This window comes from Clostridium sp., assembly GCF_050717545.1.
Classification (GTDB): domain Bacteria; phylum Bacillota; class Clostridia; order Clostridiales; family Clostridiaceae; genus Clostridium_AD.
Genome location: NZ_JBOITN010000029.1, coordinates 57672 through 115342, shown reverse-complemented (window position 1 = coordinate 115342; position 57671 = coordinate 57672). Strand labels below are relative to the sequence as shown.

Genomic DNA, 57671 nt, shown 5'->3' with positions numbered 1-57671 from the left:
AAGCATTTAAAGAAGGTTGGACAAAACCACAAGAGCCTAGAGTCAGGACCAGTAAAAAGGTTGCTGTAGTAGGATCTGGTCCAGCGGGTCTTGCGGTAGCTGCTGAACTTAATTCTGTAGGCCATGGTGTAACTGTATTCGAGCGTGACGATGAGATAGGTGGACTTTTAAGATACGGAATACCCGATTTTAAATTGGACAAAAGTATAGTTGAGCGAAGAGTAAACTTTATGGCTAGCGAAGGCGTTAAGTTTGAGACTAATGTAAATGTAGGAGTTAATTATAGCTCGCAGCGTCTTTTATCTGATTTTGATGCAGTGGCTTTAACTGGTGGAAGTACTATTCCTAGAGATTTAAAAGTTGAAGGACGTGAACTTAAGGGTGTACATTTTGCTATGGATTACCTAAAACAACAAAACAGACGAGTTTCAGGTAAAGAAATAGAAGTAGAAGAAATAAATGCTAAAGACAAAGTGGTTTTAGTACTTGGTGGCGGTGATACGGGTTCTGATTGTATTGGAACAGCTATAAGGCAAGGAGCTAAAAGCGTTTATCAATACGAAATTATGCCGAAACCTCCCGTAGATAGAGATGACACAATGCCATGGCCTTCTTACCCTAGGACATTAAAAACTACAACTTCTCATGAAGAAGGTTGTAACCGTGATTGGAATGTTACTACAAGAAAATTAACTGGTGAAAATGGAAGTGTTAATACTCTTCACGGATCTAAAGTTGAATGGAAAAGTAACGGAAAAGGCGGACAACAAATGATTGAAATTCCTGGATCAGAATTTGAACTTAAAGTTGATTTAGTAATACTCGCAATGGGATTTTTACATCCACAACATGAAGGACTTCTTTCGGATTTAGGTTTAGACTATGATAAACGAGGAAATGTTATTGTAGATGACAATTCTATGACTAAATTAAAAGGTGTTTTTGCTGCTGGAGATATGAAAAGAGGTCAATCTCTAGTAGTTTGGGCAATATGTGAAGGTAGATCTGTTACTAAAAATATCGATAAATACTTAATGGGTGAAACTTCATTAAGAGGATAATAAAATTATAATATATAGGAAGGTCCATAAAATATTTTCGCACTTTGCGTAATATCTTATGGACCTTCCCCTTTTTAGTTACTTTATTTTAAATTAAGTTAACTTTCATTATTATATCTTTTTTAGTACTAGAACGGTTCTACTTGGCGTGTTTATTACCACTCCAACTTTGTCTACCTTATGCGTTAATTCTTCAGCATTATAAATATATTCTTGTGAGATTCTACTCTGACCACCAAACATATCTTCATCGCTATTAAACACAACTTTATATTTACCTATTTCATTAGTTGGAAGTTCATATTTTGAAAAAGATACAGATGGATTAAAATTAAACAAAAATACCAACCCACCTTTTCTAAAAGCAAGTAACTGTTGCTCCTCATCAGTCCAAAGGCTTTGCAAGTCATATGACATTAAAACATTATGATTTTTTAATAAAACCAACATTTCTCTATCAAAATTAGATAAATATTCATACTTAAGGTCTTTATTTTCTGCGAGGCTCCATTGCCTTTTTGCATACTTATAACTCCAATTGTTGCCCTCTCTAGGGAAATCAATCCAGTCTGGGTGACCAAATTCGTTCCCCATGAAGTTTAAATAACCCTCACCACCCAAAGTTATGGTAACGAATTTAATAAGTTTATGAAGTTGCATCGCTCTATTTATTATAAAATTATCATCACTTTTAAGCATATGATAATATGTTTCTTTTCCACCTAGTTGTAGCATTAAAGTTTTATCCCCTACAAGTGCCTGATCGTGAGATTCACAGTACCCAATGTTTTTTTCCTCTGGCCTCCTACTTGTTAGTTCATGCCAGATCTGACGCATGCTCCACCTTTCATCTGGTAGCTCTTTTAAAATCTTCACCCAAAGATCTGGTACTCCCATAGATAATCGATAATCAAAACCAATACCACCATAACTTACTGGCAAACACATTCCAGGCATTCCACTCATATCCTCGGCTATTGTTATTGCACCAGGGTTAACTTCCCTTATTAGATCATTAGCAAATTGAAGGTAAGTAATTGCCTCTATATTCGTATCCATGCTAAAGTATTTGCTATAACTTGTAAATGCTACCCCCATTCCATGATGATGATACAGCATTGATGACACACCATCAAACCTGTATCCATCAAAATGATATTCCTCTAGCCAAAACTTAATGTTCGACAAAAGAAAATGAAGAACCTCAGGTTTTGAATAATTAAAAAGCTTTGTATCCCAATCTGGGTGACTCCCTTTAATTCCTGCATTGAAAAATTGATAATCAGTCCCATCAAATTCATTTATTCCCTCAGCTATATTCTTAATAGAATGAGAATGAACTAAATCAAGTAACACTGTTATGCCTCTAATATGGGCAGCATTAATTAATGCCTTAAGATCATCTGGAGTTCCAAACCAAGATGATACAGCAAAAAAATTAGATACTTGATACCCAAAAGATGCATAATAAGGATGTTGCATTACTGCCATAAGCTGGATTGTATTGTACCCTGCATCTGCTATCCTCGGAATCATATTTTCTGTAAATTCATTGAAAGTACCAATACCTTCTTTTTCCTGTGCCATACCCACATGAGCCTCATATATGTACAATGTTTTAGATGAATCAGCGCGGAAGTTGTTATCCTGCCATTTAAAATCAAAATCCGGATGCCAAATTTGCCCTGCAAAATCATGGGTAATAGGATTCTGAACAGTCCTCTTAATATAAAGAGGTATTCTATCTCTTGATACGCCTTTAGCTACTACCCTTACTTTTACGCAGGACATATGTTTTAGTGTTTGCACACCTTCTAAAAAAATCTCCCAATTTCCATTTTCTTTTTTTTGTAATGGATTGGAGTGAGGATTCCAATAATTAAAATCTCCTATTAAATAAAGAGCATCAGCATTGGGCGCCCATTCTCTATAAACCCATCCATCCTCAATTAAATGAAACCCATAAAATAAGTCTCCATTTGCAAAAGACTTAAAACTTTGATTACTGCTAAGTATCTTATTTTTAGATGATGTATAATTCTCCATCCTCAGCTCAATATCACTCTCAAATGGTTTTAGATACGGATCAATTTCGATTATTTTTATATGTTCATTATTATTTTTATTATCATTCATAAAAAATTCCTTTCTGTTCATAATTATTAATAGTAAAATATTTTTATTACTCTTATATTAAATTCGACTATATATTGTAAATTCCTTTGTTTATCTAATAAATATATAAATAAATTAAAAAATCAGTTAAAGTAATTTAACACTTTAACTGATTTTCTGTTATTTCACTAAATGCACTCTAGTACGTTTTCAATATCACCTAATATGTCTTCAATATCCTCAATCCAACACGGATAATTTACAGATACCACCTTACTATGACTACTGTTTATTATATCATACATACTATTATATTAGTAAAAACATGTCAATATTTATTTTGTAATTTTATCTTGAAAAAACTACACTTTCTATAAAAATAATGCAGCAAATAACCCTCTTGCTTCACACAAATTTATATATTTATAATCCCCTATATCTTTTAAAATCCAAAACTCAAGCATGTTTAGCTATAGATGTCTTTACTAAAATACCTTTCTGCTCTATCAGGTAATATTGCAACAATATTACCACAGCTTATAATTTTCGAAATTTTTATTGCAGCTATTAGGGCAGCCCCAGATGAGCTACCTACAAATAATCCCTCTTTTTTAGCAATAAATTTTACCATGTTTTTAGCTTCATAATCAGAAACCTTAATAACACTATCAACTAAATCCATGTTCATAGTGCAAGGCACAAAATTATTTCCTATTCCTTCAATATCATAACAGTGTTCCTCACCACCCCCTATGGTCGATCCATAAGGATCAACTAAAACACCCTTTATATTATCGTTTTTACCCTTCAAATATTTCATAATCCCACTAAAGGTCCCACCACTTCCTGCTCCTGCAATAAAATAGTCAATTTCACCATCTAATGCATCATATATCTCCGGTCCAGTAGTCTCATAATGTGCCTTTGGATTAGCCTCATTTTCAAATTGCATAAGTGAAATAGAATTAGGGATTTCATCCAATATTACTTTTGCCTTTTCAATTGCACCTAACATCCCATCTTTCCTTGGAGTACTAATAATAGTTGCACCTAATGCTATCATTAATGTTATTTTCTCTACAGAGAATTTTTCAGGTACCACAAATATTATATTATATCCTTTGTTTATTGCTGCAAGGGCAACTCCTATTCCAGTATTACCTGCTGTAGCTTCGACAATTGTGTATCCTTCTTTTAATATTCCCCTATCTTCTGCGTCTTTTATCAAATACACTCCGATTCTATCTTTAACACTCCCACCCGGGTTTTCTCCCTCAAGTTTTGCAAATATATTTACACCTTCTTTTATCCCCAAATTGTTTAATTTAATAAGTGGTGTGTTTCCTATATTCTCTAATATACTATTTATATATTTCACTACTAACACCTCTACTTAAAACTAACTGTGCATATTTTTTTGCAGTTTCTAAAGAGTGATCTCTATAATTACCACATTGAATTTCATTCGCTGCTGGTATTGCATCAGACTCTAATACCTTCTTAAGTCCATAGTTTAGCGTCTCAATAACCTTATTTACGCTAACATCATTCCATACAATCATGTAAAACCCAGTTCTACAGCCCATAGGTGATATGTCTATAATACCCTCTAAGACTTCTCTCATATATCCAGCAAGTAAATGTTCTAAAGTATGGATAGCTGTTATGTCCATATATTCAGCATTGGGTTGCATGAACCTTAAATCGAATTTTGTTACTATATCCCCTTTTTCTCCTATCTTAACTTCACACTTTCTCACATACGGCGCCCTCACCTTTGTATGATCTAATGAAAAACTTTCAATTTTAACCATTAAAACCGACCTCCTTAAATGCATTAACTAAATCTTGCTGTATATCGTAAACATCCTCAATACCTACTGATAACCTTACTAAATTATCGCTTATTCCTACCTTATCTCTAAGTTCTTTAGGTATTGCAGCATGAGTCATAGACGCCGGATGACAAATAAGTGATTCAACCCCTCCCAGACTCTCCGCTAATGTTATAAGATTTAATGCTCCTAAAAACTTTTTGTAATCATATTCTTTTTTTATAACAAAGGACACCATTCCGCCAAATCCGGTCGCTTGTGCTTTATGAATAACGTGTGAAGGATGATTAATAAGTCCAGGATAATATACCTTTTCAACTTCTTCTCTCTTTTGTAAAAACTCAGCTATTCTAATAGCATTATCATTATGTCTATCCATTCTAACCCCTAGTGTTTTAATTCCTCTAATTAGAAGAAATGAATCGAAAGGTCCAAGAACCCCTCCGGTTGAATTTTGTATAAAATGAAGTTTTTCTCCTAGCGTTTCATCATTTACTACAACAAGTCCTGCTACAAGGTCACTGTGTCCGCCTAAATATTTGGTACCACTATGGATTACAATATCAGCGCCAAGCGTAATAGGCCTTTGGAAATAAGGTGTCATAAACGTATTATCAACAATAAGTTGACGTTTGATATATTGGGATGTTAACTGCTCCTGTAAGCTTGTCACCATCCACCCCTGCGTGTATTAATAATGAATTAAATTTCATAATCTACTCCCCCTTTATTTGCTACTGCAATAAAAATACCAGTTTGCGTAAATTCTCCTTTACTTGAGTACCCTTTGCATTTTAAATCTGTATTCTCTATGCTAACCGTATTAAACCCAGCCTCAGTTAACCACTCTTTAATCTGGTCATTTGAAAACCCAAGCCATTCATCAAACATTTCTTCCTTTGCCCATTCGCCGTTGTGCTCCTCTACATCAGATATTATTAAAGTTCCATCTTTTTTAATTATTCTAAACATCTCTTCAATCGCACGTTTAGCATCCTTTACATGATGAAGTGCCATATTAATGAATACAACATCAACTGATTCATCAAACAACGCCAAGTTGTCTATTGATGATCTTATTGGATATACATTATTAAATTTTTTAATTTCCATTAGTTTTTTGGTCTCTACTAGCATGTTTACTGATTGATCTATAGAAAAAACAATACTTGCATCTAATGCAAGTGCTAAAGATAAAAATCCAGTGCCACATCCAAGATCTGCCACTACCTTGTCTTTGATACTCACTTTAGATAATACCTTGTACTTTAATCTTTCTTCAAAATACTCACTTCTTATTATATTCCAATTTTTAGCTATTTCGTTGAAATAATCCAATGAGCTCATAATACATCCTCCATTAATTTATTTTTTTACTGCAAAAAGCCCCGTCTCTTTTTAGAGACGAAGCTTTATAAACTCCGCGATCCCACTCTAATTAAATATAGAATCCCTTAAATCCAAGCACAAAATGCTTTATCGCCTTAACGGGCGAACCCGTGGTCCCCTACTATTATTTCGGGTCCATACTCCAAAGGGCACTTCATACATATTTAGGTAGAAGCTTCTCATCACCGCTTCCTCTCTGTACCCTAGCAACATACTACTTTCCTTTTTCATTGTATTTTTTAGTATTCATATCGGATTAGTTATATTTTATTATATGCTCCAATTTATTTTTGTGACCCTAATTTAAGATATTTATACTGTCTATTAATTTTTATATTCACATTATTCTTATGTAAATATAAAAAGTCAGTGAGAATGAATTAACTCATTCTCACTGACTTTCAAAATTTATAAATAATTATAACTTTATTTTTCTGTCAAAATATTTAAAGCACTCTTGGCAAGTTGTGCAAAATAATTAGCACTTGGCAATAGTGCAGCATCATCTACTTTAAACTTCGGATGATGAAGTGAATATGAAACACCTGTACCAATATTCACAAACGCCCCTGGTATTTGCTCTTGGTAATAGGCGAAATCTTCACCAGCTAAGGATGGTGATAATTCCTTAATTTTAAAACCCTGCTCTTTGGCTACATCTATTGCAATAGATGTCCACTGAGCTGTATTATTTGTTGCTGGTGGTCCCTCAAACCATTTAAATTCTGCAGTTGCACCAAATGAGTCAGCTAAGCCATTAATTATTTGTCGCATTTTTTGAGGAATCAACTCTCTTGTTTCAGTGTTAAGTGTTCTCACAGTCCCTTCAATGTAAGCTGAGCTAGGAATTACATTCCATGTATTGCCGCTTTGTATATGTGTAACACTAACAACCACTTGATCAAATGCGCTAACACTTCGACTAACAATTGTTTGTAATGACGTTATTATATGGGCTGCAACAATTATTGGATCTATTCCCTTTTCCGGTGATGATGCATGCGATCCAACTCCCACAATTTCAATTTCAAATCGGTCAACTGCTGCGTACATTGGTCCCTCATTTGTTCCAAGACAACCTACTTCTAGGCCTGGAGCACTGTGCAGTCCAAAAATTGCAGACACATCTTTTAGAGCTCCAGATTCTAAAACTTCTTCTGCACCATGTCCTGTCTCTTCAGATGGTTGAAATACAAAACGTACCGTTCCAACTAATGTTGATTGCTGTTGTTTTAATAAATAAGCTGCACCTAAAATAACGGTTGTATGAAAATCATGACCACAAGCATGCATTTTACCAAAAACTTCTGACTTATAATCCAAATCCGTTTCTTCAATAATAGGTAATGCATCTATGTCCCCTCTAATTGCAATAATTGGGCCTTCTTTAAATCCTTTTACCTCAGCAACTAATCCCGTTTTGAGAGGTAACTCAAGTATACAAATACTAGCCTCATTTAATAGTTTACGCAAAGTCTTTGTGGTGTTAATTTCCTCATTTGACAATTCGGGATGTTTATGAAAATCATGTCGTACTTCTATAAGTTTCTCCTCTAAGTTATTAATGATTTTAAGTAATTGTTCATTCTGCATGTAATTAACCCCTTTTAATTATTTAAAGACATTTCAGCTACGCAGGATATTATTTAACTAACCCTTTAATTTGTTGCTATGCATTTGTTATCTTAATACATACTTTATTTCCCTGGAAATATATTGCTATTGTTTTGGTAACAAATTTCATAGTTTATAAATCTCCTTTCATTATATAACGTATTAAGTTAGAACTTATTAATAAAATTATAACAACAAATATAAGAAAAGTCTTTTATTTTTATTAAAAAAAGCTGTCTCCACAACTAAATCTACAGAAATATCACAAACAACTATTTCTATTTTTATTTTTTTATTCATTTCTAAATAATTATTGTAGTTATTTATGAAACTTGTTTTACATAATATTTCATAAAGATAATATTAAAATAAATTTCCATACTGTACTATATCTAGCACCTTCCTCTGCTTGCTAGATATAAGCAACTTTTATTTTTCTTAAAAAGTTGTAATAAAGTTGTTAAAATGATAAAATATACTAATAGATACATGCAATTTTTATAATATTGCATGTATCTATAACATAACTATCAATTCAATTATATGTTATAGTTATGTTATAGATTTTCAGGAGGTTATAATAATGAGTTTATTATCAAATTTATCCAAACAAGTAATTAAAAAAAATCCAAATGAACCAGAATTTCATCAAGCTGTAAAAGAAATATTAGAATCTTTGGAACCTGTAGCTGTAGCACATCCCGAATGGATGGCTGCTGGAATATTCGAAAGGCTTGTTGAACCAGAAAGACAAATCATGTTTAGAGTTTCCTGGGTAGATGACAATGATGTAGTAAAAGTAAATAGAGGTTTCCGTGTCCAATTCAATAGTGCTATCGGACCTTATAAGGGTGGTTTAAGACTTCATCCTTCAGTTAACCTTAGTATTATTAAATTTCTTGGTTTTGAACAAACATTTAAAAACTCACTAACAGGTCTACCACTCGGTGGCGCTAAAGGCGGAAGTGATTTTGATCCTAAGGGGAAATCCGATAGAGAAATAATGAAATTCTGTCAGAGTTTTATGACTGAACTTTCAAAACATATTGGAGCTGATACTGATGTACCTGCTGGCGATATTGGTGTTGGTGGCCGTGAAATCGGCTATATGTATGGTCAATATAAAAGACTTAGAAATGAATTTACAGGAGTATTAACCGGAAAGGGTCTTCCATATGGCGGCAGTCTTGCGCGAACAGAAGCTACCGGATATGGCATGTGTTATTTCGTTGAAGAAATGCTTAAAGCTACTGGAAATTCTTTCAAAAATAAAACTGTCGTAATTTCAGGTTCAGGAAACGTTGCAATATACGGAGCAGAAAAAGCTATCCAGCTTGGAGCAAATGTAGTTGCGTTAAGCGATTCTAATGGATACATATATGATGCTAATGGAATTAATTTAGATACAATAAAAAAACTAAAGGAAGTAGAAAGAAAAAGAATTAGCGAGTATGTTACATACCACCCTACAGCAGTATATCATGAAGGTTGCACAGGAATTTGGACAATAAAGTGTGATATAGCACTTCCTTGTGCTACTCAAAACGAACTAGATGAAGCTTCTGCAAAAGCTCTTGTATCAAACGGATGTATAGCAGTTGGAGAAGGTGCTAATATGCCTTCCACTCCAGAAGCAATTCAGGTTTTCTTAAAAAGCAAAGTGCTTTTTGGACCTGCTAAAGCAGTTAATGCAGGTGGCGTAGCTACCTCAGCTCTAGAAATGTCACAAAACAGTATGAGATACTCATGGACATTTGAAGAGGTTGATGATAAATTAAAGGCTATAATGTCAGAAATTTATATAAATTCTAGTAATGCAGCAAAAGAATTCGGATTTGAAGGTAATTTGCTTGCAGGTGCTAATATAGCAGGGTTTATTAAAGTAGCAGAGGCTATGTATTCACAAGGAATAGCATATTAATATTATCTATTCATAGTTTTAAGATATATTTTATATAAATAAGAAAAAAAATAAAGAATGGCTAAGAGCCATCCTTTATTTTTTTGTTATTTACAATTTTATAGTCCTATCTATTTTATAGCCTCTTTACCTTCTTCACCTGTTCTAATTTTTATTACCTTATCTACGTTATATACAAAAATCTTACCATCACCTATTTTGCCAGTATATAAAGCCTTTTTAACAGTTTTAATAACTAAGTCTAGTGGCACCTCGGCAATTACTATCTCAACCTTTAACTTAGGAAGTAATTGCATTTCTAATTCAACACCCCTATAAAACTCAGTATTACCCTTTTGCATTCCACATCCCTGAGCATTTATAACAGTCATACCTGTAACTCCTATCTTTTCCATAGCTTCTTTAAATAAATCAAATTTATTTTTATTCATAATTACAACTACTTCTCTAACCTGACCATCTGAAGCTTCATCACTTTTCTCAATACTAACTGGTATTGCTTCAGATACTTCTACACCCTTATCTGCTGTTATTGGCATAAAATCAGCATAAGAGCTTTCTAAACCATGTTCTTCAATATCAAGACCTGCGATTTCTTCTTCTCTAGATACTCTAAGACCGACAGTAGATTTAATTATATTAAACAAAATTGTCATAGTAATGACAACCCAAGCCGCTACAGCCACAACTCCTAATATTTGAACACCTAATAAATGAGCACCGTGTCCATAAAATAAACCACCATCTAATGAAAATAATCCAACTAATATAGTACCTGTAGCACCGCACATTCCATGAACTCCAATAGCGCCAACTGGATCATCAATTTTTAGTTTTTTATCTACAAATTCTATACCAAACACAACTACAAATGCTGCAATAAGTCCTATAAAGAATGCACCAATTGGAGAAACTAAATCACAACCAGCTGTTATTGCAACAAGTCCAGCAAGTGATCCATTAAGTGTCATTGAAACATCTGGTTTCTTGTAACGTAGCCAAGTTATAATCATAACAGCAATAGTAGCTGTTGCTGCCGCTATATTTGTAGTAACAAATATGTTACTCATTGCTAATATAGCATCATCACCAGTAGCAGATAATGTTGAACCTCCGTTAAATCCGAACCAAGCGAACCAAAGAATAAATACTCCTAGTGCTCCAAGCGTTATACTATGTCCTGGAATAGCCTTAGGATTTCCATTTTTATCATATTTCCCAATACGAGCTCCAAGAATTTTTGCTCCTACAAGAGCAGCTACTCCACCGACCATGTGAACTGCTGTAGATCCTGCAAAGTCATGGAAACCTAATTGAGCGAGCCATCCACCACCCCATATCCAATGACCCGAAATAGGATATATAACTGCACTAATTACAGCAGAATATATAAGATAAGATATGAACTTAGTTCTTTCCGCCATTGCTCCAGATACTATAGTAGCAGCTGTTGCGCAAAATACTGTTTGAAAAATTAAAAATGCATAGGTTGGAATAGTTGATGAATAATCACCTCGTACAAATAAGTCTAGCGTGCCAACAATTCCATACTTACTAGCTCCGAACATAAGTCCGAATCCTATAACCCAATACCCAATAGTTCCCAACGCAAAATCCATTAAGTTTTTCATTATAATGTTACCTGCGTTTTTTGCCCTTGTAAATCCCGTCTCTACCATTGCAAATCCTGCTTGCATAAAAAATACTAATGCTGTTGCTAATAGAACCCATATGGTATCTACTGATGAATACATTAAAATCCCCCCTAATAATATGGTATATATTCTACATTATTATTAAATAGATATACACCTTTGTATAATATAATTTCTTTTAAATAATAGCGTTAAAGATTTATAAACTCCTTAACGATTTTACTTATACTATTTATATTATAATAGATTATAAATGTTGTTTTGTCAATACTGCAATTGTTTAAATTTTCGTGTTTTTTATTATTAAAACTAATTTCTTACTAAACGTCTGTGTTAGCCACGTTATGTAATTGTATTCATTATATAAATAAAATTTTTAAAAATAAATTATGACATATGCTTAATAACTAAACACCATTTATTACAAAATCACTAAAAGTATCTTCTTTTGCACACTCACCTTTTACTTTATAATATTTACAAACCAATTTGCAAGAAACATTTCATTTATACGCAGTGTGGCGATAAGAATAATTCAAGTATTATAAATTTGTCAGCGTAATTGCCATATACCCGGCAGCAATTTTATTAGCATATTTGTCCTATTATTTACGATATTTTTAGTATATAATACTTATAAATTGAAATAATAAAGTGTAGCCTTAAACTACAAATAGAATAAATTTCTTTATAAGGAGGTATTATTGTGAAAAAAAATTTTTATACTAAAAGAAGTAAAGAGGATCTAAAAAAGGTACTCACGAAGGTTCAGTTTGAAACAACTCAGGAAAATGGAACTGAAAGATCGTTTGAGAATGAGTTCTGGGATAATAAAGCAGAGGGACTTTATGTAGATATTAATAGCGGAGAGCCTTTGTTTACATCAATTAATAAATTTGACTCAGGTTGTGGCTGGCCTAGCTTTACGAAACCTGTGGAAGATGAGAATGTGAAAGAAAATAAAGACTTAACTCATGGAATGCTTAGAACTGAAGTTAGAAGTAAGTATGGCGATAGTCATTTGGGACATTTATTCAGTGATGGTCCCAGAGCTGAGGGAGGACTTAGGTATTGCATAAATAGCGCTGCATTAAAATTTATACCCGTTGATAAACTTGAGAATGAGGGATACGAAGACTACCTAAAATTGTTCAAAAAATAAGGGAATGAATATTTTCATTCCCTTTCTTTTATATCTTCTATTAATGGCATTGAGCATATAGCTCCAAAATTCAAACATGTAATTGCTCCAACCTTATTTGCAAATTCAACGTAATTAGAAAGAGTATTAAAATTCAAATCCCTCTGATTTTTAGCTATTTGGCATAACATAGCACCAACAAATGCATCTCCAGCACCTGTGGAATCTACCTGTTTAATTTTCATTGAAGGTATTATTATTTTTTCCTCTTTTGTTGCAAGTAATGTACCTTTTGCTCCTAATGTTATGCATACAGTTTTAGCACCCATATTTAATATTTCATCTAAAGATTCTTCTAGATTTTCTTTTCCTGTTATAATGACTGCCTCTTCATCACTAAGTTTTACAAAATCTGATTTTTCTATAAATTTAATAGAATCCCTTGCAAATGACTTAGTATCGCTTATTAATGCATCTCTGTAATTAGGATCAAAGGAAATAAACATTTTATTCTCCACTGCATAATCTAATAACTCAAAATATGTTTTTCTTAATTTACCCTTTAAAAATCCTGTGGCAGAACCAAAATGCACAATATCATCTTTTTTTATCTTTATAAAATCTATATCATCAAAAGAATAATCAGCATCTGCTCCTCTAAAAAACTTAAAGTCTCTCTCACCATTTGAATCTATGGAAACAAAAGCTAATGTGGTATTTCCACCTTTTATAAGCATTGACGTATCCACATTTACTTCTTTAAGTGTATCTTCTAAAAAAACACCAAAAGAATCATTTCCCACTTTACCTAAAAAGTATGCATGACCTCCAAGCTTTGCAATTGATGCAGCAACGTTAGCTGGAGCTCCCCCAGCCTTCTTTTCAAAATTAGCGCCTACAGCTAAGCTTGTTCCTAAATCCTTGCATACAAAATCTATAAGAAGTTCCCCAATGCAGAATACCTTCTTAGAGACATTCCCTCTATTACCTTCCATATTTTAGCCTCCAATTTTATTTATATGCTATTCATATGTCCATGATTGGCCACCAAAGTTCCATTAGAGTTCATTAGACAGTCCTACATCTACCTAATCGCTCCATACATAAAAGCCTCTATCCGAATTATCTTTACCCTTTGATGCCTATACAGCACTCACGTTTATCCAATGTGTAACTTACTACTAAATCATCGTAGCCTTATTACAATAATACCTGCAAGTCCTTTTATTGAATATTAGCTTCTTTGCTATAAATATCATAATTAGGTGAATCTTCACCATATACCTTATCTAGTTTCCAATTATACCCGTTACCTTCATCATAAACAAGAAAATATAATGCTACAAAATACGCTTTTGTATTTTCGGTGTTTTTATCATCTTTATATGTAATATTACCATAAACATATTTAATGTTTTCAGAGCCTTCTTTGGATAACATTTTATCCACTTTAAATGTCTTTGCTTCCTTTGTTGTTATCTTATGGCTATTAGACCACCAAAACAGTAAATTACTCCCTTGAACTTCAGCATCTTCTATTGTAGATATAACTTTCTCTGCAGTTACATCGTTTATATCACCACTATTAACTGTAGTTTTTGATTCACTTAAAAATGACAACTTTTTAAGTGATATAGAAAAGGTATAATCATTTAAAAGCACTGAGTTAATCTCTCCTGCTGCATTTTGCCTACTAGATGTAACGTTTAATGTACCATTTTGTGCATCAAATTTTTTGCCAGTTATTTTAATACTTTTAGTGAATTTATAATTTACTAAAAAACCTTTTCCATCAAAAAATCTTGCATAAGACACCGTTTTTGAAAATCCTTGGTCTTTTATAATTTCAATAACCTTTTCGTCAGAAAAAGTTGGTGATATTCCTAGTACGAAATCATCCGTCCCATTTCTTTCAATAGTATCAATTCTCCAGGCTTCATTCTCAAAAACAAGATTACACTTAATCTTTCCTGTAGAAGATAAAAGTCCACTATCTACAGTCGTGTCAATCAAAATTTCTTCTTTTCCACTTTCTAGATTTGGCGTTTTTTCTGATATATCAATATTTTTAATGTCTGCACCACCTAATACCATAGGTGTATCCGAAATTGATATACTTAACTTCTTTAATTCAATTAAAAACTTTTTTTCATCCATCCCTACCACTGGTTTTAAGGTCATAAGTCTATCAAGCACAAGCTTACCACTTGATTTCCATTGATTTTTGCCTTCATATAAATATACTACAGACATTATAGTTTTTGCCTCTACGACTCCATTCTCTAGCGTTACTTCTAATTTTATACTGTCCTTGGTCTTATCTGTACTCCTACTTTGTACGGTGAATTTTTTTATGTTATCCTTGTCTATTTTTATGCTTGTCCCTTTAGGAAGTGTCACTACTTTGCCAAGCAAATCTTCTTTAATTCGAACATCAGAAACTGGTTTAACTATAAGAACAGTATATAAAAGCATTCCCCCTCCTATAACTCCAAGCAATACTATTAGAGGTATAATTACCTTCATTTTTATAAATGTCTTTTTAAAACTTTCTAAAAACTTATCTCTTTTGTACTTATTTATATCTTTTTTCGTTATCACTGGCATATCTTGCGTAAATTGAGCTTTTTTATTAGCATTTTGTTCATCCTCTAAATTTATTTTTCCTTCTATTTTCTCTCCACAATATGGACAAAATTTTAATCCGTTAATATTAATAAATTCATTATTACAGCTGTTGCAAATCATAGGTTCCCTCCAAAATTTATGTAACTATATAAAATAAACAATATGTCGCACATCTACTATATTATAGCCTGTTTAAATACTATATACAATTATATTCTAGTTACTGACTATGTCTTATGTTATTAATAAACAAAAATCTTTAAATCCGCACAAATAACTCACCCGAATATAGGAGTGAGTAAATGTGTAATACCATAAATCTTAACCAGTAAATTCTTAATCACCAAGATATGCATTTCTTACAGAATCATTAGATAATAACTCCTTAGCAGTACCTTCTAAAATTATTTTTCCAGTTTCTAGAACATATGCTTTATTAGCAATTGAAAGTGCCATATGAGCATTTTGTTCTACAAGTAAAATCGTAGTTCCTGACTTATTAATTTCTTTTATTATAGAAAATATATCTCTTACCACAAGTGGTGCAAGTCCCATAGATGGCTCATCTAACAATAAAATTCTCGGTCTTACCATAAGTGCTCTTCCCATTGCGAGCATTTGCTGTTCTCCACCACTTAATGTACCCGCCATCTGTTTTAATCTTTCTTTGAGCCTTGGGAATTTGTCAAATACCATTTCATAATCCTTTGCTATATTCTGCTTATCATTTCTAATATAAGCTCCTAGTTCAAGATTTTCCATAACTGACATGTTTGCAAATATTCTTCTTCCTTCAGGCACATGCGCAATCCCAAGCTTTGAAAGTTTATATGCAGGAGTGCTGTGAATCGGCTTATCCTCAAACAATACACTTCCTGATTTTATTGGAATAAGACCAGAAATAGCTCTTAAGATGGAAGTTTTACCAGCTCCATTAGCACCTATAAGTGTAACTATTTCTCCAGCTTTTACGTTTATACTAATATCATGCAATGCGTGTATTGCACCATAATTTACATTTAACCCTTCTATTTTAAGCATCTGCTACCTCCTCTCCAAGGTACGCCTCAATTACCTTAGGGTTATTCTTTATTTCATCTGGAGTTCCCTCTGCAATTACCTTACCATAATCTACTACTACTATTCGCTCGCAAACTCCCATAACTAGTTTCATATCGTGTTCAATTAGTAATATAGCTATTTTAAATTCATCTCTTACCCAGTTTATAAGCTCCATTAATTCATGAGTCTCTTGTGGATTCATACCCGCTGCAGGTTCATCTAGCAGTAATAACTTAGGTTCTGCAGCTAGTGCCCTTGCAATTTCAAGTCTTCGTTGCTCTCCATAAGGCAAATTACATGCAAGTTCGTCCCTTTTACAATCAAGATTAAACACTTTGAGGATCTTAAGTGCTCTGGCTTCAATTTCGACTTCCTCTTTATTAAACTTTGGAAGTCTAAATATGGCATGAAATAAACTATATTTTACATTATAATTAAAAGATATTTTGACATTATCTAAGACTGTCAAATTCTTAAATAACCTTATATTCTGAAAAGTCCTAGCAATCCTTTTTTTAGTAATCTCATATGGTTTTATTCCTTGTATAAATTCTCCATTGAATTCTATATTCCCGGATGTAGGGGAATAAACTCCTGTTAACATATTAAATATTGTAGTCTTTCCAGCTCCATTAGGTCCAATTAAACCTACAAGATCATGATCACTCATGTTAAGTGAAAAATCAGAAACAGCTGTAAGTCCACCAAACTTTATTGTAAGTTTATCTACTTTTAGTAGTGACATTATTTATCACTCCCTTTTGAATATCTATTGAACACCTTCATAGATATTTCCTTTGTCCCCATTAAACCTTGGGGCCTAAATCTCATAATAACGATAAGCGCTAGTGGATATATAATCATCCTATAATCGTTTAAGAATCTTAAAGCTTCTGGAAGAATTGTAAGTATCCCTGTTGAAATAACGCTACCAGTAAGGCTTCCCATACCACCCATAACTACATAGGTTACAAGCTCTACTGATTTCAAGAAATTAAACTGTTCTGGTTTAATATACATTAGGTAATGAGAAAATAGTCCACCTGCAATGCCTGCAAAAAAAGAGCCAGTAACAAAAGCCATAATTTTATATTTTGTAGTATTAATTCCCATAGCTTCTGCTGCTATTTCATCTTCACGAACCGACATCATAGCTCTTCCTTGAGATGAACGCCCTATGTTATAGATTATTAAAATTGTAAATACCATTATAAAAAATACCCATGCAAAATTCGTTTTAGGAGGTATTCCAGAGAGTCCACGTCCACCTCCAAGTGCATCTATATTAGTAATAACTACTCTAATTATCTCTCCAAATCCTAATGTTGTAATTGCAAGATAATCACCCTTGAGCCTCAAAGTAGGAAGCCCAATTAAAAATCCAATTCCACCGGCAATTATTCCGCCCATAAGTAGGGCAATAAAAAACGGTGCATTTATTTCCATTGTAAACATTGCAGCAGCATAAGCTCCTATGGACATAAAACCTGCATGTCCTAGCGTAAGTTGGCCTGTAACTCCAATAATTAGGTTTAAACTTACAGCAAGAATAACATTGATACAAATTAAAATTACTATTCTTGAATAATACATATTGAGTATTTCAATCTCCATTAAAATAGTTAAAATAACAAATAATATAATCGAACTAACAAGTAATATAATAGTATTTCTAAACTCTTTTTTCACGTTTCATCACCTACACTTTCTCTCTGGTTTTCTTACCAAGTAGACCAGAAGGTTTTACAATCAAAATAATAATAAGAATCGAAAATGCGATTGCATCTGAGTAACTAGATGATATATAAACCTTACTAAAGGTCTCAACTACTCCCAGGATTAATCCTCCCCATAGAGCACCTGGAATTATGCCAATTCCACCTAGTACTGCTGCTACAAAGGCTTTGAGTCCTGGCATTATTCCCATATAAGGATCAATACTGGAATATAAAATTCCAAATAGAACTCCCGCTGCTCCTGCAAGGGCAGATCCAATTGCAAATGTTACAGAAATAATATAATTTACGTTAATGCCCATAAGAGCCGCCGCATCCTTATCAAAAGAAGCTGCTCTCATTGCTTTACCTGTTTTGGTTTTAAAAACTATATATTGTAGTATTATTACAAGTAAAATAGATATTGCTATAATAATAATTTGACGATTATCAATACTTAAACCAGCAAAATGAAGTACCTTTTGTGGCAAAAGTGTATCTGGATATGTTTGCGGATCAGAAGTCATCTTTAACCTAACTACATTTTGAAGCATTACAGACATTGCAATTGCAGTTATTAAAATAGATAATTTCGGTGAATTTCTTAACGGCTTGTACGCTACCTTTTCAACAATTACACCTGCAAGCGATGCTCCGACCATAGCAACTAATAGGGTAGGGACGAAAGTTAAATGTAGACTTGTTGCTGCGAAAAATCCAAAATATGCTCCAACCATGAAAATTTCGCCATGAGCAAAATTTATAAGGCCAATAATTCCATAAACCATTGTGTAACCTATTGCAATTAATGCATAAACAAAACCAAGTGATATGCCGTTAATCCCTTGTTGTAAAAATTCCATTTGCCTTCCTCCATTTCATAGTATTATAAATATATATGCAGGCACACTTCATCTTTTAACCCTAGTGAAGTATGCCTGCATCTTCTTATATTAAGGAATAAGTTTCTTTACAAAATTAAATTTACTGTTTTCGACTTTTAGTATTACGGCTCCTTTAATTGCATCTCTATTCGCATCGAAAGTTACCTTACCAGAAACTACTTCAATGTTAGTTTTTGCAAGTGCCGCTATAATACTTGGTCCATCTGTTTTTCCAGAAGTTTTTATAGCTTCAACCATTATTTTTGCAGCATCATAATTTAGAACTGCCATAGCGTCTGCATCTAAGCTATATTTTGCTTTGTATTCTTCTCTAAAAGCTACCGCAAGTGATGCTGTATCCTCTGCTGAGTAATGGTCAGATAAATAACATCCCTCAACTGCATCTCCACCAACCTTAAATAAATCAGCTGAATCCCAACCATCTCCACCTAGTAATGGAACTTTTATATCAATAGCTCTTGCTTGTTTTGCTATATTACCAACTGTTGAATAATAATCAGGAAGTAATATTACATCTGGGTTTGTTGGTTTTATTTTTGTAAGCTGTGCTTTAAAATCCTTATCGTTTGTAGCATAAGTCTCTTTTGCAACTATTTTTCCACCTGCAGCTACAAATGCCTTTTCAAAGAACTCTGCTAAGCCTTTAGAATAATCATTACCATTATCATATAAAATCGCAGCAGTTTTTGCTTTTAAATCTTCAGATGCAAATTTAGCTACAACAGTTCCTTGGAAAGGATCTATAAAGCAAGCTCTATAAACATATTCTCCACCCTTTGTAGTAACATCTGGGTTTGTTCCTGTACCTGTTATCATTGGTATTTGATTTTGAGTAGCTATTGGTCCTAGTGCTATAGCAGACCCACTTGTTAATGGACCAACTATAGCAACAACCTTGTCATTACTTATAAGTTTTGTACCAACCGTTGTTGCAACATCTGGTTTACCTTCATCATCTTCGAAAATAAATTCAACTTTTCTTCCATTAATTCCGCTTGCTTTGTTTACTTGATCTTCTAATAATTTTATACCATTTTGACCTGATTTACCAAAAGATGAAACCGAACCAGTAAGTGGTAATACAACTCCAATTTTAATATTTCCAGTAGTATCTGCTTCTTTAGCTCCGCATCCTGCAAATATTCCTACAATCATAACAGTACATATTAATAATAACATTTTCTTTTTGTACATTTAATAACCCCCCCTAATTTTTTTCTTAATTACTTTATTTTATATAATTTAATGAAATTTCCCACTTTTAAAATGCCAATTGCTGTAGATCTTGTTATTTTAAAAAAATATATAATTACTTAACTTATTAAATAATATGATATTTTTATATTATATTAAGCGAAAGATAAATTAATAACTCTTTACTCAATTATTAAATAATAATTATCAAGGAATAATGATTTTAAAATAGTTATTACAAAAATGAGACTGTAATTAAATCTATTACAGTCTCATTTTATATTGTTATCATAATACAATTTTTAAAAAATGTACTTTTTTATAATCATAGCTTTTTGCATTGTGAAACAAAATTTGTACAACACCCTCCATTGCCGTTAACAAATTCAAAACATTTGTATTATTACCTATTTCTGTGATCCAAAAATAGCTACATTCTGATTATCCAAACCAAAAACATTATCTTTCCACTTTAATGTGTTCAATACATACCCTAGTGAATCTGCATTATATCTTCCTGCTATTTTCTGATATGCTAATAGTTCATATACTTTATCTGAATCAAAATCAACAGGATATAAACCGCTTAAGGGATTTATAAACCCATTAATCGAATTTCTAAGTTTACCATTCTCATAGTATATTTCATTTAGATAATCTATTTCTCTATTAGATATATCTATAATATATTCATTATTATTTTCGTAACTAACAACTTGCACCTTATAGTTGTCTTTATAAGCAACGTTATATTTATATTCTTCATTGTATACATTATAATCAAATATTAATTTTGCCACGTTATTAATAAACGAATAAATATAGTAATACATAATTCCACCACTACCGCCTGTGTTTATACCTATCAAAATATCATCTACATGATTTCCTGTAAAATCCCCCAAAAATAAGGTCGGGTTGTATCCTGCATTTTCACTAAGAGATATACTCGTAAACTCACCATTTTTCCCATCTTGAATTACAAGCGTAATGTTTTGAATAAATGGACTTTCAACTGTAAGCGAACCCGTTAAATATACATTATCGGCTATTCTATCACCATTTACATCCCCTATGGCATAAGATACAATGCTGGGTTTTATAATATTAGATCTATTATAACAATTATACATAGCAGCTCCTCTTAATTATTAGCTTTATGTAATATCCTATGCTATAAATTTAAAACTGCTCCAATTTTTATGATTTTAATAAAAACAAGAATAGTAAAATAACTATATATTAAATTAATGATATCTCAAAATATAGAATATTATAAATCAAAAAACAAAAATAGGCCTTATAAAAGCCTATTTTTGTTTATATTTTATAATTATAATCTATTTTACTAACTCTTCTATTGAATCAATATCCATATATGTTGGAACAACTAAACCTATTTTAGCTCCTTCTAGGTTTGGTCCTAAATTTTCAACTTTATCTTTGTAATCAGTCATATATTTAGCATGTGTTCCTGGTAGCCAAGCTGCAACAATAGCATCTGCATCTCCACTAGCTACTGCAGCCCACATTGGTCCTGCATCTACTTGTGTAAGTTTAACTTTGTATCCCATATCTTCAAGTGCTAATCCAATTACATTAGTAGATGCAATTTCTGTATCCCAAGCAACATATGCAAGTTTGATTTCCTCGCCATCTACTTTCTTTGTACCTTTTGTCCATTTACTTACAGTATCTTTATTGTCAGTAATCCATTGTGTTGCAATTTCCTTTGCATCTCCACCAGCGTTAATTTTAAGCATAACAGCTTCAGAATCTGAAGGCTCCCAAGCAAATTGATCTAATATCTTATATGCATTTGGTTTATCTTCTTTTAAGCCTTTGCGTACAACTGTGTCTATATGTTCAGCATCTCCAAAAGAACCTTTAGGGTCTTTTAGGTATTTTAAGTCATATTTGCTAAACATCCAGTGTGGTGACCAACCAGTAATTACAATTGGCTCTTTATTTTTATATGCATCTGCAAGTGCTTGTGTCATAGCAGCACCCGAACTAGTTTGTACAGTATAATCTAATTTATAGTCTTCAACAGCTTTTTCAGAAGCTTGAACTACGCCTGAACCCGCATCTATACCTGTAATTTTATAATCCATTTTCTCACCAATAGACGTGTCATCAGTCTTTGCTTCTTCAGCAGTCTTATTACTGCAGCCGACAAACGTTAGGGCTACAATACTAAAGGCTACCACACTAAGTTTTTTCCAATTGTTTTTAATCATAAATTTATTCCTCCTTATATTTTCAATGCAACATCACTCAAGATTTGAGTTAATTATATATACAAACTATTTAACTTTAAGAATCATTTCTTACATTCATTGCTTGAGTAATACGGTCTAGTATCATAGCCAATATAACAATAGCTAGGCCTGATGCGAATCCTTGACCAGCTTCGTTTCTTGTTACAGCTCTAAAAACTTCAACGCCCAATCCGTCAGCACCAATCATAGATGCAATAACAACCATAGAGAGCGATAACATAATTGTTTGGTTAACCCCTGCCATAATTGTATTTTTTGCAAGTGGAAGTTGAACCTTCATAAGTTTTTGAGTAGGAGTTGAACCGAATGCATTTGCTGCCTCTATTAATTCCTCTGAAACTTGGCGAATACCTAGATTAGTTAACCTTACCACTGGTGGCATTGCAAATATAACAGATGCTATAATTCCAGGTACCATTCCTATTCCAAAGAAAGAAACCGCTGGTATTAGATAAACAAATGCAGGCATAGTCTGCATAAAATCTAATATAGGCGTTATTATATTTTGAACTGTTGTATTTTTTGACATCCAAATTCCAAGAGGAATTCCGATCAAAATCGATATTGAACTAGATGTTAAAATTAATGAAAGCGTAAGCATTGTTTGTTCCCAATATCCAAGATTTTGTATTAACAATAACCCAATTAATGCAAATAATGCAAGGCCTATTTTTCTCTTAGTAATAAATATTGTTAATGCTACAATAATTATAATAAAAACTAGTGGAGGAATAGCTATTAATCCGTCACTTATACCAGTCACAACTGAATCTAATCCATCTTTAATTGGTTCAAAAAACCATTGTGCATTTTCCCTTAACCATTCTACAAGCATGTCAGCCCATTTAACTATTGGTATCTGTGGTATTTGTTTCATTAAGATTCACCTCTTTTCCTGCAAGAGCCGCTAGTACTGCGCCTCGAACTATAATTCCTTTTAATATTTTGTTTTCAACAACAGCTACAGGTACAGAAGAATTGTGTATTATTTCAAACAAATCATTTAATGATAAATCTGGAAGAACCACAGGTACATCAGTGATTATAACATCATGAATGTCTTTAATCCCATTTTTCACAGCTTCTGAAGCCGCTTCTGCAGTTACAACACCTAAAAACTCTCTATTTTTATTAATAACATAAATACTCGAAATTCCAGCCTGTTTCATACGTTGCAATGCAACCCTAGGGCCATGTTTTTCTATATCAATTGTTTCTGGGCGTTTCATAACATGTTGCGCAGAAAAAACCTTAGATCTATCTACATCTTCAACAAACTTTCTAACATACTCATCAGCAGGGTTTGTCATAATTTCTTCTGGCGTACCAACCTGAACAATCACGCCATCTTTCATTATTGCAATTTTGTCACCTATTTTAAGTGCTTCATCTAAATCGTGAGTTATAAAAAGAATTGTTTTATGCATAGCCGCTTGTAAATCTATAAGTTGATCTTGCATTTCTTTACGAATTAGTGGATCTAAAGCTGAAAAAGCTTCATCCATTAATAAGATATCTGGATCATTAGCTAAAGCTCTTGCAAGTCCTACTCTTTGTTTCATTCCTCCAGATAATTGACTAGGATATTGATCTTCATACCCTACTAGTCCGACAAGCTGTAATGATTCAAGAGCTTTTTTGGCAATTTCCTTTTTGTCCATTCCTTGTACTTCTAACCCATATCCTGCATTCTCTAGTATTGTGCGATGTGGGAATAATCCAAACCCTTGGAAAACCATACTTAGTTTCTTACGTCTTGTCTTCCTTAATTTATGTTTATCCATTTTCGCTAAATCTTCACCGTCAACTAATACACTACCAGCATTTGGTTCAATTAGACGATTAATTAATCTAACAAGGGTGGATTTACCACTCCCTGATAACCCCATAATTACAAAAATTTCTCCTGAATTTACTTCAAATGATACTCTGTTCACACCAACAGTCATTCCTGTCTCTTTCAAAATCTCTGGTTTTGTTTTTCCTTCTTGTAAAAGTTTTATACCTTGTTTAGGATTTTTTCCAAAAATTTTAGTCAATCCTTTAACTTCAATTTTTAACATTTATTCACCTCATTAATTATTTCATTTATGTACAAACCGTAAACTCATATATTTAAATTTAAGCTTTATCTTTACATCATACTAGACTTCGACAATAAAATCAACCTTACAACAAAAATACAACCAATTTATTGCAAATATACTATATTACGCTTATTAATGCTAATATTTTTCAAAACAATTAAAAACATACACTTATATCTTATAATAATAACAAACATCATTTATAATTTCACACTTTTTTCTCATAATTAATCTCACTTTGATCTTGCTTATTAAATAATTTTATTTAATTATCCTCATATGAAACTGGAACATTATTTAATCCAAGTTCTAGTGCTGCTGCATACTCATCATGCCCTGACACAATTACAAGACTATCTCTTTTAATAACAATAGGTTTGTTAAACTTATTGTTGTTTTTCATGTAGTTTATTGCTTTATTCTTCGAACGCTTTATTGACATATCTTCATTTTCATTTACTAACTTTGAAATATCCATTATTATATCAGTTCCAGTTGGCATTTCACAATTTAAATCTATTTGACCATTCTCATCCTTTATCAAATTAAATATTTTAATTGATGTTGCTTCCACTGAAATAAATGGTGTCCCTTTACTGTTTACACATGCTTTAAGCTCACCTTTAATTACAAAATAATTTGCATCCTTCATACCTACTACCGCATCTCTCCAATAATCTTTTTTTACAATCACTCTATAAACAGATTCTTTTTCATCGTAAGTTCCTATTTTAAATAGTAACTTAACATCTCCACTTTCTAACCTATTTGTTTTCACCGGTAATCCCTTAATTATAATTTCGCTTTTATTCATACTTAAACTCTCCTTTTATTTTATATGTTTTTAGAAATAACTATCATACAAGTTAACTACTTTTTAGCGCTGCCTTACCTTTTAATTTTCAAAAATAAAACACCAAGAAAGTGGTACATCTTTCTTGGTGTTTTTAATTAAATTATGATTTAATTCAATATTAATTTTCATGTTAGCAATTATACGTGGTCCTACATTAGGTGTGTTCATATATTTTTCTATTATAGAAATTTTATCATTATAAGCTAACATAGACTTCACCTCACTCATTAATTTAAAACAAACATTTACAGTTCATAATTATTTTATGTAAATTATTTATTATAATTGTATTATATCATTCTAGACATGAAATTACAATTTTACTCTGTAGACATAAATCACACTATTGTATATCTCCATATTCTATCAAATTAAATTTAACATGGGCGGTTATTGTTGCCTCTTTATATGACTTATGCCAATCTACTTTTTCAAAGTATCTGTTATTCTTTCCTCTTACCATATCTCCTATACCTATAGGATCACTTCCCACTTTTTGCATGTAACCAATTAATTTTTGACAGTCTTGTTGTATTTGCTGCTGTACATGATCATTTAATTTTTTAACTTCTTTTTCATCATTTAAATTATCCCATTTATATTCATCAGCATATCCAGAAAAGTCTAAGTAAATATCTACTATAGGTTTATTATCTTGAATGGAAATTTTTATTTTGTTACTGTTTTGAATAAGCATAATAGCTGAGCTTCGTCTCTCGCTATAAATTCCTCCATCTTCAGAAGGAATACTAGCATTATACGTAAATTTCTTATTTTTTAAAGTTTTCATCATTGCCATTAAAAGCCCATTATCTTGTACATTTATAGTTCCAACCATTTTTTCACTTGAAAATAAGACTGACCCATTAACCTCAACAGATTTATCAGTAATTTTAATTAGAGGACATATATTATCAATACCTGGTGCCATACTTAGTAAATCATAACTAAAAACTCTTGTTTCAATTGTGCTTGCAGTACTAACTGCTCGTTCAAGAAGATCATTCAAATATACAGATGCTCTAGGTTTATCCTTAAGATTCTCTTCTGCTTGGTGTATTAGATCTCTAGGACTCCCATCAACAACAACTACCCAGGCAAGTATTGGATTTGATGGATCCCTTTCAAATATTGTATTAATACCAGCTATACGACCCTCTCCAGCAATTTGTTTAGAGTATAAAACTAGTTGAATTTTACCTGCTAGCATCCCCTTTGATGAAGTTCTGTTTAGTTTGTCTCTAGCTATCCTTGTTAAATTTGCCTGAGTATCAAGTACTTCTGATCTAATAGCAGTGTCTGAATCAACTATAGGCACAGAATAGGTAAGTCTTAAATTTCCTTGAGGTGCTGTTTCTATACCTACTATTGTTATAAACCCAACTTTCTCTACTAGTACTTGATCCCAACATCCACAAAGTATAAAAGGAATAGCAATTAATAGTATAGTTAATTTTATTACCCTTTTATACAAGTGGCTTCACTCCCCTTTTTCTTATGAAAGAAAATACATAACTTATAATCATAAATACTGAAAATACAGTTCCTGATAATAACATAACATTACTGTACTTATTAATTTGTGACAGGCTTTTGGGTACATTACTTAGTAATATCGTTATTGCCGTAAACACAAATAGATATATACCTTTTTTCTTTAGCTTTAGTAGTTTATTTATACTATAATATGTTACACAAAAGTATCCTCTAATAGTCATCTCTATTACTGGTAGCCACATAGCTATAAATAGTATATCCATTCTCTCAATTATTGGTGCTCTATATGACCTTGCCAGTGTGATTGTTGGATACATACTTTTTTTTAAAATCTCTTCTCCAAAAAAAGATGTGACAACTAAAACAAGAAGGATACAAAACATTGTGGTAATTAAATTTGCACCTATAGCATATTTCATAGCCTTTTTTTTGTTTGTAATTTCTGGATATATAACTGAAATTACTTCATACCCTAGGAATGAAAACACGCAGGGACTAAAACTATCTTTTATACCTTTTATACCACTTTGAGCAATTGGCATTAAAAAGTTAAATCTCAAGTCTTTAAATACAAGGAAAAACAAAAGACATCCAAAAGTTAGAGAAAGATATATCGTAATTGAGAATCTTGCTACATATTTTATTCCGTACCACGCTAAGTAGTAAGTTGGTATTATAGTAAAAATGCATAATATTAATGTGGGAGTTGCTCTTAATAGATGAATATTTATTACATTTGTATAACTTCTTAAAATTAAGCATGTGCTGTACCATAAATATAAAACTATAAAAAAATTTAAAAATCCAGCTAAGTACTTTCCATATAATAACTTATTTATTTCGTATATTGATTTATTGTTATATCTATTCATAAGCTTTACAATTATTGAAATCACAGCAGTTATTATTATTCCATATATAAGTAATGAAATCCAACCATCATGGCCGCTAGCTCTAGCTAATTCAGCAGGCATAGTTAGAACTCCTGCACCTATTTGAATCGATACAATAAATCCCATTAATTGGCCAGATGTAATCTGATTTTGCCTACTATCCATTTTAATTACCTCTTTCCTTATCCTTAGGTTTGGCTATATCTGGCCTTTTCTTTAAATATTTGATTGGAGCCCTAATATATGTATCCTTTAAATCAGCAAACTTAAAAGGTGCTAGAGGCTGAAAATAAGGTTCTCCTAGGGAATCTAATACTATTAAGTGTGCTACTAAGGTTACCATTGGAATTACTACTCCCAGAATACCAAATATTGCTGAGCATATCATAACGATATATTTAACAAGTCTAATAGAAATTCCCAAATCATAAGTAGGCATAGTAAACCCTGATATTGCAGAAGCGGCAATTACTATTACCATTAGATCACTTACAACGCCTGCTTGTATAGCTGTTTGACCTATTACAAGTCCTCCAACTATACTTACAGAGGATGTGATAAAAGATGGAAGTCTAATTGAAGCTTCCCTTACAGTCTCTATCATAAATTCTATCAAAAACGCTTCTATAACTGGAGGAAAAGGTACCTTTGCTCTTGATTGCGCAAGTTGCACTAATAAAGGCAATGGTATCATGTAATAATGATAACTAAGTAATGCAATATATATGCCCGGAAGAAATAATGCTGTTACTAATCCTACCGTTCGAAGTAAACGAAGATAACTTGCTCCCACCCAATGAGTAGAATAATCTTCTGGTGCTTGAGTAAATGCGTGAAAAGTTACTGGTGCTATCATTACAAATGAAGTTTCTTGAAGCATTATTACAAATTTGCCTTCAAGTAATCCCGCTATTGCTTTGTCCGGTCTTTCTGTTGAAAGGTATTGAGGAAAAATAGAATTTGGATGGTCCGTTATAATTTGTTCTAGATATCCAATTGCTATTAAACTGTCAGTATTTATATTATTTATTTTGTCAGAAATAATTTGTAATATGTTAGGACTCGCCACATTATCAAGGTATGCTACAGAAATTGTTTGATGTGACATGCTTCCAACAGTAAAATCCTTAAATTTTAGATTGGGAGTTTTTAATTTTCGCCTAATAGTGGATATATTAGTAGCCACGTCCTCAATAAAACCATCATGGGCTCCTCTTATACTCTTTTCACCGTCTGGCTCTTTTATACTTCTTTTTTCATATTTTTTTAGTGTACATGAAATTGCACAATTTAATCCGTCGCATATAAAGACTGTGTTTCCTTCCATTATATCCATTATTATACTGTTAATTTCTAAAGGAAATGTTAGTCCTGCTATTGGAAGTTTATTAGAAAGATATTTTACCTCATCATCATCTAGTTTTTTTAAATCAAGTAAAGGCGTCATAAAATCCCTCTGAAAAAGGTCTATATCACACAACCCCTGAATAAAAAAGAAACAACCTTTATTTCCTGACTTCAAAATTACTTTCCGTCTTACAATATCAGGGCAATCTTTTAATGTTCCATCAATTATAGAAAAATTCTTCTCATAATCATTATATAGTTTTACATTTTCATTATTATCTTCAACCATTTCACATCACCATTATTAGCTTTCTCAATATATACAATATTATACGTAAATTTTGGTCTAGGATAGTTCAATAAAATACTAAAGGTGAATATACTAAAATGATTTTAAAAATCATTTTAGTATATTCACCTGCTTTTTACAATTATATATTTTTAGTTTAAAGATTACCTAGTGTTTCGTATTCCAAAATTTGAGTGATTACATTAAGTTCATTAATCTTATTACATTTTCAGCAGTTTTCTCCATATTTTCTTTCCCCATTACTAAAGCTTCTTCTAATGTGGTTAACTCTTTAATAATACTGAATATAGAGTCAATACCCTTGTCATATAATACCTCTATATCCTGTCCTATTCTTCCGGCAAATGCTATTACAGGTTTATTATATTTTTTAGCAACTATTGCTACCCCTAAAGGAGTTTTACCATATTGAGTTTGAAAATCTATACTTCCTTCCCCTGTCCAAACCATATCTGAAAGTTTTACTTTTTCCTCAAGCTTTGTATATTCAATAACCATTTCTATACCTTTTTTCAAATTACCATCTAAAAATGCCATAAGCCCTGCTCCAAGCCCACCAGCTGCTCCTGCACCAGGTACGTTTAGAATATCTTTACCTATTTGTGCTTTAACAATACTAGCATAATGCCTTAAATTAATATCTAATTCTTCTATCATTTGAGGAGTAGCTCCCTTTTGTGGACCAAATACATTTGAAGCCCCATTATCTCCACACAGTGGATTATCAACATCACAAGCCACTTCTACTCTGACATTCTTAAGTCTTGGGTCAAAATTAATTAAATCAATAGTCTCAAGCTTTCTTAATTCTCCACCGCCAAACCCAAGTTCATTCCCTTTCTTATCTATTAGTTTTCCACCTAAGGCCTGGATAACCCCTGCACCACCATCATTAGTTGAACTACCACCTATACCTATTAATAATTTTTTTACTCCATAATCTAAACAAGCTTTTATTAATTGACCAGTACCATAAGTTGTTGTTACACTCGGGTCCCTTTTTTCAATTGGCACTAAATGTATTCCACTGGCACTAGCCATTTCTAACATTCCCGTTTCACCATCGCCTAAAATAGCATAGAATGCCTTCACTTTATTTCCTAGTGGTCCAACTACATTTAATGAATATATGTTTCCACCTGTAGCATCCACTAGAGACTGCATTGTCCCTTCTCCACCATCAGCCATTGGAACGTGGATACAATTAATGTTTTTGTTTGCCTTCTTAATTCCGATTTCCATAGCTTCACATACTTCTTTTGCACTCATACTTTCTTTAAAAGAATCAGGTGCCAATAAAATAGTTAATTTTTTTTTCATAAATACTCCCCCCGAATATAATTATATTTTATAGCATAAGTATTATTTTTATACTCTTGACCATGCAAGATTCAACACTCTCTTCGCATTTGCCACAACTACATCAGGATTCTCATCTCCAAAGGGCTTAACTTCAAAGCTAACGATAGGTCTTTTTTCTTCACTCAAAAATCCTATATCCTTAAGTACTTTTAAGTATTCTACCATTTCATCAACATCGCATTCACCATTAGGAAATCCAAATCTTGGATGCTGGTCACCATAAGCTGGCAATGATGGATCCTTTGTAACACAATTACCCATATGTGCATGAAGTATATAATCCTTTACTGGAAGAATTGATTCTTCTATAGTTTCGTGAATTTGTGGAATATGGCTTAAGTCTACCATCAAACCAAAATTATCATATTCTTTTTTTATTTCCTCTGCATATCTTTTTGCTAGAGGTGCAGGTCCTATTAGAGACTTCTTATCTACATCATAATCGAACACTTCTAGAAGAACGTTTATGTTTCCTCTTTCTTTTGCATATTGACATAGTTCTTTTGTGGACTTTACTAAAGCCTCAAAAGCTTCTTCTATTCTATCTTCAGGGTATTTCCCACTGAGAAAAGCAAATCCTACTGCATTCATCTCATAAGCTTCATCGATACCTTCTTTAAGAGTTGCTAATGCCTTAAGTCGTCCTTCCTCATTTAAGTCATTTATATTTAATCCAGTTGTAAGAAGCCTTGGTTGTCCACCATAACCTACGGTAAGATAAGAAGTATCTAATATTTTCTTTGCTTTAGCTCGTACCAACCTGTCTTTTATCCATGAGATTTCAACAGCATCAAAATAATCATCTGTTGCTATTTTTGTAAGTGTCTCTTCAATAGGACCTTCTCCCTTTATGCAATTAGGATATGCCATGAAGTGAATTAACCCTACCCTCATATACTTGTGTATTGATTCAATCATACTTTTTCCCTCCTAATATTTTAATATACTACCTTTAATATACCACCTTTAGTATACTAAAAGTGGTATATTATTTTTTTCTACTTATTTTATCTGAATCTCAACAAATCTCCAGCATTCCTGATATAACAAATACTAACAGCATTACTATCATTAACACACTTAACAATTTCTTTTTATGACCACCTTGCTTCTAATTTCAAAAAAATAAAACACCTAGAAAGCACATTCCACTTTCTAAGTGTTTTTAATTAATTACACTTTCTAATTCTTAAAACTATGTATAGGTGCTGGAATCCTTCCTCCGCGATTAATAAAGTCAACACTTGAGAATTCGCTTACCTTCATTACAGGTGCACGCCCAAGAAGTCCCCCGAATTCTACGCAGTCTCCAACTTTTTTACCTGGCGCTGGTATTAGCCTTGTTGCTGTGGTTTTATTATTAATCATTCCAATTGCACACTCATCAGCAATAATTGCTGAAATTGTTTCTGCAGATGTATCTCCTGGAATAGCAATCATATCAAGCCCAACCGAACATACACATGTCATAGCTTCAAGCTTCTCAATGTTTAAAGCTCCTTTTTCTACGGCTTCAATCATTCCCTCATCTTCGCTTACAGGTATAAATGCGCCACTTAATCCTCCAACCGAACCTGAAGCCATTACTCCACCTTTTTTAACTGCATCATTGAGCATCGCGAGTGCACAAGTTGTTCCATGAGTTCCACATACCTCAAGTCCCATTTCTTCTAGAATTCTAGCAACACTATCTCCTACAGCAGGAGTTGGTGCCAAGGATAAATCTACTATACCAAAAGGTACATTTAGCCTTTTTGCAGCTTCAATTCCAACTAATTGACCCATTCTTGTTATCTTGAAAGCGGTTTTCTTTATAACTTCAGCTACAACTCCAAAATCAGCGCCTCTTACTTTTTCAAGCGCAACTTTCACTGTACCCGGTCCACTTATTCCTACATTTAAAGTACACTCAGGTTCCCCCACTCCATGAAAAGCTCCTGCCATAAATGGATTATCTTCTACTGCATTTGCAAATACTACAATTTTAGCGCAACCAAGCCCATCTCTATCCGCAGTAAGCGTTGCAGCTTCCTTAATAATTTGGCCCATTTCACGAACGCCATCCATATTGATTCCAACCTTAGAACTTGCAACGCATACAGATGAGCATACTCTTTGCGTAACTCTCATAGCTTCAGGTATAGATGATATTAGTCTATGATCACCAGTAGTATACCCCTTTTGAATTAATGCAGAAAATCCTCCAATAAAGTTTATTCCAAGTTCTCTTGCTATTTTATCAAGCATTATAGCATATTCTACATAGTTTTCGTCTTGAGATGCTCCTGCAATTAAGGAAATCGGAGTAACTGAAATTCTCTTATTAATTATGGGAACACCATATTCAAGTTCTAAATCTTCTCCTACCTTAACTAAGTTCCCAGCAAGTCTCATAATCTTCTCATAAATTCTTGCTCTTGATTTTTCACCATCAGAATCACAACAATCAAGTAGAGATATTCCCATAGTAAGTGTTCTTATGTCTAATTTTTCATCATCTAACATCTTTACTGTTTCCATTATTTGATTAATATTCACTTTTTACCTCCTATACAAGATGCATTGAATTAAATACATCTTCATGTTGAATTTTTATTGAAACATTTAGATTTTTACCTTTTTCCATTAATATTCCATTTAGTTCCTTTAAAGAAATATTAATACTAGATAAATCAACAAGCATTACCATAGTAAAAAACTCATTCATAATAGTTTGATTAATGTCTAAGATATTAGCATTCTTTTCAAATAATAGTGTAGATACATTCGAAATTATGCCTGCTTTATCTTTTCCAATTACAGTTAGCACAGCCTTCATTTTTTTACACCTCCATTTTTTTAAATCGCAAAAAAAAGCCGAATAGATAATACTCGACCCTTGAAATCAATATTATCCCCTGTCCTTTTTACCTGAGAGTTTCATTAGCTTCAAACTAACTTTCTCCTTCGGTGCTCAATTAGAGTCTCTCCAAGGGCTCGTCCTGTAACAGTCATATCCATGCGATACCTAAAATACTTATTTTTTTGGTGTATAAATTAATCTATACTCTTCTGCTACAATCATCCGAACTATTTAGTTGTAAGTTATTATTGTTATTCTATCAGTTTTATTAAATAATATCAACATAATATATTAAATTTTAATTGATTATATATTTGCTGTTAAATTATATTTAAAAGGACTTCCCTAGCTATAAGCAAGAAAAGTCTCTTTTGTTTTTTTAAAGATATTATTTTTCATTACATTTTCAAGCCAATATATTACATGAGTCCTGGTAATATATTCTGAAACACTGATAAAATCGATGCTAATATGAGCACTGTAATTCCTGCAATAAACCCTGGGATAGTCCACGCCCTAATTGTATCACCCACTGATATTTTAAAGAATCTACTAATTGCCCAGAAACCAGAATCATTTGGAAGTGATAACCCAATGCCACCTGCGCAAATAGCAATTGCACATAAAATTGGAGAAACACCAGATGTTGCAATTGTTGATCCCAATATAGATGATGTTGTTATAAGCGCCACTGTTGTAGACCCTTGCGCACAACGAATGATTTGAGAAATTAAAAAGCAAAGCACTAAAATTGGAATACTATACCCTGATAGCGTTTTTGCAATGTAATCTGCAATACCTGTAGCTTGAAGAACTTTACCATAAGCTCCACCCGCTCCAGTAATTAGTAGAATCAATCCAACTTGATCTGCAGCTCCAGTCATTACGTCTGAAACACTCCTTTTAATGTACGGTAGTGAACTAATTGAAGCATAAATAACACCAATAAGCATTGCAACATTTTTGTCTCCAAAAAACTTAAGATAAGGTGTAATTGGATGATCAGCTCCAAGTATCATTGAACCAAAACTTGCTAGTAATATAAGTATAATCGGTACAAGAAGAAGCGAAAGTGCTTTTATAAAGCTAGGTCTTTTTTTATTAGAAGCTGTTTTTGTTTTCTTCTCATCTATTTCAAGATCATCAAATGAGTAAGTGTGATTATTTTTATGATCAATCTTGTCTAAATGTTTAGCATACCAAACTGCAGAAACCATTGTTGCAATAAATGCACAGGAAAAAGAATAAACAAAGAAAATACCTATATCAATACCAAGTGATTCTGACACTGCAAGAGGTGCAGGTGTCGGAATAACCAGGGCGTATGTAGCAGTGGTTGCTACAGAAATACTACACGCATATGCTACCATAGAAACACCAGTCTTTTTAGAAAGAACCCTAAGCATTGGTGCAAACATAATGTAAACTACATCACCAAACACTGGAATCCCTGTAATAAAACCGGATAATGCAACAGCCTGTGGTGTTCTTTTTTCTCCGAATTTTTTTAGAATTGCATCAGCCATTACCTCTACTCCACCTGATTCAAACATAAATGCACCAAGCATAACACCAAGTCCTGTGACTATTCCTATACCTGATAGTGTTGAACCAAATCCCGCTGAAATGGTAGACCCAATGTCTGCCACTGGCATGCTAACTAATACAGCCGTAACTACGGACGTAAGTAATAATGCTACGAATGCATTTAATTTAAATTTCATGATTGTCACTAATAAAACGACTACCGACAGTAAAAATACTACAATTAATAATGGACCTGTTAACATAAAAATTCCCCCTAGAATACATATTGATGTATTACCTAAACACTTACGTATTATTCCATATATCCACCTTTCATTGGAGACACAGCATATTTTGTATAAATTCTAAGTACACCTTTCGTATGCTTTGATTCAGGTTTTACCCATATTTCTTTTCTCTCTCTTAACATCTCATCAATTTCACTTAAACTTTTCTCATGTCCATTGACTCCTATAATATCAATTGTTCTTGCTGGGATATCAATTTTTATAAGATCTCCCTCTTCAACTAACGCTATAGGCCCACCTTCACTTGCTTCTGGAGATACATGTCCAATAGCTGGCCCTCTTGTAGCTCCCGAAAAACGACCATCAGTTATAAGTGCTATTGACTCAACTAATTCTTTATCTGATGCAATAGCTTCTGTAGTATAGAACATTTCAGGCATGCCAGACCCTTTTGGTCCTTCATATCTGATAAATACTGCATCACCAGGGTTAATTTTTTTTGTTAAAACCGCTTTCATTGCATCTTCTTCACAATCAAAAACTCTTGCTTTTAAAACTACTTGTAATAATTTTTTAGATATTGCTGAATGTTTAACAACTGCACCTTCTGGTGCCAAATTCCCTTTTAATATTGCAATAGCACCTTGTGCTTGTATAGGATTTTCTTTGTTTCTTATAATATCTTCTTTTTTAAGTTCTAAAACTTTTAGATATTTATTACATTTTTCATAAAACCCATTTTTCTTTAAATCTTCTAAATTTTCGCCTAATGTCTTTCCAGTAACAGTAAGTACATCTAGGTGTAAATATTCCTTAATTTCTTCCATTACCGCAGGAACTCCGCCAGCATACCAAAAATATGATCCAGGATAAAATCCACTTGGTCTAATATTCAATAAAAAAGGTATTTTCCTATGTATTTCATCGAACATTTCAGGTTTTATTTCTAAACCAAGCTCATGTGCAATTGCAGGAAGATGAAGTAGTGTATTACTAGAACCTGCGATCGCTGCATGTACCATTATGGCATTTTCAAAAGCCTTCATAGTCATAATTTGGGATGGTGTAATGTTCATTTCAACAAGTTTAAGTGCATGCTGCCCAGCAATATTTGCTATAGATTTAAGTTCATTAGATGTAGCTGGAACTAAAGCTGTTCCCGGCAATGCCATCCCTAATGCTTCTGCCATTATTTGCATTGTAGATGCTGTTCCCATAAATGAGCAGGCACCACAGCTTGGACATGCATTATGTTTGTAATAATTAAATTTTTCCTCCGTTATTTCTCCTCTTTCAAATTGTGCACTATATGTACCAATTTGCTCAAGAGTTAGCATATCAGGACCGGCATTCATTATTCCTCCTGGAACAAATACTGCGGGCATATCAAGTCTTGCTATAGCCATAAGGTGTGCTGGCACCGATTTATCACAACTTGTAATAAATATGCCTGCATCATAAGGCGTTGCCTGAACATGTATTTCAATCATATCAGCCATAATTTCTCTTGAGGCTAGAGAATAATTTATTCCATCATGGCCTTGTGCTTCCCCATCACAAATATCAGTTACAAAAAACTTAGCTGGTCTTCCACCATTTTGATATACGCCCGCGCAGGCTTCTTCAACCAAAGTATCTAAGTGAGCACTACCTGGATGGCTGTGACCAAAACTACTTTCTACTATAATTTGTGGTTTTTCTAAGTCTTCTATCTTCCACCCTGCTCCGAGTCTTAAAGAATCAATTTCTGGTGCTTTGTTTCTTAGTTCTTGGCTTTTTAACATTATATATCACCTCATAATTAATTAGTTGTATGACACTTTTGTAATTTTAATCGTAAACATGTTATTTTTTGAACTATTTTGTAATTATTGTAGGACAACTTATTATATTTTAACAAGTAATCACCTATTAGTCAATAGGTGATTAGCAAATAAATGTAACCGTTTTTTACTTTAAACCACATTTAGTCATCAGCTAATAAATCCTTTATTGTTCTTTCTATATGTCTTCTCGAATATAAACTAGCAAGCTCCACATCTTTATTTTTTATTGCGTCCAATATAAGTTTATGTTCTCTAATTCCCCCAGATGGGCCTAAATTTTTATATGAAACCTTTTGATGATATTTTAAAATATTTCTAAATACTTCCTCCACTTTAATAATCAGCAAGTTCCCGGCTCCCTCTGCTACTTTCATATGAAATTCTAAATCCATTTCAGTAAATTTCTCAATATCTTCCTGAGATTCAAGCATTTTATCATAACACTCATTAATTTCCATTAACAAATTAGGAGTACATCGCTTTGCACATAGTCCAGCTGTTTCAGCTTCCATTATCATTCTAAACTCTAAAACGCTCATATAGCTATCTGTATCAAGACTAATCATTGGTATTAGGTTGTTAAATAAAAGATCTACCTTAAGCTCGCTTACAAAAGTACCCCCCCCATGTTTTTTACTAACAATGTTTAGTGTCGCTAATTTCTCAATAGCTTCTCTAACAGATACTCGACTTACTTTAAACTCATTCACCATCTGAAGCTCTGACATAATTTTAGTACCTGCTTTCCATTCACCACTAAATATTTTTTCCTGTATTTTATTAAAAACCTTATCACTAGTTCTTATATTTTTCATTTTTATTTTCCCCCTGCATTTATTTATAAATTTCTATGTTTTAAATATACCACTTTAACGCTAACAATTCTAAAAAATTTAAAAAAATAAATAGCAACAAAAACTATTTCAGTTTTTGTTGCTAAATACTTGAAAATTCAAGTTATTATATTATCTGGTTATCGTCAAAAGTTCCTTGCGTAGATATATTATAATTAAATACGTGTTCTACTCTAGGTAATGATATTCCCAGGGTCTCCTTAAGCACGTCTTCTACTGTTTCTACAGTTTTAATAGTTAACTGACTTTTAACCTCTTCTGGAACATCCTTTAAGTCATCAAAATTCTCTTTTGGTATTAATATTTTTGTGATTCCAGCCCTTTGAGCTCCTATTAATTTCTCTTTAAGTCCACCTATGGGAAGCACTGCTCCTCTTAATGTAATTTCTCCTGTCATTGCAAGCTTTGGATCTACCTTTATTCCTGTAACTAGGGATGCAAGTGCAGTAAATAATGTAATTCCAGCTGATGGGCCATCTTTAGGAACTGATCCTGATGGAACATGAATATGAAGATCCCTTTCCTTAAAGTTTATAGAATTCATTGGCAACCTTGACTTAAGAAGACTTAAAGATATCTTTGCAGATTCTTTCATAACATCTCCTAATTGCCCTGTCAATGTAACTTGTCCACTTCCTACCATGTCTGTAGCTTCAATAAATAGTATCTCTCCACCTACAGTTGTAAATGCCATTCCCGTAACTACACCTGGCGGATTATCTTTTTGAGCCTTATCATGACTTGAAACTTTTCTTCCAAGAAATACATCCAGATCATCTTTTTTAACAACAAATGGTAGCTCTGCCGTGCTAGATACAATCTTCTCAGATGTAATTCTTGCAAGTGTTGCTAATTGCTTTTTAAGTCCACGAACGCCAGCTTCTTGGGTATATTCGCTAATTATATTTTGCAGTGCTTCATCTTCAATAACCAATTGCTCTTTGTTTAATCCATGTTCATCAAGTATTTCAGGTATTAGATGACTTTTACCAATATTGAATTTTTCATTCATTGTATAACTAGATATTTGAATAATCTCCATTCTATCAAGGAGTGGCCTTGGAATGCTCTCTAATGAGTTAGCTGTTGCTATGAAAAACACTTCTGACAAATCATATGGCAAATCTAAATAATGATCTGTAAAACTATTGTTTTGTTCTGGGTCTAATACCTCAAGTAATGCACTGGCTGGATCACCGTTATAGCCAGTCATTAGCTTGTCCACTTCATCTAAAACCATAACTGGATTTATCTGTCCTGCTTTTTTAATGCTTTGAATTATTCTTCCTGGCATTGCGCCAATATAAGTTCTTCTATGTCCACGAATTTCAGCTTCATCACGTATTCCACCTAAACTTAGCCTTATATATTCTCTACCTAGTGCCTGCGCAATACTTTTCCCTAAACTTGTTTTACCCGTACCAGGTGGTCCAACTAGTAATAAAATAGAACCTTTCTTATCCTTTTTAAGTTGCATAACTGCTAGATGTTGAATTATTCTATCCTTAACCTTATCTAGACCATAATGCTGCTCATCTAGTATTCGCCTTGCTTCCCCTAAATTTATAACAACAGGTTCTGACTTTTCCCATGGAAGTTTAACCAGTAAATCTAAATAATTACGTATAACATTATACTCAGCACTACTTTCACTTTGTCTTTCAAGTTTTTCAAGTTCTTCTAATGCAGCAGTTTTAATTTCATCTGGCATCTGAGCATCTTCAATCTTATCTAAATAGCTCTTATCTTTTTTAGCTCCTTCACTTTTCCCTTCATTTAATTCACTTTGAATAGCTTTTAGTTGCTCTCTAAGTACTGATTGTCTATAATTTTTATTAGCTTTTTCAGTAAACTTTTCTGCCATTTCAAATTGTAGTTTTAATGCTTCTTTCTGTTTTAAGAGATAATCCATAAATTTTAAAATTCTATCTTTTAAAGACTGAGTTTCAATTAAAACATACTTTTCACTGTTGGAAAGTGGCATAAATTGAGTAAGGTGAGCAATGAGTTTATTAATATCTTTTTGATCATCTATTACCTTCATAAATTGATCAGAGCCCTGGAATTTTTCGCTAACCTCACGGGTAACTTTTTTAACGTACTCAAGCATCTCTTCTTGACTTTGCTCAGTTAGGTCAATAAGATCTGGGGCAACTTCAAATTCTACTTTAATTTCGGCACTAGAAATATTTATTGATTTAATTTCTACCCTTTCTAATACTTTTATTTTTACTTGATATCCTTTATCCGTTTTATCAATTGATTCTACATCGAATGAAACTCCAATTTCATAAAAGTCTTCTTGTTTTAACTGACTTCGATTATAGTTTTGCTTTAAAGGTAATGCAATGCTAAATTGATCTTTCCTAGATAAACTTTGAAGCTCTTCTTCACTCATATTATCTAATTTTAATGTATAAGTCATTCCTTGGAGTAAAACTATATTTGATACAGGAATTGCTATTCCCTTTTTATTTTTTTTATCTAAATTCATCATAAAAATCATCCTTTCTTTATAAGAATTATAAGTGAACGTTCATTTAATCATTCTCAAATAATAATATATCATCTTTCCTATTATACAAGTAATGCATCCTGTATAATCATAATCATTTCATTTAGTAAATTATCTTGTTCAACTTCACAAGCACACTGCTTAATTGCAATTGACTTTACTGGATAAAATAGTATTGCTACCAAATTATCATTTTGAAAATCTTTGATCACTCTTTTCTCTTTCATTTCCTCAAGCAATTCATTTAAATTATTTATACCTTTCATCTTTAAGCAATGACTAGACAACGCAGGACAACTTGAAAATTGATCTACAAAATGAAATATTTCGCCATATTGCTTAATGTAGTTATAATACCCTCTAGTAAGCATTTCAATAAGTTGACGCCCATCCATATCCTTATAAACATTACTAAGTAAATAATCAAAAATTTCTTCAGAATACTCATGATATATATCACGTAACATAATTTCTTTATTCTCATAATAGATATAAACAGTGGCCGGGGAAACCCCTGCCTCTTTAGCAATCTTTGAAATAGAAGTACCATGAAAACCTAATTCAAGTATTAATTTAACAACTGCATCCTTTATACTTTTTTCTTTTTCATCATCTTTTTTTCTCATCTATACACCTCTATTAACTATATAATAAACGACCGTTCATTTAATGTCAAGCAATATTGCAATTATAACACATTAAATTTGATTATTCTGTTTATTATGTTAATGGTATATTGATCCACCCTTAGCTCCAAAATATTGATGCTAAGCTCTTTTATATTTAAGCCTTTTAATACTTCTTTGCAGAAAAAATGCTGTTAGTGCTGTTGCAATCAAATCTGCACAAGGTTGTGAAAACCATAATCCATCCAATTTAAAAAATATTGGGAGTATAAGAATAAGTGGTATTAGAACTATGACCTGTCTTAAAATACTTAGTAGCATTGATGTCTTCGCCTCATTTATAGCTTGAAAATAGCTTGCTCCTAATATTTGAAACCCTAAAATAGGTAAAAACATTAAATCTATTCTAAGTCCACGTGCCCCTAGCTTTATTAGATCAGGATTATCACCTACAAATATTCCAATAAGTGGCTTTGCAAATAACTGTACCCCTATGAACCCAATTATAGCAAGTAAAGTTCCAAAGGTTATAGCAAGCTTTAAAACCTTAATTACTCTAGGGTACAATTTAGCACCGTAATTATATCCTATTATAGGTTGGATACCTTGGCTTATACCGAATATGGGCATAAAAATAATCATTGATATACTATTTAGTATCCCCATTGATGCTATAGCTAGGTCCCCTCCATAAGTATAAAGACCTTTATTATATAATATAGCTACAAGACTTGATGCAATTTGCATGGAAAAAGGAGCCACGCCAATAGCAAAAATATCTTTTATAATTTTCACATCAAGTTTTAAATTAATTTTCTTTATTTTGAGTACACTATTACTGCTTTTAGATGTAAAATATTTCAGTACCAATATAGTATTAACAATTTGTGAAATTATAGTTGCTATGGCAGCACCTTGAATCCCCATATCAAAAACGAATATAAATATTGGATCTAATATAATATTAATAATTGCACCGAACACCATTGTAAACATTGCCATTTTAGGATTACCCTCTGCTCTAATTATATTATTAATTCCAAATCCTATATTTTGAAAAACGGCACCCATAAGTATGATTTGTATATATTCTTTTGCATAAATAATGCTATTTCCACTTGCCCCAAATAATATTAAAATTTTATCTAAAAACAAAATCCCAACTATACTAACTAGTAATGATATTATAGTTATAAGCACAAAAGCGTTCCCCAAAATATCATCTGCGACTTTGACATTTTTCTCTCCAAGTCTTATTGATATAACTGCACTAGCCCCTATACCAACTAACATTGCAAAAGCCATTATGATAACTGATATTGGAAAAGTTATTGCAAGTCCTGAAAGAGCATACGATCCTACCCCTTCAATGTGACCTATATATATACGATCAACAATATTATATAACGCATTAACAATCATTCCAGTTATTGCAGGCACCGAAAACTTTAGAAGTAGTTTCCCTATACTTTCTGAGCCTAATTCTTTTGTCTGATTCATAAAAACTACCCCCTTTTTATCTAATATATTTTTTAGTATATCATAAAATTTATATTTTTAGTTCTGCCATAACCAAATATGATATATTTTCTCTAAGAATGTGATATAATAAAACTTATTGTATTCTCTGCATTAAAGTGTTAGAATAAATTTTATTTATTTGTAGAGAGTAACATTATATTAGCAAAATTTGTTAGGAGTGACTAAATATGAAAAGTACAATATTAACACCTAGTGGTGTAATAAAGCTTGAAGAAGAATTAAAACTACGTACTGGAGAAAAAAGAAGAGAAATAACAGCGGCAATTAAAGAAGCCAAAGGTCATGGTGATTTAAGTGAAAATGCAGAATATGATGCAGCAAAAGATGAGGAAGCAACCAATAATGATAGAGTACTTGCAGTTCAAGAATTACTTAGAAACTGTACAGTAGTAGACGACGACAGTAGTGATGATCAATTAGGTCTTGGTGGTCAGGCTGATATTAAATTCCTTGACACAGACGATATTGAAAAAATACATTTGGTATCTACAGTAGAGACAAACCCAGATTTAATGAACATAAGTATTGAATCACCCCTAGGCATGGCAATATATAAAAAGGCACTTGGAGAAAAGTGTACTGTTATAGCTCCTGAAGGCAATTACTTCGTAACTATAGAAAAAATATACGAATAAAAAAAACTAAGCAGAGATTTATCTCTGCTTAGTTTTTTATTTATTATTATCTATCATATTTTCTTATTATTCATTTATTAGAAATTTATCAACTAAATTAATGATTTTTATCAGTAGAAGATGTTTTAAAACTTTTTTCAAGCTTATCCACAACACTTGTATATTTAGCTTTTTCATTAGTTGGGAATTTAAAAATAAAAGTATTAGTTGACGCTTTTCCTACTACTTTCTTTTGATATATTATTTGATCACCATCAATATAAGATATAACAAACCAATTTCCAGATTTGACCTTATAATACATATTAGTATTTTCAATTGCTTTATTATATATTGAATCAATAGTATCTCCATCTTTATTATTATTTCCATATAACTGTAGTGAAACCCTTCCGTCTTCAGATTTAAGCACATTTCCATTATCAGTTTCAGACTCTACTACAAGATTATCAGGATACATAATTGAATACGCAAATTTTTCATTACTAGAACCCACATATCCTATTTCTTTATTTTGCTTACTTTTAGACTTAGCTTCTACTATTTTTCTATCCTGTATTACTTTTAACTCCGCTTCTTTTTTTGACTCAATAGCTTTTACCTCTTTTGCTACTTTAGCATCTTCTATAGCCTTATCATCTGCTATTTTTTTATCTTTTGCAATTTTAGAATCTGATATGTTTTTTACCGCAACTTGCCCAGTTGATCCCGCTTTCTCTTTCGCTATTGATGTTGTTGATGAAATTATTCTATATATACTTACTATTATAACTAGTAGCGCTACTACGGATAGACATATCACTACTTTAACAGTATTTTTCATTTATTTTCCTCCTAATATGTTTTTATAATGACAAATTTATGATTAAATCATCTCCTGCAGAGCTTCAATAATAATATAATTATCATTATATACCTAGTATACATTATTTTTCTGTCTTTCCAAAGTCAATAAGTTACATTTAGTATTATCATCCTTCTTTTCCCTAATATTAAAAAAGCTGCTGTTAAATTTAATTAAATTTAATTAAATTTAACAGCAGCTTTAACTAAGACTTAAATTATATAAATCAATGATATCTATACATTGCAGATATAAAAACTAATTACTTCTTATTTGATTCCTATAAAATTATACTAAATTCTAATTAAATTTAACAAACTATTTTAAATCATTTATGAAGTTTGGAAGATCAAAACATGATTTTGCAATCTTCTTAGTTAAATATCGAGTTTCAAAAGGCAATTTATTCTCATCCATATTACAAGGATCATAAACATCTGAAGCCATTGTAAAACTCCACAATCCCCCTGGATAAGTTGGAACAAAAGCTATATATGTCTTAACAATCTTGAAATTATTCTTTAATATTTTCCTTGTATTCTCAATTATGTTACGATGAATCATTGGCGATTCACTTTGACACACCATAACTCCGCCTGCTTTCATAGATTTTTTTACATTTTTATAAAATTCTTCTCCAAACAAATCCTTAGCAGGTCCTTCAGGATCTGGTGAATCAACCATGATTATGTCGTACTTAATATCAGTTGTTTTTACATATTCAACTCCATCTCCAAATTTAAAATTAACTCTTTTGTCAAAATCTGCGCCTCCACTTATTTCAGGAAGAAATTTTATGCTTTCTTTTGTTACTAATTCATCAAGCTCTACCATATCAATAGTTTCAAGTTCTTTGTATTTTGATAATTCCCTTACTGCTCCACAGTCGCCTCCACCAATTACTAAGACATCTTTAGGATTTTTATGAGTAAGTACTGGAATATGAGTAATCATTTCATTATATATAAATCCATCTGCAGAAGTAGTTTGCATTACTCCATCAAGAACAAGACACGCACCAAATGCATCTGTATCTATTAATGCTACCTCTTGGTATGGCGATTTTGAATATGAAAAGCATTTATTTACTTTATAACTTATTTTTAAATTTTTCTTTTCAACTTCAACTTCCTCAAACCATAACTCATTATCAATTTGTTTAAAATACTTTGGCAATTCATTTGTTTTCATAATAATTCCTCCATTATAATAAATATATCTTATAAATCCATCGCAAGCACTCCAAGTATATCATTAAATCATTGCCTGTGGTAACATCTCTAGTTTATCTGTTCATATATTTCTTAGGGGAAACTCCTAAGATTTTCTTAAACGCTTTATAAAAATTAGTATAATCTCCAAATCCAACTTGACTAGAAACATCTATTATAGGTGTTCCTAAAATCAGAAGCTCCTCTGCTTTCATGATCCTCTTATAGATTATGTATTCAATAACCGTGAATCCTGTATTTTTTTTAAATAAATGACATATGTAATATTTATTAATATGAAATTCCGCTTCTAATATATCAAGTGTAATTTTCTTTGCAAGATTATCCTTTATATATTTTAATATATCTATAATCACCTCATCATATTCAAGTGACTCCATAGGAACATTTGAATTACTCGCAAATATTTTATTTATTCCAATAAGCATTTGTACAAAAATAGCTTTTATCATAATACTATTCTCTGGTGACTTTTCATGGGCATATTTTGATATCTGCTGCCATAGTTTATCAATTCCATTACACATTACATCTTTAGCATTAACCTTATTAAATTGGCCCAACTTTCTTTTTTGAATAAAGCTAAGCATATTGTATTCTTCGCTTTGAAAAGATGATATATATTCAGGTTTAAATTGTATGAATTTACGTTCATACCCCTCATTAGTATCAAAAACTATCCTATGTAATTCACGAGTATTCGTAATAATTAAATCATTTTTTTGCAACTTGTATGATTGTCCTTCAACATGATAAGTAAAATCTCCAGAAATACAGTAATATATCTCATAGCAGTTATGAATATGTGTATCTACATCTATAGGAGACCCTGTATAATTATGAACTAGTAAAAACTTGTCTGTAGTATATACAAAATTTTTATCTTTCATTTCACTCGCCCCCCCTATATATATATTAAAGCAATATTTGCAATGTTTCAAGCAAGAATTACAAAGATAATAATATAACATTAAACTATAATATAAAGTATCACAACTTATTAGGAGGTTATGCATTATGAGCAATTTTGTGTTATCTGCTTTTGCAGATGAAATTGATATGGATTTAAAAACTCAAATGGATATTTTAGAAAAACATGATATTCATTATATTGAGATGAGAGGTGTTAATGGAAAAGGTATTGTAGATTATTCTCTAGAAGAAGTTAAAGGAATAAAAAAGCTCTTAGATGAGAGAGGTTTTAAAATCTCTTCGGTTGGTTCTCCTATAGGAAAAATACTTATTACAGATGATTTTAAACCACATCTTGAACTTTTTGAACATACACTTAATATTGCAAAAATCTTAGAAAGTAAATATATAAGAATGTTCAGCTTCTTTATTCCAAAGGATGAGGCCCCAGAAAAATATAGAGATGAAGTTATATCCAGATGGCGAGAATTTGTTAGAGTTGCAAAGGATTACAATATTATTTTACTTCACGAAAATGAAAAAGATATTTATGGAGATACCGCACAGAGATGCCTTGATATTATGCAGTCAATAAATTCTGAATATGTAAAGGCAGTTTTTGATCCAGCAAACTTTGTACAGTGTAATGTTAAACCTTATCCGCAAGCTTACACTCTACTTAAAGACTATGTCGTTTATGTACATGTAAAAGATGCTGTATACAGTGATCATCATGTAGTTCCAGCTGGTGAAGGTGATGGGAAAGTAAAAGAACTTCTCACATATTTACATAAAAACAATTATAACGGATTTTTATCACTAGAACCACATCTTGGAGTATTTTCAGGATTAAAAAATTTAGAATTAGATAACAAAAATAAACAGGCTGCTCAAAGTGGTCCAGAGTTATTTAATACTGCTACTAAGGCACTAAAAGGAATTCTTTGTGAGATAACTAAAGGAGGTCAAATTTTATGAAAAAGGTTCGTATTGGTATAATAGGTGTTGGTAATATGGGAAGTTCTCATGCACAAAATTTAATAGATGGCAAAGTTCCAGGTGCAATTCTAACAGCGATTTGTGATATTAACCCCAAAAGACTTACGTGGGCTAAAGATACTTTAGGAGATAATGTACTTTTGTTTGAGGATGCGTTATCATTGTTTGCCTCAAAGGAAATAGATGCAGTAATTATAGCAACTCCACATTATGATCATTCTCCCTTAGCAATTCAAGCTTTTGAAAATGGACTTCATGTACTTACAGAAAAACCTGCAGGTGCTTACACAAAACAAGTAAGAGAAATGAATGAAGCCGCATCAAGGAGTGATAGAGTTTTTGGAATTATGTACAATCAACGTACTAATCCTCTCTATGCAAAATTAAGAGATTTAGTTCAAAATGGAGAACTAGGTGAAATAAGAAGAACTAATTGGATAATAACAAACTGGTACCGTAGTCAAAAATATTATAACTCTAGCGATTGGCGCGCAACCTGGTCTGGTGAGGGTGGTGGCGTACTCCTTAATCAAGACCCCCATCAACTAGATCTTTGGCAGTGGACATGTGGAATGCCAATAAGAGTAAGGGCGTTTTGCGGTTTTGGTAAATACCATGAAATTGAAGTTGAAGATGATGTTACTGCTTATGTGGAATATGAAAATGGAGCTACTGGCGTATTTGTAACAACTACTGGGGAAGCACCAGGAACAAATCGTTTTGAAATTACAGGTGATAACGGCAAGGTTGTAATTGAAGATGACAAGCTTACCTTTTGGCGTAATCGCACTATAAACGGTAAATTAAAAATGGAAAGTGATAGTCCATTCGCAAAACCAGAATGCTGGAAATGTGAGATTCCAACAAGTGGAAAAAGTCTACAACATATAGGAATTATGAAAAATTGGGTTGATGCAATACAAACTGGTAGTAAGCTATTAGCTCCAGGAGAAGAAGGCATAAAAGGTCTTTCATTATCAAACGCTATGCTACTATCTTCTTGGACTGATAATTGGGTTGACCTTCCAATGGATGAGGATCTATTTTATGAAAAACTTCAAGAAAAAATTAAAAATTCTTCCTTTAAAAAAGAGATTGCACCTAATAAAACCTTTGATTTAAAAAGCACATATAAATAAAATAAAGATAGTGTTAACACTATAAAAAAAATTTGGAGGGATAAATTATGAAAGAAATAACAATTGCTGCTCAACTATTCACATTAAGAAAATTTTTAAAAACCCCAGAAGACCTTGCTGTTACATTTAGCAAAGTAAAAGAAATGGGTTATAATGCTATTCAAGTATCTGGAATTGGTCCTATTGATTTTGGCTTTGTAAAAGAAATTGCTGATAAAGAGGAATTAAAAATTTGCGTTACGCACATAGGCTTTGACAGATTAAAGAATGATATGGCTGGAGTAATAAAACAACATAAATTATGGGATTGTAAATACGTAGGAATAGGTTCTATGCCAGATGAGTACCGTGTGGATAGAGCATCACTTACTCGATTTGCTAAAGAAGCATCTGAATATGGAAAAATTTTATTAGATAATGATTTACAACTGATTTATCATAACCATAACTTTGAGTTTAAAAAATATGATGGTAAAACAGGAATGGATATACTATTTGAAGAGTCAGACCCTAAAGCTTTTAATTTTGAAATTGATACCTATTGGGTTCAGGCTGGCGGAGCAAACCCCGTAGACCTTATAAATAAAATGAAAGGCCGCATGAATATTGTGCACTTTAAAGACATGGTTATAGGAAAAGATAATCAAATGGAAATGGCTGAAATTGGAGAAGGAAACCTTAACTGGAAAAATATTATAAAAACCTGCAATGATATTGGAATTGACTGGTGCCCTATAGAACAAGATGTATGCCAGCGGGATCCTTTTGAATCTCTTAAGATAAGCCATGATAATTTGCTTAAATTAGGATGTAAATTTTAACTACCATTTATTAAAGTGAAAATATTATATTAGTAAACCAAAAGAGAGTGACTAAAATATTGATAGTCACTCTCTTTTGGTTTATTAATATACTTAAACATGTGATTTTTGCAATTCCTTTATGGTTACCTCAACATCTATTTTTGTTATCGCACTTAAATTTAGAAAGGTGTATTTTAATGACTTTTGCGCAAATTCAAGTGCCTTTTCCCTCATTCCTTTTTTGACCAGTACTAAAGAATAATTGTAATAGGCTTCTGGAAATGACGGACTAGTTGCTATTGCCTTTTCATATATCTCTTGAGCCTTATCATAAATGCCAAGCAAATAATAATTTCGTCCTAAGTTGTCTTGAATTATAGCGCTAGAATCATTATACTCATAAGCTTCCAAATTAATTTCAAGTGCCCTTTCTAAGTCCCCTTTTATTATAAGAAGTAATCCAAGATTTATGTAAACTTTAGTGTTTTTGAACTCCATGTAAACTTCTTCAAGCATACTTACTGCTCGATAAATATTGCCCTTCTTCCAGACTAGAAGTGCAACGTTAGATTTAACCAACATATACTCGTCCTTTGAAAGCTTTGATTCATAAAGTTCCATAAGTACTTGTTCTGCTTCTTGTGTTTGTCCCATTTTAAGAAGTAAATAACCAAAAGCATTTTTATATTTAACTATACAATTCTTAGTATTATACGCCCTTCTCATCCATTTTACTGAATCATCATACTTTCCCATAATATATTTCCTATTTCCTATAAATGCAAATATCTCAACTCTAGAATAAAAGATACCAATTAATATAAGCATAACAATTGCACCTAAACCGTAAAAACCATTGTATTTAAATAACAAAAAAAGTAACAATAATGGTAATCCAATCTTTAGAATCAACCCTGAAATTTGTTTCATAACCCTTCTCATCTCCCTTTATAAATACCTCGAATTATTATACTCTTTTAATCTAATATACACCTATTATACACTAAACAGGCAGATTTAGTTTGTACTAACCTGCCTGTTTAGCTTATTAAATTTAATAATTATTTATTTTATTTTCACTGATTACATTGTATCTCCTACAAAATTAATTAATATTTATTGTATACATTTTATTCCTAAATAAAATTCACAACAGTATTATTTTTAGATGACTCATAAATACCAAACATTAATTGTAGCGCTTTGTGCGCTTCTTCAATATCTATTGGAAAATGTTTATTATTTTCTAAACACTCATAATAATGACTTATACAATTAAAATGACCATTCCCCCAATAGTTTTTTCCTACTACCTGTTCTTCTTTAAATGATAATTTTTCTTCTGATTTATCCGAATTTACGATAGTTACCTGTGTTTCTTCCATTTTAATAATCATATCTTCACAAACCAATTCAATTAATACTGGTGAATCAGTGCAGTATGCATTTGTTCCATAAAAACTTGCTGTAGCTTTATCAAACTGTATATATGCTTCTGCTGTATCCTCAACTTCTATAATACCTTTCAGATGGTGGTTTATAACAGTTCCTTCTACTGATAAAGGTTTTCCAAGAAAATAAATCAACAGGTCTAAGGTATGGATAGCTTGATTTATTAAAAGCCCTCCACCTTCAGTCTTAAGGCTTCCTCTCCAACCACTTTGCGTATAATACTTTTCTGCGCGGTTCCATGTAATAAATGCTCTTGCCCCTATTATTTTCCCTGTTTTACCACACTGCAAGAGTTCACGAATACATTGTACACTTTTATTATATCTATTTTGAAAACATACTCCAATTTGAACATCGTTTTTCATATCTCTTAGTTCAAGAAATTGTTCCTCAGATATAGCAAGTGGCTTTTCCATAAAAACATTTATATTATGGTTAGCTGCATAGATAGCCATAGGAACATGTAGATAGTGAGGCGTACAGATATGCAAGACATCAATTTCCTCTTTTGCCATCATTTCCTCTAAACTTTTATATGCTTTACTTTCGCTGTCTCCATAAGTTTCCACAAATTTTTCAGCTTTCCCAATATTAATATCGGCAAAGGCTACAAGCTTATTATTATGCAACTTATTAATATTATAAGCATGAACATTACCTATACCGCCACATCCTACAATTGCACTTCTCATTTATTAATGCCCCCTTGAATATTTGATATTACATTACTTTTAGTATAGGTCTGAATTAATAAAAAATCTTTGCACATCTTGACTATTATATTGCAAATGTTGACCACATTCATCAAAACACCCAATCATATGTCGTTAAATCATCTCCTGCGGAGCTGCAATATTAACGACTTCAGAAGGGGATTTATACTCCCCATGAAGTTTTCTATTTGTTAGGGTATATAACTCCCACTTATAGAATTGAGAGACTTTCCTTCTGAAATGTCGTTAAAGAGAAATATTTCTATCAATAGGTTGTGATAATGTTATAAATGTATCAGTACTTCGAACTCCTGAAATTACCTGAAGTCTATTCATTAGTAAATCTTGAAGATTAGAAATGCTCTTACACATGACTTTTATGAAAATAGAATACGCACCTGTAGTGTAATGTAACTCTACTATTTCTTTTATTTCTTTTAATTGTTCAAGTACTTCAGGATATGAAGATGCTTTGTTAAGATAGATTCCAATAAAGCAACATACATCATATCCAAGTTTACTTGTATCTAATATAAGTCTTGTTCCTTTAATCAATCCCATTTCTTGCATTTTGTTCATTCTAACGTGAATTGTTCCCCCACTCACATGACAATTCCTTGCAATTTCAAGGTAGGGCTTTCTAGAATCCTTAATTAAAATTTCTAATATTTGATAGTCTAACTCATCTAACCCCGCAATATTTAATTTCATAATATCAACTCCTTTTAAGATTTCGTGTGTTAATTATGTATATTTATTCCATAATTATACATAGATTACATGATAATATTATATACTCTGTTTCATTATAACAAATACATTAACAAATCAGCAAAAAAGCCACAAATAAAATTAATATTTTAACTTTTTAATAATGTAAACGCAATTAAATTATTAATTTCATAAATATAACAAATATTATTTAGATATATTGCAATAATTAGTTAAATGTATTATTATATTATCAATGGATGAAACGAAACTAAAAATATATCAGGGGGAATTAATAATGACAGAATTAATAAAAGAAGAAAAAATACTATTAGAAACAGCAGTGGCTAAAATTAAAAATAAAAAAATCAAGGATATATTATATGTTCAACAATCAGTTTTAAAAGCTGTAGATGAATTTATGTATAAGAGAAGAATAACTAGAGTACTACCTCTTATGATGTCTCCAATTACAGATACGTTAAACCATAGTGTTGAGGATTGCGAATTGACTTATAACAAACAAACATTTAACGTTATGAAGTCAATGATATTTCACAAACAAATGACTATGTTAAACACAGATATTGATAGTCTTTATATAGTTTCACCAAACATAAGACTCGAGAAGGCAACTAGAGGTGATTCAAGGCATCTATTCGAATTTACTCAGGTAGACTTTGAATTTAAAGAAGGCACTATGGAAGATGTACTTAAATTCATAGAAGAAATTGTATCTTTCATATTCAAATTTGTAAAAGAAAACTGTGTTCCAGAATTAACCAGACTTGGAGTAGGTATGGATCACCTTAACTTAAGCGGACCATTTAAAAAATATACCACAGATGAAATGCAAGCAAAATATGGTGATGATTTCGAAGCAGAGGCTTCAAAAGCTGCAACGCAGCCTTTCTTCTTAACAAACCACAGGAGGGAATTTTATGATGCCGAAGATCTAGAGAACCTAGGAACTTATAGAAACTATGATCTTATATGGCCATTAGGATTTGGCGAAGGTTTAAGTGGAGGAGAAAGAGAATTTACATTAGACAGGATTCTTCTAAGAATGAGAGAACTAGCTACTGATGAAACCGCATTTAGGTATTATATAGAACTTGCGAAACAAGGTGAACTATTTAAGACTGCTGGAGCTGGTTTTGGAGTAGAAAGAATAACTAGATTTATAACTAAGCAACCTGAAATTAGCGATGTAACATTGTTCTGCAGAAAACCTGGTCAGCAATACGTATTCTAGTTATTATTTTATAGTGTAAACAATATAAATAGGATCTACAAAAAAAACACCCTGTTAAAATATTATTTAACAGGGTGTTTTTGACCATATGATTCACTCTTACTAGATTAACAACCCCTCTTCTACATCAATGCCTGCCATTACGCAAAAGCCTTGTGATTCTATATATATCTGCCCCTCAATATTTTCTTTGCTCCCAACCTTATTACCATAAGCATCATATGCTCTTAAAAACCAATCTCCATCATATCCTTTTTCTGAATTCCGAGGAATCCACTTTTAGTGTATATTTTAGATATGATTAATGCAGAGGTAATATTTCATACTATTTGTATGACTTTCCCATAATTTCTACTGTTTCATCAAGTGATAATGTATATGGATCCAATTCAAATAATCCGCCCATCGTTTTACGGGCATTGTCTGCAAGTGTTAATATTTCTTCTTTTTCTATTCCGTAGCTTGACATCTTAAGATCGCTAACGCCACATTTTTCTTGAAGTTCAATTAACGCTTTTACAAAAGACATAGGACGTTCTTCTTTTGTAAGAGAATCAACATCAACTCCCATAGCTTTTGCCATATGCTCAAATCTTGTTGGCACTTTAGATGCGAAAAATGTGAAATATGATTCAGATAACATAATTAAGCCTGCACCATGTGGAAGTTTGGTATGTTTAGCACTTAATGCATGTTCCATAGAATGCTCCGAAGTACAGCTTGATGTAGATTCAACAAGGCCAGATAAAGTATTTGCTAAAGCTACTTGCGTACGAGCCTCAATATTATTTCCATTTTCCACGCAAATAGGCAAATATTTAGCTATTGATTCAATACTTTTAAGTGCATACCCATCACTAATTGGTGTTGCTATATTTGCAATATACCCTTCTGCTGCATGAAAGAGTGCATCAAATCCCTGATACGCTGTAAGATTCTTAGGTACTGTTAACATAAGTTCCGGGTCAACTACAGAAAGGGTTGGAAAAGTACATTCTGTACCAAATCCTATTTTTTCATGAGTGTCCTCTTTTGTAATAACAGTCCAAGGATCAGCTTCTGTACCTGTCCCTGCTGTTGTAGTTATAGCAACAATAGGAAGAGCTCCATTTTGAAGTGGCATTCCTTTCCCAGATCCACCAGATATATAATCCCAATAATCTCCAGAATTTTTCGCCATAACAGCAATAGCTTTTGCTGAATCTATACTGCTACCACCACCAAGTCCAATTACAAAATCACAATTTTCTTTTTTAGCAACGGCTGCCCCCTCCATAACGTGAGTTTTAATAGGATTAGGCAATATTTTATCAAATATAGTATATTCAATCGCCTTCTCCTTTAAAATTGTCTCAAGTCGATTTAAATAGCCATATTTTTTAACAGAATTACCTGATGTAATAACTATTAATGCTTTTTTACCAGGAAGCTTTTCACCTGCGAGTTCATTCAGTTTCCCCGGCCCAAATAATATTTTTGTTGGTATAAAATAATTAAAATTCATATATAATCCTCCTTTTATTTTAGTGTTTATATTATTTATTTTAATATATCTAAGTCTATTTATAGCAAAACAAGTTGTAACATGTAACAATTCTGTATTTACCTTGTTATGGTTATATTGCTTATTTCTATTATATATGTAATCGTTGAAAAAGGCAAAAGCTTACTTCCAATATTAGACTCTATGTGTGAATGGGGAGGCAATAACATGCCTAAATCAGATAATGGGAAAGTTTAAACTCCCCTTAGACTTTAGCCTGACTTAATATGCAACTCCATATACAAACTCACTTAAAAATAAATTTATATACTTATTTTCCTTCTATACTTTATAACAATAATGGTTAAACTATATAAACACTTGCTATGTTGAGTGTGATTTTCTTATTAGAAGGGAGAATATACTAATGGATAAAAACAAATTAGGCAAATCCAAAAATTCAATTAACGAATTAGATGCCAATAAAAGTAATAGTGGAGTTTCAGACACAGAAATGGCTATTATGTATAAGCTATCTAATATGACAAGAGATGTTGTGGACTTTCCTATTGAAGAAAAATTAAAATTAAAGACCAAGTAATTAAAAAAGTCACCTTCTATAGGTGGCTTTTTTAAAACTGTTAACAAATGTTTTATGCACAATAAAAAGTATATATTACTTAGATTGTATTAATAGTAATGCAATACGCGTAATATAAAGTAAAAAGAACCAGCCAAATACGCCAGTTCTCTCTAGTTATTTAATTAAAGGGGGCTCTAATTAAACCGTTTATTTAATTACTATATATTTATAATACAATTTAATTATATTACAAATATCGAATAATTGTGTTAAGAGTATGTTATTTTTATAATAATTTTATAAACTTTAACAGTTTTACTTTAGATATCTGTAATTTCTAAGCCATCTTCATCAATGTCTAGATTCAGTGTTTCCCAGTTTCCAGATAACCCTTTCAAGAAATCTTTTAGCCTATCTTGTGTACTATTATCATCCTTCTTAAGCATTACCATAATTGTTGGTCCAGCTCCACTAAGAAATGACCCTAACGCATCGCTTTCTGTAACAAAGCTCGTAATCTCATTATAATTTTCGATTAAACCATTCCTATAAGGCTGATGAAGTTTATCTTCGCAAGCAAACTTCACCCCTTTATAATCACCATTAACAAGGGCTATAATGAGCATCGAAACCCTACCTACATTAAAGACTGCATCTTTTAGACGAACTTTTTCAGGTAGCACCGCTCTTGAATCCTCAGTTGATAGCTGTACCTTCGGAATTAGTGCACAAAATTTCACACCACCACTAATTGGGACTTTATTATAATGAGAGACTCCGCCCTCCATAATTGAAACAGTCATACCACCAACTAACGCTGGTGTAATGTTATCTGAGTGTCCTTCGATTTCACACGCAAAATTTAAAACCTCTTGTTTTGTTAAAACATCTCCGCATAACCTATTAGCAGCCGTTATTCCTGCTAATATACATGTAGCACTACTTCCAAGACCTCCGCTAACTGGTATATCTGTTTTAAATGTTAATCTAATCCCTTTTGGAGCTTGTCCAAGCTTTTTAAATGTTTTTAACATTGAACTATAAACCAAGTTATTACTATTTGTATATTTTTCATCGCAACCCAGTATCTCAAGTCCAGTCTCTATCTCTTCAACTATAAATCTATTATATAGTTTGAATGCAACTCCAAGAGTATCTAATCCCGGTCCCATATTAGCAGTCGTGGCAGGTACTTTGATCTCAAACATGACTATTTACTACAATTTCTTTACCTTTTGTGCTAAAACAATTCATATAGTAGCCTCCTATTACGACAATATCTATCCATTATGTTATATATATTATACTCTTACGCCTGAAAATTCAAGTACATCTTTACTAAAAGAAGTTTCAAGCATATAGTTGAACAATATATTCTAAGTAAAAATACCAAATAAACAGTTGTCTAAACTATCTACTTGGTATTTACATTTTATATCAATTACATCGGTTAGAGTACCTGACAATTATCAATCTCTACTTTGTATATTCTTAATAAACACTGCTAAATCCTTTTAAGAATCCAATGTAGAATTCTTGTGGAATATCTACTTCCGGAAATAATCTTGCTAATCTTTCAAATTTTTTAACAGCTAAAACATTAATGTTTTTAATTACAATTGGTAATAGACCCTTTTCTAAAAGATTAAGATAGGAAATCAGACCTAATTCAAATCCATTTGTTTCATAAGGGTGTACATCTTCTTGATTCTCATCTTTATAATACGATTCAATAAATTGATGAATCACCTCCAAAGAATCTTCCTCCGTTGATTCATTGCCTTGCGGGTAACCTTCATATTCCTTTTTCCAGTCAATTATTTTACCCATTGTTATTCCCTCCCTACTCATATTTTTACTCCTATTATATATTAAAATCCTTTTATTATTGTACTACCATTAATATTCAGTTAGTCTCCTAATTGTTCATTAAATCTACCCAATTCCCAATTTCAATGCTACTAAAGTTGTCATTATTATTATAATATAGCGAAAGAGTTTTTCATTAAGCCTTTTAACAACTTTAATTCCTAGCAATGCTCCCAAAGTTATAGCAGGTAT

At 32.1% G+C, this 57671-nt stretch carries 52 protein-coding genes, 2 pseudogenes, 1 riboswitch and 1 other annotated feature (2 of these 56 cut by a window edge); of the genes and pseudogenes, 10 read left to right on the top strand and 44 right to left on the bottom strand.

Features of this window, described 5'->3' with window-relative positions; all coding sequences use genetic code 11:
- Positions 1-1061: the 3' portion of a glutamate synthase subunit beta gene (locus ACREVX_RS07670; RefSeq protein ID WP_431543583.1), read on the top strand. The gene continues 376 nt to the left of window position 1, outside the view; only the last 1061 of its 1437 coding nucleotides appear in the window; its start codon lies off the left edge, out of view; the stop codon is at positions 1059-1061.
- A 111-nt stretch (positions 1062-1172) separates the two neighbouring features.
- Here ACREVX_RS07670 and ACREVX_RS07665 read toward each other — a convergent pair whose 3' ends face one another.
- The 6 genes and pseudogenes from ACREVX_RS07665 to ACREVX_RS07640 all read right to left on the bottom strand — a co-directional run bounded on the left by ACREVX_RS07665 (position 1173) and on the right by ACREVX_RS07640 (position 7993).
- The gene (locus ACREVX_RS07665; protein ID WP_431543582.1) at positions 1173-3197 is read right to left on the bottom strand and encodes an alpha-amylase family glycosyl hydrolase; all 2025 of its coding nucleotides are present in this window, start codon (positions 3195-3197) and stop codon (positions 1173-1175) included.
- Between the two features lie 445 nt (positions 3198-3642).
- The gene (locus ACREVX_RS07660) at positions 3643-4554 is read right to left on the bottom strand and encodes a PLP-dependent cysteine synthase family protein (protein ID WP_431543581.1); all 912 of its coding nucleotides are present in this window, start codon (positions 4552-4554) and stop codon (positions 3643-3645) included.
- A complete protein-coding gene (locus tag ACREVX_RS07655; protein ID WP_431543580.1) occupies positions 4538-4990 on the bottom strand; it encodes an S-ribosylhomocysteine lyase in 453 nt (150 codons plus the stop codon). The genes ACREVX_RS07660 and ACREVX_RS07655 overlap by 17 nt, the downstream gene beginning before the upstream one ends.
- Positions 4983-5633: pseudogene (locus ACREVX_RS07650) on the bottom strand (trans-sulfuration enzyme family protein); the annotation flags it as partial. The pseudogene ACREVX_RS07650 and the gene ACREVX_RS07655, both read right to left, overlap by 8 nt.
- A gap of 80 nt (positions 5634-5713) precedes the next feature.
- Entirely contained in the window at positions 5714-6358 is a 645-nt protein-coding gene (locus ACREVX_RS07645; protein ID WP_431543579.1) for a class I SAM-dependent methyltransferase, read from the bottom strand.
- A gap of 50 nt (positions 6359-6408) precedes the next feature.
- Positions 6409-6640 (bottom strand) — a binding site (T-box leader).
- A gap of 186 nt (positions 6641-6826) precedes the next feature.
- On the bottom strand, positions 6827-7993 hold the full coding sequence (locus ACREVX_RS07640) for an amidohydrolase (protein WP_431543578.1): 1167 nt from the start codon (positions 7991-7993) through the stop codon (positions 6827-6829).
- 604 nt (positions 7994-8597) lie between these two features.
- Between ACREVX_RS07640 and gdhA the strand changes: the two genes are divergently transcribed.
- The gene (gdhA, locus tag ACREVX_RS07635; protein WP_431543577.1) at positions 8598-9935 is read left to right on the top strand and encodes an NADP-specific glutamate dehydrogenase; all 1338 of its coding nucleotides are present in this window, start codon (positions 8598-8600) and stop codon (positions 9933-9935) included.
- Between the two features lie 110 nt (positions 9936-10045).
- Here the strand turns inward: gdhA and ACREVX_RS07630 are convergent, their stop codons facing one another.
- On the bottom strand, positions 10046-11689 hold the full coding sequence (locus tag ACREVX_RS07630; protein ID WP_431543576.1) for an ammonium transporter: 1644 nt from the start codon (positions 11687-11689) through the stop codon (positions 10046-10048).
- A 607-nt stretch (positions 11690-12296) separates the two neighbouring features.
- Between ACREVX_RS07630 and msrB the strand changes: the two genes are divergently transcribed.
- The gene (msrB, locus tag ACREVX_RS07625) at positions 12297-12752 is read left to right on the top strand and encodes a peptide-methionine (R)-S-oxide reductase MsrB (RefSeq protein ID WP_431543575.1); all 456 of its coding nucleotides are present in this window, start codon (positions 12297-12299) and stop codon (positions 12750-12752) included.
- Positions 12753-12766: 14 nt separating this feature from the next.
- On the opposite strand, the gene ACREVX_RS07620 is transcribed toward msrB, so the two are convergent.
- From ACREVX_RS07620 to ACREVX_RS07495, 26 genes are all read right to left on the bottom strand, one after another.
- The gene (locus ACREVX_RS07620; RefSeq protein WP_431543574.1) at positions 12767-13726 is read right to left on the bottom strand and encodes a carbohydrate kinase family protein; all 960 of its coding nucleotides are present in this window, start codon (positions 13724-13726) and stop codon (positions 12767-12769) included.
- 229 nt (positions 13727-13955) lie between these two features.
- Positions 13956-15479, bottom strand: a complete 1524-nt coding sequence (locus ACREVX_RS07615) for a hypothetical protein (RefSeq protein ID WP_431543573.1) — start codon at positions 15477-15479, stop codon at positions 13956-13958.
- Positions 15480-15695: 216 nt separating this feature from the next.
- Positions 15696-16400, bottom strand: a complete 705-nt coding sequence (locus ACREVX_RS07610) for an ABC transporter ATP-binding protein (RefSeq protein WP_431543572.1) — start codon at positions 16398-16400, stop codon at positions 15696-15698.
- The gene (locus ACREVX_RS07605) at positions 16393-17166 is read right to left on the bottom strand and encodes an ABC transporter ATP-binding protein (RefSeq protein WP_431543571.1); all 774 of its coding nucleotides are present in this window, start codon (positions 17164-17166) and stop codon (positions 16393-16395) included. The genes ACREVX_RS07610 and ACREVX_RS07605 overlap by 8 nt, the downstream gene beginning before the upstream one ends.
- Positions 17166-18110 carry a branched-chain amino acid ABC transporter permease gene (locus ACREVX_RS07600; protein ID WP_431543570.1) on the bottom strand — a complete coding sequence of 315 codons (945 nt, stop codon included), beginning with the start codon at positions 18108-18110 and terminating at the stop codon, positions 17166-17168. The genes ACREVX_RS07605 and ACREVX_RS07600 overlap by 1 nt, the downstream gene beginning before the upstream one ends.
- Positions 18111-18120: 10 nt before the next feature.
- The gene (locus ACREVX_RS07595) at positions 18121-18999 is read right to left on the bottom strand and encodes a branched-chain amino acid ABC transporter permease (protein ID WP_431543569.1); all 879 of its coding nucleotides are present in this window, start codon (positions 18997-18999) and stop codon (positions 18121-18123) included.
- A 90-nt stretch (positions 19000-19089) separates the two neighbouring features.
- A complete protein-coding gene (locus ACREVX_RS07590; protein WP_431543568.1) occupies positions 19090-20235 on the bottom strand; it encodes an ABC transporter substrate-binding protein in 1146 nt (381 codons plus the stop codon).
- Between the two features lie 407 nt (positions 20236-20642).
- Entirely contained in the window at positions 20643-21368 is a 726-nt protein-coding gene (locus tag ACREVX_RS07585; RefSeq protein WP_431543567.1) for a YybI family spore inner coat protein, read from the bottom strand.
- A 207-nt stretch (positions 21369-21575) separates the two neighbouring features.
- A complete protein-coding gene (locus tag ACREVX_RS07580) occupies positions 21576-22475 on the bottom strand; it encodes a glycine betaine ABC transporter substrate-binding protein (RefSeq protein WP_431543566.1) in 900 nt (299 codons plus the stop codon).
- 76 nt (positions 22476-22551) lie between these two features.
- A complete protein-coding gene (locus ACREVX_RS07575; protein WP_431543565.1) occupies positions 22552-23394 on the bottom strand; it encodes an ABC transporter permease in 843 nt (280 codons plus the stop codon).
- Positions 23363-24580, bottom strand: a complete 1218-nt coding sequence (locus ACREVX_RS07570; RefSeq protein WP_431543564.1) for a quaternary amine ABC transporter ATP-binding protein — start codon at positions 24578-24580, stop codon at positions 23363-23365. The genes ACREVX_RS07575 and ACREVX_RS07570 overlap by 32 nt, the downstream gene beginning before the upstream one ends.
- A gap of 289 nt (positions 24581-24869) precedes the next feature.
- Complete coding sequence (locus ACREVX_RS07565) at positions 24870-25418, bottom strand: ParB N-terminal domain-containing protein (protein WP_431543563.1); 549 nt, start codon at positions 25416-25418, stop codon at positions 24870-24872.
- Between the two features lie 81 nt (positions 25419-25499).
- Positions 25500-25670 (bottom strand): hypothetical protein, encoded by a 171-nt coding sequence (locus ACREVX_RS07560; RefSeq protein ID WP_431543562.1) that lies wholly within the window; start codon positions 25668-25670, stop codon positions 25500-25502.
- 133 nt (positions 25671-25803) lie between these two features.
- Positions 25804-26934: a Ger(x)C family spore germination protein gene (locus ACREVX_RS07555; protein WP_431543561.1), complete on the bottom strand. Its 1131-nt coding sequence runs from the start codon at positions 26932-26934 to the stop codon at positions 25804-25806.
- Positions 26927-28015 (bottom strand): GerAB/ArcD/ProY family transporter, encoded by a 1089-nt coding sequence (locus tag ACREVX_RS07550; RefSeq protein WP_431543560.1) that lies wholly within the window; start codon positions 28013-28015, stop codon positions 26927-26929. The genes ACREVX_RS07555 and ACREVX_RS07550 overlap by 8 nt, the downstream gene beginning before the upstream one ends.
- A 1-nt stretch (position 28016) precedes the next feature.
- Positions 28017-29486, bottom strand: coding sequence for a spore germination protein (locus tag ACREVX_RS07545; RefSeq protein ID WP_431543559.1), 1470 nt, complete (start codon positions 29484-29486; stop codon positions 28017-28019).
- Positions 29487-29684: 198 nt separating this feature from the next.
- On the bottom strand, positions 29685-30827 hold the full coding sequence (locus ACREVX_RS07540; protein WP_431543558.1) for a glycerate kinase family protein: 1143 nt from the start codon (positions 30825-30827) through the stop codon (positions 29685-29687).
- Positions 30828-30875: 48 nt separating this feature from the next.
- Positions 30876-31787, bottom strand: coding sequence for a sugar phosphate isomerase/epimerase family protein (locus ACREVX_RS07535; protein ID WP_431543557.1), 912 nt, complete (start codon positions 31785-31787; stop codon positions 30876-30878).
- Between the two features lie 264 nt (positions 31788-32051).
- Positions 32052-33407 carry a PFL family protein gene (locus ACREVX_RS07530; protein WP_431543556.1) on the bottom strand — a complete coding sequence of 452 codons (1356 nt, stop codon included), beginning with the start codon at positions 33405-33407 and terminating at the stop codon, positions 32052-32054.
- A 10-nt stretch (positions 33408-33417) separates the two neighbouring features.
- Complete coding sequence (locus tag ACREVX_RS07525) at positions 33418-33687, bottom strand: ACT domain-containing protein (protein WP_431543555.1); 270 nt, start codon at positions 33685-33687, stop codon at positions 33418-33420.
- A gap of 69 nt (positions 33688-33756) precedes the next feature.
- Positions 33757-33851: riboswitch (glycine riboswitch) on the bottom strand.
- Positions 33852-34130: 279 nt separating this feature from the next.
- Positions 34131-35501: a GntP family permease gene (locus ACREVX_RS07520; RefSeq protein WP_431543554.1), complete on the bottom strand. Its 1371-nt coding sequence runs from the start codon at positions 35499-35501 to the stop codon at positions 34131-34133.
- A 50-nt stretch (positions 35502-35551) separates the two neighbouring features.
- Positions 35552-37270: a dihydroxy-acid dehydratase gene (ilvD, locus tag ACREVX_RS07515; protein WP_431543553.1), complete on the bottom strand. Its 1719-nt coding sequence runs from the start codon at positions 37268-37270 to the stop codon at positions 35552-35554.
- Between the two features lie 182 nt (positions 37271-37452).
- On the bottom strand, positions 37453-38127 hold the full coding sequence (locus tag ACREVX_RS07510; protein WP_431543552.1) for a FadR/GntR family transcriptional regulator: 675 nt from the start codon (positions 38125-38127) through the stop codon (positions 37453-37455).
- Between the two features lie 145 nt (positions 38128-38272).
- Positions 38273-40663, bottom strand: coding sequence for an endopeptidase La (gene lon / locus ACREVX_RS07505; RefSeq protein WP_431543551.1), 2391 nt, complete (start codon positions 40661-40663; stop codon positions 38273-38275).
- An 80-nt stretch (positions 40664-40743) separates the two neighbouring features.
- Complete coding sequence (locus ACREVX_RS07500; RefSeq protein ID WP_431543550.1) at positions 40744-41307, bottom strand: TetR/AcrR family transcriptional regulator; 564 nt, start codon at positions 41305-41307, stop codon at positions 40744-40746.
- Between the two features lie 141 nt (positions 41308-41448).
- Complete coding sequence (locus ACREVX_RS07495; protein WP_431543549.1) at positions 41449-42807, bottom strand: MATE family efflux transporter; 1359 nt, start codon at positions 42805-42807, stop codon at positions 41449-41451.
- A 209-nt stretch (positions 42808-43016) separates the two neighbouring features.
- Here ACREVX_RS07495 and greA point away from each other — a divergent pair, with 209 nt between their 5' ends.
- On the top strand, positions 43017-43484 hold the full coding sequence (greA, locus tag ACREVX_RS07490) for a transcription elongation factor GreA (protein WP_431543548.1): 468 nt from the start codon (positions 43017-43019) through the stop codon (positions 43482-43484).
- Positions 43485-43581: 97 nt separating this feature from the next.
- On the opposite strand, the gene ACREVX_RS07485 is transcribed toward greA, so the two are convergent.
- From ACREVX_RS07485 to ACREVX_RS07475, 3 genes are all read right to left on the bottom strand, one after another.
- Positions 43582-44307, bottom strand: coding sequence for a hypothetical protein (locus tag ACREVX_RS07485; RefSeq protein ID WP_431543547.1), 726 nt, complete (start codon positions 44305-44307; stop codon positions 43582-43584).
- A gap of 339 nt (positions 44308-44646) precedes the next feature.
- Positions 44647-45519, bottom strand: a complete 873-nt coding sequence (gene speE / locus ACREVX_RS07480; protein WP_431543546.1) for a polyamine aminopropyltransferase — start codon at positions 45517-45519, stop codon at positions 44647-44649.
- Positions 45520-45613: 94 nt separating this feature from the next.
- Entirely contained in the window at positions 45614-46450 is an 837-nt protein-coding gene (locus tag ACREVX_RS07475) for a helix-turn-helix domain-containing protein (protein WP_431543545.1), read from the bottom strand.
- 127 nt (positions 46451-46577) lie between these two features.
- Here ACREVX_RS07475 and ACREVX_RS07470 point away from each other — a divergent pair, with 127 nt between their 5' ends.
- The 3 genes from ACREVX_RS07470 to ACREVX_RS07460 are packed head-to-tail and all read left to right on the top strand — an operon-like array spanning position 46578 to position 49431.
- Positions 46578-47450, top strand: a complete 873-nt coding sequence (locus ACREVX_RS07470) for a sugar phosphate isomerase/epimerase family protein (RefSeq protein WP_431543544.1) — start codon at positions 46578-46580, stop codon at positions 47448-47450.
- Positions 47447-48610, top strand: a complete 1164-nt coding sequence (locus tag ACREVX_RS07465) for a Gfo/Idh/MocA family protein (protein ID WP_431543543.1) — start codon at positions 47447-47449, stop codon at positions 48608-48610. The genes ACREVX_RS07470 and ACREVX_RS07465 overlap by 4 nt, the downstream gene beginning before the upstream one ends.
- Positions 48611-48657: 47 nt before the next feature.
- Positions 48658-49431, top strand: coding sequence for a sugar phosphate isomerase/epimerase family protein (locus ACREVX_RS07460; RefSeq protein ID WP_431543542.1), 774 nt, complete (start codon positions 48658-48660; stop codon positions 49429-49431).
- A 93-nt stretch (positions 49432-49524) separates the two neighbouring features.
- Here ACREVX_RS07460 and ACREVX_RS07455 read toward each other — a convergent pair whose 3' ends face one another.
- The 3 genes from ACREVX_RS07455 to ACREVX_RS07445 all read right to left on the bottom strand — a co-directional run bounded on the left by ACREVX_RS07455 (position 49525) and on the right by ACREVX_RS07445 (position 52289).
- Complete coding sequence (locus ACREVX_RS07455) at positions 49525-50343, bottom strand: tetratricopeptide repeat protein (RefSeq protein ID WP_431543541.1); 819 nt, start codon at positions 50341-50343, stop codon at positions 49525-49527.
- Between the two features lie 206 nt (positions 50344-50549).
- Complete coding sequence (locus ACREVX_RS07450) at positions 50550-51557, bottom strand: Gfo/Idh/MocA family protein (RefSeq protein WP_431543540.1); 1008 nt, start codon at positions 51555-51557, stop codon at positions 50550-50552.
- A 267-nt stretch (positions 51558-51824) separates the two neighbouring features.
- Positions 51825-52289: an Lrp/AsnC ligand binding domain-containing protein gene (locus ACREVX_RS07445; protein ID WP_431543539.1), complete on the bottom strand. Its 465-nt coding sequence runs from the start codon at positions 52287-52289 to the stop codon at positions 51825-51827.
- Positions 52290-52587: 298 nt separating this feature from the next.
- Here ACREVX_RS07445 and ACREVX_RS07440 point away from each other — a divergent pair, with 298 nt between their 5' ends.
- Complete coding sequence (locus tag ACREVX_RS07440; RefSeq protein WP_431543538.1) at positions 52588-53544, top strand: asparagine synthetase A; 957 nt, start codon at positions 52588-52590, stop codon at positions 53542-53544.
- A 114-nt stretch (positions 53545-53658) separates the two neighbouring features.
- Here ACREVX_RS07440 and ACREVX_RS07435 read toward each other — a convergent pair.
- Positions 53659-53802, bottom strand: a pseudogene (locus ACREVX_RS07435) (GH36-type glycosyl hydrolase domain-containing protein); the annotation flags it as partial.
- 67 nt (positions 53803-53869) lie between these two features.
- Positions 53870-55048 (bottom strand): iron-containing alcohol dehydrogenase, encoded by a 1179-nt coding sequence (locus ACREVX_RS07430; protein WP_431543537.1) that lies wholly within the window; start codon positions 55046-55048, stop codon positions 53870-53872.
- Positions 55049-55156: 108 nt separating this feature from the next.
- Here ACREVX_RS07430 and ACREVX_RS07425 point away from each other — a divergent pair, with 108 nt between their 5' ends.
- Both ACREVX_RS07425 and ACREVX_RS07420 read left to right on the top strand, forming a co-directional pair.
- A complete protein-coding gene (locus ACREVX_RS07425; protein ID WP_431543536.1) occupies positions 55157-55285 on the top strand; it encodes a winged helix-turn-helix transcriptional regulator in 129 nt (42 codons plus the stop codon).
- A 169-nt stretch (positions 55286-55454) separates the two neighbouring features.
- The gene (locus ACREVX_RS07420; RefSeq protein ID WP_431543535.1) at positions 55455-55628 is read left to right on the top strand and encodes a hypothetical protein; all 174 of its coding nucleotides are present in this window, start codon (positions 55455-55457) and stop codon (positions 55626-55628) included.
- 302 nt (positions 55629-55930) lie between these two features.
- Here the strand turns inward: ACREVX_RS07420 and thrB are convergent, their stop codons facing one another.
- From thrB to ACREVX_RS07405, 3 genes are all read right to left on the bottom strand, one after another.
- A complete protein-coding gene (thrB, locus tag ACREVX_RS07415; protein WP_431543534.1) occupies positions 55931-56818 on the bottom strand; it encodes a homoserine kinase in 888 nt (295 codons plus the stop codon).
- 283 nt (positions 56819-57101) lie between these two features.
- Positions 57102-57440, bottom strand: a complete 339-nt coding sequence (locus ACREVX_RS07410; RefSeq protein WP_431543533.1) for a hypothetical protein — start codon at positions 57438-57440, stop codon at positions 57102-57104.
- A gap of 105 nt (positions 57441-57545) precedes the next feature.
- Positions 57546-57671 carry the final stretch of a sulfite exporter TauE/SafE family protein gene (locus tag ACREVX_RS07405; protein ID WP_431543532.1) on the bottom strand. Its footprint extends 633 nt past the window's final position, so only the last 126 of its 759 coding nucleotides appear in the window; its start codon lies beyond the right edge, outside the window; it ends in the stop codon at positions 57546-57548.

Coding starts and splice junctions, on each gene's coding strand:
- ACREVX_RS07445 (WP_431543539.1), bottom strand. CDS start 52,289: ATGAAATTAAATATTGCGGGGTTAGATGAGTTAGACTATCAAATATTA.
- ACREVX_RS07605 (WP_431543571.1), bottom strand. CDS start 17,166: ATGTCACTACTAAAAGTAGATAAACTTACAATAAAGTTTGGTGGACTT.
- ACREVX_RS07485 (WP_431543547.1), bottom strand. CDS start 44,307: ATGAAAAATACTGTTAAAGTAGTGATATGTCTATCCGTAGTAGCGCTA.
- gdhA (WP_431543577.1), top strand. CDS start 8,598: ATGAGTTTATTATCAAATTTATCCAAACAAGTAATTAAAAAAAATCCA.
- ACREVX_RS07455 (WP_431543541.1), bottom strand. CDS start 50,343: ATGAAACAAATTTCAGGGTTGATTCTAAAGATTGGATTACCATTATTG.
- ACREVX_RS07430 (WP_431543537.1), bottom strand. CDS start 55,048: ATGAATTTTAATTATTTTATACCAACAAAAATATTATTTGGGCCGGGG.
- ACREVX_RS07535 (WP_431543557.1), bottom strand. CDS start 31,787: ATGATTGAATCAATACACAAGTATATGAGGGTAGGGTTAATTCACTTC.
- lon (WP_431543551.1), bottom strand. CDS start 40,663: ATGATGAATTTAGATAAAAAAAATAAAAAGGGAATAGCAATTCCTGTA.
- ACREVX_RS07560 (WP_431543562.1), bottom strand. CDS start 25,670: ATGTTAGCTTATAATGATAAAATTTCTATAATAGAAAAATATATGAAC.
- ACREVX_RS07575 (WP_431543565.1), bottom strand. CDS start 23,394: ATGAAACAAATACCACAGATACCAATAGTTAAATGGGCTGACATGCTT.
- ACREVX_RS07520 (WP_431543554.1), bottom strand. CDS start 35,501: ATGTTAACAGGTCCATTATTAATTGTAGTATTTTTACTGTCGGTAGTC.
- ACREVX_RS07440 (WP_431543538.1), top strand. CDS start 52,588: ATGACAGAATTAATAAAAGAAGAAAAAATACTATTAGAAACAGCAGTG.
- ACREVX_RS07640 (WP_431543578.1), bottom strand. CDS start 7,993: ATGCAGAATGAACAATTACTTAAAATCATTAATAACTTAGAGGAGAAA.
- ACREVX_RS07510 (WP_431543552.1), bottom strand. CDS start 38,127: ATGAAAAATATAAGAACTAGTGATAAGGTTTTTAATAAAATACAGGAA.
- ACREVX_RS07460 (WP_431543542.1), top strand. CDS start 48,658: ATGAAAGAAATAACAATTGCTGCTCAACTATTCACATTAAGAAAATTT.
- thrB (WP_431543534.1), bottom strand. CDS start 56,818: ATGTTTGAGATCAAAGTACCTGCCACGACTGCTAATATGGGACCGGGA.
- ACREVX_RS07570 (WP_431543564.1), bottom strand. CDS start 24,580: ATGTTAAAAATTGAAGTTAAAGGATTGACTAAAATTTTTGGAAAAAAT.
- speE (WP_431543546.1), bottom strand. CDS start 45,519: ATGAAAACAAATGAATTGCCAAAGTATTTTAAACAAATTGATAATGAG.
- ACREVX_RS07665 (WP_431543582.1), bottom strand. CDS start 3,197: ATGAATGATAATAAAAATAATAATGAACATATAAAAATAATCGAAATT.
- ACREVX_RS07410 (WP_431543533.1), bottom strand. CDS start 57,440: ATGGGTAAAATAATTGACTGGAAAAAGGAATATGAAGGTTACCCGCAA.
- ACREVX_RS07595 (WP_431543569.1), bottom strand. CDS start 18,999: ATGGAATTTTTACAACAAGGGATTAACGGCATATCACTTGGTTTTGTT.
- ACREVX_RS07500 (WP_431543550.1), bottom strand. CDS start 41,307: ATGAGAAAAAAAGATGATGAAAAAGAAAAAAGTATAAAGGATGCAGTT.
- ACREVX_RS07420 (WP_431543535.1), top strand. CDS start 55,455: ATGGATAAAAACAAATTAGGCAAATCCAAAAATTCAATTAACGAATTA.
- ACREVX_RS07425 (WP_431543536.1), top strand. CDS start 55,157: ATGGTTATATTGCTTATTTCTATTATATATGTAATCGTTGAAAAAGGC.
- ACREVX_RS07585 (WP_431543567.1), bottom strand. CDS start 21,368: ATGTATAATTGTTATAATAGATCTAATATTATAAAACCCAGCATTGTA.
- ACREVX_RS07525 (WP_431543555.1), bottom strand. CDS start 33,687: ATGAAGGCTGTGCTAACTGTAATTGGAAAAGATAAAGCAGGCATAATT.
- ACREVX_RS07610 (WP_431543572.1), bottom strand. CDS start 16,400: ATGCTTAAAATAGAAGGGTTAAATGTAAATTATGGTGCAATACACGCA.
- ACREVX_RS07565 (WP_431543563.1), bottom strand. CDS start 25,418: ATGAATAAAAGCGAAATTATAATTAAGGGATTACCGGTGAAAACAAAT.
- ACREVX_RS07550 (WP_431543560.1), bottom strand. CDS start 28,015: ATGGATAGTAGGCAAAATCAGATTACATCTGGCCAATTAATGGGATTT.
- ACREVX_RS07615 (WP_431543573.1), bottom strand. CDS start 15,479: ATGATTTGCAACAGCTGTAATAATGAATTTATTAATATTAACGGATTA.
- ACREVX_RS07495 (WP_431543549.1), bottom strand. CDS start 42,807: ATGAATCAGACAAAAGAATTAGGCTCAGAAAGTATAGGGAAACTACTT.
- ACREVX_RS07630 (WP_431543576.1), bottom strand. CDS start 11,689: ATGTATTCATCAGTAGATACCATATGGGTTCTATTAGCAACAGCATTA.
- ACREVX_RS07545 (WP_431543559.1), bottom strand. CDS start 29,486: ATGGTTGAAGATAATAATGAAAATGTAAAACTATATAATGATTATGAG.
- ACREVX_RS07620 (WP_431543574.1), bottom strand. CDS start 13,726: ATGGAAGGTAATAGAGGGAATGTCTCTAAGAAGGTATTCTGCATTGGG.
- ACREVX_RS07470 (WP_431543544.1), top strand. CDS start 46,578: ATGAGCAATTTTGTGTTATCTGCTTTTGCAGATGAAATTGATATGGAT.
- ACREVX_RS07655 (WP_431543580.1), bottom strand. CDS start 4,990: ATGGTTAAAATTGAAAGTTTTTCATTAGATCATACAAAGGTGAGGGCG.
- ACREVX_RS07590 (WP_431543568.1), bottom strand. CDS start 20,235: ATGTACAAAAAGAAAATGTTATTATTAATATGTACTGTTATGATTGTA.
- greA (WP_431543548.1), top strand. CDS start 43,017: ATGAAAAGTACAATATTAACACCTAGTGGTGTAATAAAGCTTGAAGAA.
- ACREVX_RS07580 (WP_431543566.1), bottom strand. CDS start 22,475: ATGATTAAAAACAATTGGAAAAAACTTAGTGTGGTAGCCTTTAGTATT.
- ilvD (WP_431543553.1), bottom strand. CDS start 37,270: ATGTTAAAAAGCCAAGAACTAAGAAACAAAGCACCAGAAATTGATTCT.
- ACREVX_RS07465 (WP_431543543.1), top strand. CDS start 47,447: ATGAAAAAGGTTCGTATTGGTATAATAGGTGTTGGTAATATGGGAAGT.
- ACREVX_RS07450 (WP_431543540.1), bottom strand. CDS start 51,557: ATGAGAAGTGCAATTGTAGGATGTGGCGGTATAGGTAATGTTCATGCT.
- ACREVX_RS07645 (WP_431543579.1), bottom strand. CDS start 6,358: ATGAGCTCATTGGATTATTTCAACGAAATAGCTAAAAATTGGAATATA.
- ACREVX_RS07475 (WP_431543545.1), bottom strand. CDS start 46,450: ATGAAAGATAAAAATTTTGTATATACTACAGACAAGTTTTTACTAGTT.
- ACREVX_RS07540 (WP_431543558.1), bottom strand. CDS start 30,827: ATGAAAAAAAAATTAACTATTTTATTGGCACCTGATTCTTTTAAAGAA.